Here is a 57,671-nt window from a genome sequence, read left to right on the forward strand (position 1 = left end):
GTTAAAGGAATGAATAAATATAATAATTTTTTGTGGGCAGCAAAAAGCATAAACAGAATTGCCTTAAGAAGATTAAAATTAGATTCTAATAAATTTGATAGTCTATATTTGTTTAATTCATCAGGACTTGAATTAATGGAATATTATGGAGGAAAGAAAAAACTGATTCTTGAGCAATGCATTGCTATACACAAAATTGAGGTTGAACTTCTTGAAATTGAGAGGAAAAACTTTCCTGAATGGGAATATTGGGAAAGTAATTCTCAGGCTATGTTGGAGTTTATTGAAAGGGAAAAAGAAGAATTAGCGCTTGCTGATATTATTATATGTCCTTCAGAGTTCGTTGAAAAATCAGTAATTAGTTTAAATCCAAGTTACAAAAGTAAGACTAGAGTGGTGCCACTGGAGTTGCGTTAAGTTTAAAAAAATGTAGCCCTAAGATATATTTAGGTAATAGACCACTTAAAATTCTTACAGTTGGAGCTGTTGGTTTGAGAAAGGGAAGTCCTTATATTTTGGAAGCTGCTAAACACTTTGTTGGTAAGGTTGAGTTTACTATAGTTGGAGATTATTCTCAATTATCTAAAGATATTGTGTCTGAATTAAAGGCTTATATTAACCTTGTTGGCCATGTTAGTCGAGATAAAGTTTCTGAATTTTATAAATGTGCAGATGTATTTTTACTTCCTTCCATTTGTGAAGGATCGGCAACAGTAACTTATGAAGCTATGCAATATGGTTTACCTTTGATTGTAACTCCAAACACTGGTTCTGGTTAGGGATGATGAAGAGGGAATTATAATTGAAGCTGGTAGTTCTCAATGTGTAATAGATGCAATAAATGTTGTACTAAATTCACCCTATTTGGTTAGTAAGTATTCTTCTAAAGTTATAAATAGAGCGAGCTATGCATCACTAGATTCTTATAGTAAAAGACTTTCAGAGGTATTAAGCGAAGAATAAATAAAGTATGCCTTTGACTCAAGAATTATTTTTGGCCATTGTTTTAAATATCTTAGTTTATCTATTAGGTTTTAAACTGATTAGAAAGGTAGGGGGAGTTAAACTTAACTTGCCTTATACTCTTTCGTTAGTTATGTTTGTTATTTATTTTTTTACCCAATTTCCTCTATTTTACTTTCCAAGGGAGAAGACGATAACGGGAGATGAAGAAAATTATTTTGGAGTTGGAGTAGATATTTCAGACTTCTATGGAATTAGTTTAATTTATTATGGAATAGCTAATTTATTATTTATTTGTGGTTATATTTTATTTAAAGGGAAACAGGGCAAAGAAAAGACAATAAGGTCAATAGAAAAAAATATCTAATAAAGGAATTCTTTTGTCATTTGGTTTATGTACTTTCCTTATTGTAAATTATTTAATTGAAGGATAAACTCCTCGCAAGTTATATTCGGAGATTCCTGAAAATGTTTATATGGAGAAGGAGGCGCTACAAGCTATTTAAGAAATTTTGCGGACCATTATTACGACTAAATATTTGTGTTTTTTATTATAAATTGAAAAATAGATATTTAATCCTGTGGTTTTAATAAGTATTATTTTTTTTTTATTAATGGCTCAGATATAGAATTATTTTAGTAGCATTAGAGATAAAGTTTGTTTCTTATTTATTTATTGCTAGTCAAAGGATTAATACATTAAAGTTAAGCTTAATGGGGAAAACTTTTTTTGCTTATGGATTGTTGTTTGTAACTTATAACAGGCATGTTTTTATTAAAGGTGATTGGGAAAAATTATCAGCAAACCCAATTGAGTTTGATTATTCTACATTTTTTGAACAAACAAGGGGAATGTTGGATGATATTACTATCATAAAATATTATGAAACTAATCCCCTCGGCAAACATACTGGGAATTACATTTATCTTCTATTATTGAGCTATCCCTAGAGCCTTAATAAACGACAAGATGAAGGATAGTTTTTATCCTTTTCCTGCACAATTAATTATTTATGATGCATATGATGTTCAGTGGGCAGGGGATTGTTAATACTGAGAGAAGCACCGATACTTAGCCTATTTTGTAATTGCTGGTGGAATTCCTTTTTTATTTATTGGATCTTTTTTTGTTGGATTTTTTCTAAGTAGATTCAAAAATAGGTTTCCTGTAGAAACTGATCGAAATAGAATTTTACATATTATAGTTGCATGTGCTTTTTTCCAATGGATAACACGTGGATACTTTCCTGGTGTAGTTGATCATTTGGCATTCATGTTGATTGGATACTATATGATTATAGTTATTTCATTAGGTTTACGTTACTATGAAAAGGAGCAATCAATCAAGCTTCTATAAAGTTAAGCTAAGAGATAGGGAAGTTGTGTTGAATATTAGTAAGTGGAGAAACCCTTTTAAGAATATTAATTAAATTTAACTTTGAATTGTATTTGCTCAGTTAAAATATATTTTAAATTAATAATGGATAAGCATATATGAATCATAATATTTTAGTAGAGTATTTCGGATTTCCTGCAACATTGGTACATGGTGATACACTTGTGCCTAGATAGGTGGAATTGGATTAAGAAAAAAATTAAGCCTACAAAAAAATCAATAAAAATACTTGATGTAGGTTGCGGTACAGGAGCCTTCACAATTGGCTTGGCTAAGATGGGATATTATACTTTGGGCTTAAGTTGGGATGAAAGAAATCAGAGAACTGCGAGAGAAAGAGCCAAAATATGCAACGCGAAAAAGGCAATTTTTGAAATTCAGGATGTTAGATTTCTTGATGAAAGAAAGGATCTATTTGGAAAATTTGATATAGTACTATGTACTGAGAACATTGAGCATATCCTTAATGATCAAAAACTTATGACTGATATGGCCGCTTGCTTAAAAACAAATGGACGCCTTTTACTTACTACTCCTAATTTCAATTATATACCAATAACAAAAGAGGATAACGGCCCTTTTGACAACATTGAAACAGGCTGGCATGTAAGAAGAGGATATAAACCTCTAGATTTTGAAAGATTATGTCTTAACTCGGGATTTAAAATAAACAAAATAGACTATTGTAGTGGATTTTTAAGTCAAAAAATTACCTTTTTATGGCGAAATTTTAATAAATTTAATAATATAGTCAGTTTTGGAATTATATTGCCATTGAGAGTTTTGCCACCATTAATCGATAAAACCTTAACTAAAGTTATAAATTATCCTGAATTTTCAATTTGCTTGGATGCAACTAAAATTTAATAGAAAAACAATTATTTTGAAATTAATTTTAATAAATATATTTTTATATGAATAATGTATTTATCAAGCGCGCACAATCTTTTTTAAATAATGCATCAAATATTAATTCTACAGTGGCTTTATTTGAAAAGTTACTATAGATAGGAAGGAAATATTTCTTAATTTTTTTGATCATGTGGAATTTATGTTAGTAGAATATATCAAGAAAGGTTTAATTTGGTAGAATTAATTTATTAAATTTAAAATGTCCAAAAAGGATTAATTTATAACAAGATGAAAAATCAGTTAACTAAAATAGCAAGTTTGGCAAATATAGCTGCCTATAGCCAAGAAAATGCAGCCAATTATATAGATGGAGCGCCGCATATTAAACATAAGTTCTTAAGGGAATTGTATGCTAAAGAATTAATTCAAGTATACAGTAATTCTTTAAAATTCACAAAATTCCCAATAGTGTTAGACATGGGAGCGGGAGAAGGTTCTGTTACCCTTCCGTTTCTAGAGCTTGGAACCCATGTCGTCGCTGTTGATTTATCGGAGTTTCAATTAAAGTCTTTAAGTGAGAAATCTAAACAATATGGTGACAGACTCGAGATTAGATGTCAGGATATTAACCAAACTTTAAATAAAGTAGATGAAAAGTTTGACATTATAGTAGCTAATTCATTCCTTCATCATTTGCCTGATTATATTGAAATATTGAAAAAGGTATCTGAAAAGCTAAATAATGGCGGTCAGTTTTTCTGTTTTCAAGATCCATTACTTTATAAATCTATGTCGCACGTAAATTTGATATTCAGTAATATTTCATATTATTCATGGAGACTGATGAAAGGGGATCTTTATGATGGATTATCGCGATACATCCGAAGAAAGAGAGGCGAATTTAAGGAAGATTCATATCATGACAATGCAGAATATCATGTGGTAAGAGATGGCGTTGACCAAGACTGTATTAAGAAATTCTTCGAAGATAATGGATTTAGGGTTAAAATAATAAAATATTTTAGTACACAAAACACCTTTTTTCAACGATTAGGCACATTATTAAAAATGGAGAATACTTTCTCAATAATTGCTCAAAAAGACAATAATTCTCTATCAAAAAATGCATAATAATTTATTAAATAGCTAATTAAATGAAACGTATTCTAATATTATATTCTGAAGTAATGGGATATACCAAGGCTTGTATAGATCAACTTGCCTCAGATTTTAATGTTGAAATTTTAATGTTTCAACTTGATAAATTAAAGCTGACCCCCTATGAACCGGATTTTAGACAGAAAAATGTAACATTTTATAATAAGTCTAAGTTCTCGTATTACAAAGTGTTTTTTAAGAAGTGTTTGGATTTTAACCCAACTCTTATTTTTGTTTCTGGATGGATGGATGCAGATTATCTCAGAGTGGCGAAACATTATAAACGAATGGGCTGTAGGGTTGTATCATTTGCAGATAATCAATGGAAAAGTACCTTGAGGCAAAATTTTGCTTCAATTTTTGGTCGGAATTACTTGCATAAGTATTTTACGAATCTTTGGGTAAGTGGAATTAGACAATATGAATTTGCTAAACGTATGGGATTTAAAGACAAAAGTATAAAATATGGATTTGTCCCGCAAACTACAACTTATTCAATTCATTTTTCTAAGGAGGAAATTAATGTTGGAGAATAAAATAATGCCTAAAGAAATTATTTTTGTCGGAAGATTGAATCAAGTAAAAGGACTTGATTTATTTTAGAAACTTTTATTGGATTTCATGATTTATGGTTGGAATGGAAATTTAAAATAGTTGGTTCTGGGCCCCAAATAGAGCTAATAAACAAATATGTAAATATCTATCCAAATTTAATTTCTCATATAGAATTTTTGGAACCCAATTTATTACAAGAAGAAATTGTTAATTCGGGTGTTTTTGTACTTCCCAGCTTGAATGAACCATGGGGTGTAGTCATTCATGAATTTGCTATTGCTGGATTTCCTATAATATGCTCTGATGCATGTGGAGCCTCTGATGTATTTGTGAGACATGGTTATAACGGTTACACTTTTCAGAAAAACGACAAAGTAAGTTTAAAAATGGTTTTAAAAAAAGTACTTAATCTTCCTAATGAACAATTATGCTTGATGGCTCAAAGATCCCATGATTTGGGAGGTTATTTGACGCCAGAGATGTGGGCCGCTACGGCATATTCATATTAAAAGAGAATTAGATGAGTCAAAAATTGAATCGCTTTATAAATTCTGTTAAACGTTATAGAGAGCTCTCCTATTGAACGGCATTTGGTTCACATAATTATATAATTATAGACAGGAAGACAATACGTAATTTTATCAAAAAATTATATAGAAATGTTAGATAATATTACCACTAATATTCCAAATAATTATGAACTTAGTAAATTGATTCAGAATAAATTTAATGTGGGAAGTGACTGGAATATTGAGCGCTTCACGAAAATAATTGGTATTGTCTATCCTGAGGTAAAAGGATTATAAATTGTTGACTGTGGGTCGTCATGGGGTATAGGAGTTGTCAGTTAAAAATGAAGGGTTGATGTTAAAAGTTTTGAAGTTTCTCGCCCTAGACCTGATTTTGGTATCATGAAACTTGGATTGGACATTAAAAGTGAAATTGAAGATCTTTTCGAGAGTAATGATATATTCTACATTCTGCGTGTAATTAAACGCATTCCTAATTTATCGCAAATGCTAATTACCGCTGTAAATATTACTAAAATTGGAGGGTTGATCATAAATTTGAGCCTAAATAGCAACAATAACCTTAGACGAGGTATTCCCCAATGATTCCATACCGGGTGGGGTCTGGTTCATCCATATTATTTTACTAAACAATTTTATAAGAACTATTATCAAGACAAACCATATTATATTGGAACTTACTCTTTTAACTATAAAGGCATACGAGAATGGTATGAACTTAAAAACCACTTTATAGATAATTTGACAGGAGGTATGGTAATTTGTATAGTTATTAATTAGAATTTTTATGATGATTTATATATTTCATGCTCTTGACTTCTTTACACTAGTTTTTATGTGAAAATAAAACTAATGAATTTTCGTGTACTATAAGAGATGGCAAAATGCAAATTTTAGAACAAAAAAATGGTTTCATGCTATTTGAAGGAAAAGAAAACTTTGATACTTGGCTTCCAGATAGTATTTATAGTGTCGGTGGTAAATCAAGGCACGGTACCAGCGTAATACCTAAAACTACTATTATTCCGGTAAAGAATGGTTTTGATATTGAAATTAATTTTAAAAATAATGGAATAGATACTTCATCAATTGGGGAATTCTTTATAGGTAATTTTAATTTAGATCAGAAAGTATACTATCGTAATACCAATTATACGTTTTATGAAGATACATTTTTTTCTAAGAATAATATTCAATTTGCATCTCCGGGTAGAGTTTATCCATCTACAACTTGTTATTCTCCTGTAACAGTTCTAAGAGACGATAAATATATAGTAGGAGTTACGCTCACATATCCAATTGAAGAATATAAACATACGGCTAATCACATGTTTTTTGGCAATTTTTTTGATAATGCCAAGATTGGCTGGAATATGATAATCCAAATAAATAAGGGTACAAATGGACAGAATTACTATGAATCTGGTGAGTTAGCACCGGGTCAGCGGCGAGTTTATAGACTTCATATACGTGTAGGAAAAGTACAGAATATTGACGAAGATTGGAAGCAGGTTATTCAGCCATATAGGGAGTATTTTGATTCAAAATATAAACAGATATATAAAAAGGACAACAGAGCAGTGATAGGATATGTAGCAGTGAATGAAAGTAAGTTTTCAAGAGAGAACCCATTCGGATATACGAATCGAGATAATGAAAAGAATATGGTGTCCCACCCCTATAGGCCTGATAATTATGGATTTAAACCATTGTTGATTATGTAAAAAATTATCTGTTCAAAAAGGGTTAAAAGGGTAATGATCTGACACCGTCAGGGCTTTATCAAAAGCACTTTGAAAAGAATTACCCTTATCAGTTTGCATCGCACTTAGTCACTATTGGAAAGTTCAAAAGGACAGCTTTCAAAAAATAGCATTTTGAATGATCCCATTATTAATTTTAAAGCCTTTCAAATCAAGTGGACGAATTGGGGATGTGGTGGGGGCACGCCGGACAAGTTAGTTATTCATGGACGATGGAATAATAAATTCTTTTGATGTTAAAAGCATAGAAAGATTGGAGAGCTGCATTTAGAGAAGTTGACGCAGCTTCAGCGATGGGAGTTAATTGTCTTGGATTAGATTCATTTAACGAGATGCCAGCTTGGGATCAAATTATTTGGTTAAAAGAAATGAACAGAAGGACAAAAGGTAAAATAAAATATATTTCAGAATTATACTCGTTTGACATTGTACATACGTTGGCAGGTTTTATGTATGCTGAATGGAATGGTAAAAGTCAACATAAGTTGGCGGATTATCTGATCCCAGAAAATGAAAAATGGATGTTGATAATTCAGGATCAACAAGGCAAAAATATTAATAAATATATTCAGCAAATTGTCAAGTGGAATTATGTTCCTTGCATATTAGCATATCTAAATGATGATTTAAAAATTTGATAAATTAGTTATGAACGCAGGGTCAGCCTTTAGAAGTAGAATATTAATCAATTGCTCAAATTTAAAAATTGGTGGTGGGATTCAGGTTGCCCATTCATTTATTGATAAACTTTGAGTTTAATGAATATTATTTTATAGTTGTTGTCTCTGATAATTTGAAATTGAATTTGACAATTCGAACCTGCCTAATAATATTAAGTATATAAACTATAATGTTAAGGCATCTATAATAAATGCAATATTTGGCGTTAATTATTTTCTTGACAAAGTCTTAAGAGATGAAAAGATATCTGCAGTCTTTTCAGTCTTTGGGCCAACCTATTGGAGACCAAAAGTATTTCATTTGGCTGGATATGCAATACCTCATTACGTGTATACGGATTCTCCATTTTTCAAAAATATTACAACTTATTTTAAGTATAAGTTGAAAATTATGAAACTATTCCATCTATTTGATTTTAAATATAATAATCCCTCCATTGTAACTGAAAATATAGATGTAAGCAAGAGATTGAAAATCTTAGTTAATAAGGAAATATATACAGTGTCAAATTATTATAATCAAATTTTTGATAATCCTGAGCAGGGATAGGACTATATATGTGCCCTGAGTTTAGGGGATTCACTTTGTTAACTATCTCTCGGCAAAACTATCCACACAAAAATCTTAATTATTAAAAAAGTAGTTCAAATTAAAAAATTGAATACCAGAATTCCAATTTAGATTTATTTTAACAATAAATGAGTCTGAATTTTTAAATGAGTCTGATAAGGACATTAAAGATAATATCTTATGCATTGGTAAGATTGCAATAAATCAGTGTCCTGCTTTGTATGATAAATGCAATGCGGTTTTTCTTCCTACCCTGTTAGAATGTTTTTCTGCTACGTATCCGGAAGCTATGAGAATGAGAAAGCCCTCTTTGACTTCTAATTTAAATTTTGCTTTTGAACTATGTGGAGATGCAGCAATATATTTTAACCCACTTAATGTCGATGAAATAGCACATAAAATATATCAAGTTGCTTATGATAATGACCTAAAAGTTAGGGTAGTGAAAAATGGCATAAAACAGTTAATGATGTTTAATGATTATACTGTAAGAGCTAAGAAATATATTCAAATAGTAACTAATAACATTAATTAATTATTAGGCATGTGCGGAATCGTCGGTATAATAAGTGACAAAGCTTCCAGTCTTATTGAATCATCAGTAAGAATTATTGCTCATCGGGGGCCGGATGACAGTGGAATTTATAGCTTTGAAAATGTCGCATTAGGTCATAGGAGGTTGTCTATTATGGATCTTAGTTCATTAGGTCACCAACCTATGGTGTCCCGAGATGGAAGATACATCATGGTTTATAATGGTGAGATATATAATCATGTCGATCTAAGGAATGAAATCCTTCCTGGTTTTGATTTTGAAAGTACTTCAGATACTGAGACGATATTATATGCTTATATAAAAATTGGCAAAGCACTCTTTCCTAAGCTTAATGGAATTTTTGCACTTGCTATCTTTGATAATCAGACAAAGGAAATTGTATTAGTTAGAGACCAGTTTGGAGTTAAACCCCCGTATTGGTATCAAAAGGATAAGAATCTTTTTTTTGCCTCTGAATTAAAGTCTCTATCGAACTTAGGTATTGATAAAAAACTAGATGTACAAGCACTGAGTCACTATCTTTATTTTTTATATGGCCCGGGTGAGCAGACGCCTTTTTCTTTTGTAAAGAAATTAAAGCCCGGACATATTCTGAGCTTTAAGACTTCAGATTCGGCCGCATATACTTATGAGCAATATTATGATATTACCTTCGATGGAAAGTACACCAATGATTCTGAAGAGGAGATAGCAGAGCAACTTGATGTGCATCTGACCAAGGCCGTTGATAGACAGTTACTGTCTGACGTGCCGGTCGGGTTTTTCCTTTCCGGTGGGTTAGACTCCTCAGCAATGGTGGCTCTGGCAAAAAAACTCCACCCCGATAAAAAACTTAATACCTACACAATAGATACAGGCGGCGGTTTTGACGGTTTCGAAGATGATCTGAAATATGCAAAATTGTCGCCAAACATTCTGAATGTCGAACTGGATATCCTTAAGACAGAGATAGATGTCGTTAAAGATTTTGACAAAATGATCTGGCATCTGGATGAACCACAGGCAGATGCTGCACCTTAAATGTACTTGCCATTTGTGAGCGCGCTAGAGAAAAGGGAGACGTTGTGTTGTTGGGGGGGACGGCAGGCGATGATCTTTTCTCAGGTTATCGAAGGCATCAGGCATTGAATTATGAAGGATTGTTTCGATCAGTTCCGGGTATCGGGTGGAAGATGGCAAATAGTTTGTTAAATGTGTTTCCTGCGCAGAATTCTTTTATTAGAAGGTCTAAAATTAATTGCCGATGCGCATCTAGAAGCTGATGAAAGAATGGCAAAATATTTTGGATGGATAAGTCAGCATGAAATTGTTGAATTATTTAATGATGACTTAAAAGAATCAATTCGCAAAGATGCTCCTCATCAACTACTCATGCGAACACTTCAGGATATTCCACAGGAAAAAAGTGATCTCAATAAGATGTTATACCTGGAGATGAAATACTTCCTTGCAGATCATAATTTGAATTATACCGACAAGATGTCCATGGCGCATGGAGTGGAAGTCAGAGTCCCTTTCCTTGATTTGGATTTGGTTAATTTTTCTACGACGATTCCACCTCAATTCAAAATGAAAGGCAATGAAACAAAATATATCTTGAAGAAGACAATGGAAAAGTATCTTCCGAAAGAAGTAATTTATAGAAAGAAAACTGGATTTGGGGCTCCGGTGAGAAAATGGATCACTAAGGATCTCTCCAAAATGATAGAAGAACGACTTTCTGAAGATAGTCTTGGTCAATGGGGAATCTTTGATTACAAAAAGGTTCACAAATTAATTGAAAAAAATAAAAGTGGTCAAATTGATGCTTCATACACCATATGGGCTCTTTTGGCAATTCAATCTTGGCTTAATCAATTCTGTAAATAATTTTTAATAAAAAGTCTGTATTTTTCTTTATTGTGTAAAAATGACAAAACCAAATAAATATTCCTATGGCTTGCTTTTCGCATTCTTTAATTTATGCATTATTCTTATTTTACTAGCCTTACCGGCGGGAGTAAAGGTAGAAGTCAGAAATGCATTTAAGAAAGTAGATAAAAAATATTTTTGAAGTAGATTTAAAAGAATTCAAAGACGGGGCTTTTAAGTGGTATAGCGAAGATATTAAAGAGCAGTTTGGGCAAAGAACGTATTTCAAAACAAGTGTTTCCGATCTCGTCAAATTGAAAATGGATGATAGTTCATTAGTTCAGAACCTTGTATTGTTATTTTCAAAAAATGGGAGCAATAAGGCTAATGATTGTGGATTGTACAGTAATAATCTAGAGGAAAATATTAAATGGTTAAATACAAATGAGGGACATGGGTGCTGCTCTGACCATGCTCAGGTTTTTATAGCATTGGGAACTCTTGCTGGATTGACAGTTAGAGAAGTTCACAATGATGGTCACACCTTTAATGAATATTGGGATCGTCAGTTTAACAAATGGGTTTGGGTAGATCCACAATTCTGGTTAATGGCTAAAAATAATGAGGACTCATTACTGAGTTTATTTGATATACAGGACTTATTTAGTAAAAATGAATTCCCACATTTTATAGTTTCAAAACAAGGGAAATATATAGATAATTTGTCGATGGATGAAGTCTTTAGATTATATTATACTGCAAAAATTTTAATGTGATTAGGATGACAAGCGGAAATAATATTTTTGTGGTCGATAAATATAATTCATTTCTAAAATTCTTGCCTAAGTCAGTTGTACAGACTATTTTATTAGCATCGGGCATACAACCTGGTATTTTATATTCAGAAAGTAAGCCCATTCTCGAGAATAAGTATGATAGATATATATTCTCTTTTCTAGGATTTGGTCTGCTATTTCTTATTGTCAATATTTTCTTATTGAAAAATACTTTTCAAAAGGAAGATAGATCCCTTTAACTACTTATTCTTATATAAGCAAATGAAACAAATCGTTCAAGATCTCAATTCCGGTCAGACTATACTGAGGTAGTTCCACACCTGAAGTACGTCGTGGCTGTGTGCTCATAAGAACTCACCGTACACTGGTCTCCCTTGGCACTGAACGTATGCTCGTAGAATTCGGTAAGGCAGGTTGGATCAACAAGGCGAGACAGCAGCCTGAAAAAGTATTGCAAGTGATCCAAAAGATCAAAACGGATGGATTAAAACCAACCATGGATGCCGTATTCAGAAAACTTGGAGAGCCACTTCCACTAGGTTATTGCAATGCCGGGGAAGTAATCTCCGTAGGTGCCGGAGTCAACGATATTAAGGTTGGAGATCGCGTTATTTCCAATGGCAATCATGCAGAAGTAGTTTGTGTTCCGAATAATCTAGTGGCAAAAATCCCGGATGGTGTATCTTATGATGAAGCTGCTTTTACAGTGATCGGTGCGATTGGGCTTCAAGGTTTGAGATTGATACAACCCACCTTTGGAGAGACTGTTGTTGTGACCGGATTGGGCCTTATCGGATTGATTGCTGCTCAACTTTTACAGGCGAATGGCTGCAGAGTGATCGGTTTGGACTTCGATGGATCAAAAGTGGAACTGGCAAAAACACTCGGTTTAGAAGCAGTAAAAATTGATCCAAATTCAGATCCTGCGAATATTATACTTTCCATGACCAATAATATTGGTGCCGATGCTGTATTAATCACCGCATCTGCCAAGTCAAACGATGTGATCAGTCAAGCGGCAAAAATGTGTCGTAAAAGAGGGCGTATCGTGTTGGTCGGGGTGATAGGGTTGGATATTCAGCGGGCTGATTTTTATGAAAAAGAATTGACTTTTCAGGTTTCTTGTTCATATGGGCCTGGAAGATACGAGGAGGAATACGAGCAGAAAGGAATGGATTATCCTATTGGTTTTGTAAGGTGGACAGAGCAAAGAAATTTCGAAGCAGTGTTGCAGGCAATCTCTAAAAAATCAGTCAATGTAAATGCCCTGATCACTGAAATAGTTGATCTTGAAAACTATCAGGAAATCTATGGTGACATGGGCAATAGCAAATCTATTGCATCCATCCTAAAATACAATGTTGATGCACCTTTGGGAAGTACAAAAGTCAATGTAGGCGAACAATTGTTCGTAAAGTCTGTAGGGACGTCAGGAATCATTGGAGCGGGAAATTTTGCAGGAGCGATGATCGTTCCATTGTTGAAGGAATTAAATGCCAATATTAAATACATCGCCAGTGCAAAAGGATTATCCGGAACCACACTGGCTAAAAAATATAAAATACCTTTTTCTACCAGCAGATATCAGGATATACTTGAAGATGTTGATGTAGATGCAGTGGTCATCACGACCAGACATGGCGCGCATGCAAGTCAGGTCATAGAATCGTTAAATGCAGGAAAACATGTATTTGTCGAAAAACCTTTGGCATTAACACTTGAGGAAATAGAAACAATTAAATCAGCTGTGGAAAAAAGTGGGAAGATTGTAACTGTTGGATTTAACAGGAGATTTTCACCATTTTCTATAGCTGCAAAAGAACTTCTTCATAATAATACTCCAATCCAGATAATTGCCACAATGAATGCAGGATTTATTCCTGACAATAGTTGGGTGCATGATATGGAATCCGGAGGGGGAAGGATCATCGGTGAGGCTTGTCATTATATCGACCTTATTTCTTTTTTTGCGGGAAGTCAGGTAGAAAAAGTGATCATGAATGCGATGGGTAAAAATACCACATCAAATACTGATAATGCCTCCATTTTATTGAAATATAAAAACGGTTCGTCCGGTGTAATTAATTATTTCTCTAATGGCAGTAAATCATATCCTAAGGAAAAAATAGAGATCTACAGTCAGCAAAAAAATATCCTGATCGACAATTTCAGAAGCGCCGAATTCTTTGGTTACTCAAAAAGTAAAATGAAGAAAACACAAGACAAAGGGCATAAAGAACAATTTACAAAGTGGAATGAATTGTTGAAAAATGGTGGACAATCCCTGATTTCATTTGATGAAATATACAATACTGCGCGCTACGATATTGGCGGTAGAGTCGCTGAAGACGGGGATGTGGATGGAAGTTTAATTGTTAGTTGTTAATTATTAATTGTTATTTACGAAGTATTTAATTAGCAGAAACTCATCCCGCCTGCCAGCACCCCCGCCTTTTAACTCGGGCAAGCCTCTGCAAGCTAGGGTTTATACACATCTTTTTTTTCTTTCAAAGTAAACTTTGGTGACACCCCGACGTAGGTTAACCTACGCCGAACTTTCACGATCATAGTTTTTGCTTTAAATTATTATACTTCATTCGCTATGGAATGCTGAGCGTAAGTTAACCTACGTTCTGGTGTCTGCAAAATTTATTTTGCGTATAATTAACTTAAAATCAAATGATTATTTACATTCTAACATGGGATTTTGCACAAAAATAAATTAACCAATCCTTACTAAACTAATTCTATACTACCATACCCTCCGGTATCTTAAGCTGAAACAAATCAGTTATAGAATTTACTATTTGATTTTGAGGAAAATTGGATGGAAAAGCGCCATTCCGAGTTTTGTTTATGTTGAAGATCAAAAATTAAATTTTGAACCATTTATTCAATTAAATAAAACATGGAAAGGAAATAATACATTTAATTTCCTCTATAAGGAAGTCAAATTTGAATCAGAAATTGATTGGAATTACAGCAAAAATGGCAAGCTGTGGACCTACAACATCAATTACTTTGAGTTTCTGATGCAAGATGGAATCAGTGAGCAAGATGGTAAATTATTAATTGATAATTACATAAATTCCAAGGACAAATTAATTGATGGGCTAGAGTCTTTTCCAACATCGCTCAGACTTATCAACTGGATAAAGTTTTTACTAAAGCATCAAATCAAAGAGGAAAGAATCTATCAATTTATTCATGAGGATGCTTATCGATTGTATCATCATCCGGAATATCATTTGTTAGGAAATCACTTGTTAGAAAACGGGTTTGGACTTTATTTTGCTGCAAATTACCTCAATGATAAAAAACTTTACAATAAGGCAAAATCAATACTTTCTGCAGAATTGAAAGAACAAATTTTAGACGACGGAGCGCACTTTGAACTCAGCACGATGTATCATCAACATATGTTGTTTAGGGTCTTGGACTGTTATCAATTGGCTTCAAAAATGAAATACTTGGTACTGAGCTGAAAGTATTATTTCAGAGAAATGCAGAGGTCATGCTTTCCTGGTTGCGAAACATGACTTTTACCAATGGTGAAACTCCATTATTGAACGATAGCGCTAAAAGTATTGCTCCGGATAGTAAACAACTGTTTGATTATGCTAAATATTTGAATATTAATTATGAATTAATTCCACTGAAGGATTCAGGTTACAGAAGATACAATTTCGGAAAATTGGAATGTATTGTTGACGTTGGAAACATTGGCCCTGATTACATTCCGGGACATGCACATGCCGATACTTTTAATTTTGTTTTGAATTATGACAATAAACCTATTTTGGTAGATACCGGAACATCTACTTATGAAATAGGAGACAAAAGGCAGATCGAAAGGTCGACCACAAGTCATAATGCTGTAGTTTTGAATAACCAAAATTCTTCTGAAGTTTGAGCTGGATTCAGAGTGGGGCGAAGGGCTAAAAGCAAATTGCATGCAGATGAGAGTGCAATATTGTCGGCATCTCATGACGGATATAAAAACATTGGTTTAACGCATATTAGACAATTTGAGGTATTTGAAAACTCCTTTGCAATTGAGGATAAATTACAGGGAAATTTGAATAATATAACTTCATCAAAAGCATATTTTCATTTCCATCCTAATTGCAATCTCAATATTTCAGCTACTTCGATTACTATTTCTGAAAAAATTAAATTGGAATTTGAAGGAATAGTAAACCTATCAGTGGAGGATTATAATTTTACAGAATATTGGAGTCAACACATCGTTGCCAAAGTATTAATACTGGATTTTGACAAACAATTAAAAACAATTATTTCAGAAATTTAGGTGCAGGAAAGACCAATTAAAATACTATTTCTTTCGGATAATTATCCGCCTGAAGTCAATGCGCCTGCATCGCGGACTTATGAACATATCCAACAGTGGGTGAGGAATGGCGCAGATGTTACAATAATTACCTGTGCGCCTAATTTTCCTCAAGGAAAAGTTTTCGAAGGCTATAAGAATAAATTATTCAGCAAAACTCTGCAAGATGGTGTTACAGTCATTAGAGTCTGGAGTTATATCACTGCCAACGAGGGTTTTGTTAAGAGAATTTTGGATTATGTAAGTTACAGTTTGACATCTTTTTTCGTCGGCTTATTTCAGGGATGCGATATAATTGTGGCCACATCACCACAATTTTTTACCGCAGTGAGTGGCTGCTTGCTTGCCATATTTAAAAGAAAGCCCTGGATCATGGAGGTAAGAGATCTCTGGCCGGAATCCATTAAGGCAGTGAGTGCCATGAAGTCTGATAGCAAGGTTTTTGTATTTCTGGAATGGATAGAAAGGTGGTTGTACAAAAGAGCCGCAAGTATAGTGGTCGTAACGGATACCTTCAAGGAGAAACTGTTGGAGTGGGGAGTTAATGCTGACAAAATACACATTGTAAAAAATGGTGTAATGCTCGATAAGTTCGAATATTTACCGAAAAATTCTGATTTAGTTAAACAATTAAATCTTGAAAATAAATTTGTGATCGGTTACATCGGAACACATGGGATGGCACACAAATTGGATTTTATTATTGAAACTGCAGCCAAAATAATGGATGAAAGGATTCATTTTTTATTCATAGGAAATGGAGCAGAAAAAGAGAAAATCAAATTGTTGGCAAAAAATTTAAATGTAAAAAATTGCACTTTTTTAGATTCAGTTAGCAAAGATTTGATCAATGAATACATTAGTATTACGGATGTTTCACTGGTGCCGTTGAAAAAATCTGATACATTTAAGACCGTCATTCCTTCAAAGATATTTGAAAACGCAGCAATGCAAAAACCTATTTTACTTGGAGTAGAAGGGGAAGCCAAAGGAATAATTGAAAGGTATAAAGCAGGAATTTGTTTTGAACCAGAGAATGAAACCGATTTAATTGCTTCAATAGAAAAATTGATGACAGATGTAGAATTTTACAACGAATTAAAAAAGGGTTGCACTAAATTGGCAAATGATTTTGACAGAAAAAAATTGGCCGACAGCATGTTGGAAGTCATTAAATCAACCTTTAACAACGCCACTAAACAGATTGAGAATTAGTTTTATCATTTTGATTTATTACCACAAATAATTCTTTTAATTCTTGGCAAACAACAAACCCCAACCTCCAAACCCCAAACCTTTTATTGGATTAATCAAAGTGAGTTCTTTTAGTTAACTCAGCATAAATAAAACATGATCATTGATATAATAGCTGGTGCCAGACCTAACTTCATGAAAATTGCACCTATAATAGAAGCAATTGAAACGGCAAAGTCCAATGGTGAAAATATAAATTATAGGTTGGTTCACACAGGTCAGCACTACGACAATAAGATGAGCGGTGATTTTTTTACACAACTTGGAATTCCTGAACCACACTTGAATCTGGGTGCCGGCGGTGGCAGTCAGGCAGAGCAAACTGCGGCTATTATGATCGGCTATGAAAAGGCGATTTTTGATCAACGACCGGACCTAGTGTTAGTAGTTGGAGATGTAACTTCGACAATGGCTTGTTCGGTGACTGCAAAAAAGATGAACAATATCACTGTGGCACATGTCGAAGGAGGTATTCGTTCGGGAGACCTTACTATGCCGGAGGAGATCAACAGATTGGTGACGGACGCAATTTCAGATCTATTTTTTACAACTTCAGAATCGGCAAATCAAAATTTAAAAAAGGAAGGAGTATCTGATGAGAAAATTCATTTTGTCGGAAATACCATGATAGATACTCTGTTAAAACAGATGCCGTATTTCAGAAAACCTGACTACTTTGATAAATTGGATCTAAAAATAGGTGAATATATTGTGATGACTCTGCATCGTCCTGCAAATGTGGATGTCGGTGACCAATTAAATAAATTAATACATAAAATTGTTGAATATTCAAATGGAATACCGTTAATATTTCCGGTACATCCCAGGACAGCTTCCATGATTGAAAAGACAGGGATTGCTTATTCTAATTTGCACATGGTTGAGCCAATGGGTTATTTGGAATTCAATTATTTAGTTAAGAATTCAAAAGCTGTCATTACGGATAGTGGCGGCATTACAGAAGAAACTACCGTGATGGGCATACCATGCATGACCTTGAGGGATAATACCGAACGTCCTGAGACAATTACTATGGGCACGAATGAATTATTGGGTACCAATCCTAATGCCATTCCGCCTGCGATGGACAAACTATTTGCAGGAGAATGGAAAAAAGGATCAATTCCTGAGATGTGGGATGGGAAAACGGCGGGGAGGATTGTGGAGGTTTTATTGACGTGGGGCGGTGAATAGTTGGCAGCATATTATGACTCTATATAGTGCACCAGTTGCCAGTTAATAGTGCACCAGTTCGCGAAGATGAAACTGTCCTGTGTAACTGGCTAAAGAGGTTATGAATACGATCATATTACAAACTTCAAACCCCAAGCATCAAACCCCAAACTTTCAAACACCCCTTGTTCTGTTACAAGAATTCGCCAAAACACCCCTTGTTTTGTTACAAAATGTAAAATAAAGTATGCATAATCGGAAATAATCCGTTTATTGCATCTTAAAATAACATTCAACATGCTCAAAGGTGTTTTTCCTCATGAAGTATTGAAGATTCAGTTTAATGATTATTCAAGGCCTAACGATAAGATCTCGTATGAGGTATCGAAAGGATTATTGATTAAATTGAGGAAAGGATGGTATACAAAGAAGGAGAGTGTAGAGCAAGAATTGTATCTTAAATTTAATGCTGCCAATCTAATCTATGGCCCTTCCTATATTTCATTATTTTCTGCTTTGGAATACTGGCAACTAATTCCGGAAATAGTTCGAATCACAGAGTCTGCTACACTGAAACGAAAGCTTACAATTAAGACACCTATTGGCATTTTTAATTATAGAAATGTAACGACAAATGTCTTTTCAATAGGTTTAAAGCCAGTCAGAATTGGTGATTTATCTTTTCTGATAGCTAATCCATCTAAGGCGTTATGTGATATAATATGGACTACTTCTAATATTCAAATTCGATCTTTAAAGGAAGCAAAAAGCTTTTTAATTGATGATTTACGTATTGAAAGGGAGGAATTCTATCGTTTCGATTTAGAAACTCTGAACGAGTGTCTTAAACGCGGAAAGAAAAAAGAATCTTTGAGACAAATAATAAAATTTATCGAAGGTGTTGAATGAATGGTTGACCCAGTATGAATTTAACTCTGCAAGGGATGAAATGAATGCCAGAAGAGAAATTTTCCAGGAAATAACCCTGGCAGGACTATCTCGAGGAAAGTTTTTTGAAAAAGCAAGCTTTTATGGTGGAACAGCTTTGCGGATATTTTACGGACTGGATCGCTTTTCAGAAGACTTGGATTTTACACTCAATAGTATCGATGCCAACTTCACATTAGAAAATTACATTCCTTTTATAAATGAAGAGTTTCAATTGCTAGATTTGAAAGTGGAATTGGATTACTATTCTAAAAAGTCAGATGGACAAATAGAATCTGCTTTTTTAAAATCGGATACTATCTTAGCAAATCTTTCCATTGTAAATAGAACAGGATTACTAAAGGCGCTGAAAATTAAAATCGAAGTCGATACAATTCCCCCTTTGAAATTTGAGACAGAATCTAAATTGCTTTTTAGACCTTATTCATTTTATATAAATGTACTGAAAAAGGAATTTTTGTTTGCAGGTAAACTACATGCCTTACTTTTTAGAAATTGGAAATCGAGAGTTAAAGGTCGCGATTGGTACGATTTTGAATGGTATATGAGAAATCAGATTCCTGTCAGCATTTCTCATTTTTACGAAAGAGCATTTCAAAATGGAAATATTGATGAAATACAATTAACACCTGAGCTTGTAAAGGAAATGATTGTTAAGAAAATTGACGCAGTTAATTTAGATGATGCCAAATCCGATATTGAAAGGTTTATCTCATCTCCCGACAGTCTTAAAATCTGGTCAAAGCAATACTTCAAAGACCTGGTTTCCCATTTAAAATTCACTCAATGAAGATTGAAATAATTGCCGGCTCACGGCCAAACTACAAATAATCATATCAGATATATGTCTAAAACAGCCCTCATCACAGGAATTACCGGTCAGGACGGAGCTTATCTTGCTGAATTATTACTCGCTAAAGGGTATATCGTCCATGGCATCAAGCGAAGATCATCGCTCATCAATACCGACAGGATAGATCATCTATATCAGGATCCGCATGAGAAAAATGTCAAACTAACCTTGCATTATGGTGACCTGACAGATTCAAGTAATCTGACGCGCATCATTCAGGAAACTCAACCGGATGAAATATATAATCTTGCGGCCATGAGTCACGTACATGTGAGTTTCGAGATGCCGGAATATACTGCCAATGCAGATGGAATAGGGACTCTTAGGATATTGGAAGCTGTTCGTTTGCTTGGTCTGACGAAAAAAACAAAGATCTATCAGGCTTCGACTTCGGAATTGTATGGTCTGGTGCAGGCAGTTCCACAAAGTGAGACAACGCCATTTTATCCTCGTTCACCGTATGCAGTTGCAAAATTGTATGCTTACTGGATCACAGTTAATTATCGCGAAGCATACGGCATGTTTGCAACAAATGGTATCCTGTTCAATCATGAATCTCCTTTGCGTGGAGAAACATTTGTTACCAGAAAGATCACCCGTGCGGTGGCAAAGATCGCCCTCGGCATGCAAGATAAATTATATCTAGGCAACCTGGATGCGCAACGTGACTGGGGACATGCCAAAGATTACGTGGAGGCAATGTATCTGATTCTGCAACAAGAAAAACCCGAAGACTTCGTGATTGCAACAGGAGTAACGACCCGAGTGCGCGAATTTGTTCGCAAATCATTCGCTGAAGTGGGAGTTTCAGTAGAGTTTAAAGGTGCTGATGAAAATGAAGTCGGATATGTCACTGGTTGTTCGAATCCTGAGTATCAATTACCTATTGGAAAAGAAGTGGTCGCAGTAGATGCAAGATATTATCGTCCTACGGAAGTCGATCTATTGATCGGTGATCCTACAAAAGCGATGAGCCATTTAGGTTGGACTCGAAGTATGATCTGGACATGTTGATAAATGAAATGGTAGCAGCTGATGTGGAATTGTTCAAGAAAGAGAAGTTGCTTGGGGAGAATGGATTTGAGGTGGTGAGGCAGGTGGAGTAAGGTCGCTGCGCTTTGGTCTTTGGGTCGCTGCGCTTTGGTCTTTGGCTTGGCAGGGTAAATACCTTATTTTTGTTTTTTAGAGAAAGTTTTGGATTATGAGAAATTTTAGAAACCTAGAAGTTTGGAAGGAGGCAATAGATTTAGCTTCATTAGTGTATACTTTAACAAAGAAATTTCCAAAACAGGAACAGTATGGATTGGTTTCGCAGATTAATAGATGCTCTGTTTCTATACCTTCTAATATTGCCGAAGGATGCAGTAGGTCTTCCGAAAAAGAATATTCAAGATTTCTTGAAATTGCCATTGGTTCATCATTTGAAATGGAGACACAATTGGAAATTTCAAAAAACCTGAACTATTTGGATTCAGAAACATTTAAATCACTCGTCGAAAGATTAAATGTTTTGCAAAGAAGAATAAATGCTTTAAGGACCAGTATTAAATAGGTCGCTGCGCTTTGAAAAGGTCGCTTCGCTTTAGGCTTTTGGTCGCTTCGCTTTGAAAAGGTCGCTGCGCTTTAGGCTTTGGGTCGCTGCGCTTTGGTCTTTAGTAAAACCTAACTTTTTCCACAACAAGCCAAAGACTAAAGTCTAAAGACCAAAGACTGAAATCAAAGACTGAAACTAAAGACTACTGAATATTATATATAATCGAAAACTATTATTTTTTCCACAACAAGCCAAAGACTAAAGTCTAAAGACCAAAGACCAACATGATAAAAACCTCCAAAATATACATCGCAGGCCACACCGGAATGGTAGGTTCAGCGATCAGAAGAAAACTTGAAAGTACAGGATTTACGAATGTAATCGGAAGCTCAAGTAAAGATCTTGATCTTAGAGATCAGACTGCTGTAAATGCATTTTTCGAAAGGGAAAAACCGGAATTTGTATTTCTTGCTGCAGCAAAAGTGGGTGGAATAGTTGCTAATAATACCTATCGGGCAGACTTCCTTTATGACAATCTCATGATGGAAGCCAATGTCATACATGCTGCTTACAAAAATGATGTCCGCAAATTATTATTTCTGGGTTCGTCATGTATTTATCCGAAACTGGCGCCACAACCGCTAAAAGAGGAATACCTATTGACGGGCTTCTGGAAGAAACAAATGAGCCATACGCTATTGCTAAGATAGCAGGGATAAAACTTTGTGAAGCTTACAGGGATCAATACGGATGTAATTTCATCTCTGCCATGCCAACCAATCTATACGGTCCGAATGATAATTATAATCTTCAGAATAGCCATGTGATACCTGCGTTGATCAGAAAGATAATAGATGCAAAAGAAAATAATCATCCGACAGTGGAGATCTGGGGCACCGGCGCACCACTAAGAGAATTCCTGCACGTGGATGATTTGGCAGATGCCTGCTTTTTTCTGATGCACAACTATGAGGAAAAACCTTTTGTGAACATAGGTGTAGGACATGATCTAAGCATCACACAACTCGCCGAAGTGATCGCTGACATCATCGGATATGAAGGCAGCTTTGTATACAATACTGAGAAACCCGATGGTACTCCGAGAAAGCTCATGGATGTGAGTTATATGAAGTCACTCGGATGGGAAGCAGGTATTGATCTGAAGACAGGTTTGGGTCAGGTGATAGAGACGATCAAGGGGAAGGATATCGGGAGTGAGCCGACACCGGAGGAGTGGGGGCCGCCATGGGGGGGGGCGGGGGGGGGGCGGGGGAGGCGGAGCCTCCCGATGGGATGCCCACCATGCGCTGGCGCATGACCACCTTTGGTCACAGAAGTTTTACCTTGCTGAACTCGATGTTTGGACACTCCACACATTATCAAATATTCCCGGTTATCTTTATAAAACAACACACCTCGAAAATGCATTACATTATATATTGTACAACAGAGAGAAACATCAATTGCCATATTCTGAAAAATTAAATGTTATAATCGATAATTTCAGAATGAGACAGGAGGATGCATTTCGTGCAAAGTGTTAATTTTAGGTGTTGAAAATTTGTTGTTAGAATTGGAATGGAATATAATAAAGTAGATACGGAAAAATATAAATTGACAGATTTGTCTCCTCAGCTCTTTTGGGATACGAGGGTAGAGGATGTGGATTGGGATGATCATTCAGCATTTATTGTGGAAAGAGTGCTGGAGTATGGGATGATGAAGGACTGGAAGATGATCAGGGAGGTGTATGGCCTGGAAAGAATAATTTCAATTTCAATGAAGTTAAGGTATTTGAGCCCTAAATCACTTTCATTCATGTCCGCAATATCCGGTAAAAACCAAAATGAATTCAGATGTTACGTACAGAGACAATTGAACCAGGGACACTGGATATACTGATCAAGTGCATGAAGTTACCATCCCTAGCTCCTTTTATATTGGTAGGAGGAACTGCACTTTCCTTGCAATATGGCCATAGAATGTCGATAGATCTCGATTTTTTTGGAACAGTCGATCAACTTGATTCAGAAGCAATAAAAACTGAATTAGACTCTATTGGCAACACAATTTTTTCTTCAGAATCTAGTGTAATGTTGGGATTTTATGTGAATGAAGTCAAGGTAGATATTGTAAAATATAAATATAAACTTATAGAATCACCTATAGTTATTGATACAATAAGGATGGCTCATACTAAGGATATTGGAGCAATGAAGCTTGCTGCAGTATGTGGCAGGGGGAAGAAAAAAGACTACTATGATTTATTCTTTTTATTACAAAAATATTCTTTGAAGCAATTGTTGGAATTTAATAAACTTAAATTTCCTGATACAAATGAAATGATTATTCTGAAAAGTATTGGATATTTTGAAGATGCAGATAATGATGCCGATGCAATTCTATTTGAAAAAATTAGTTGGAATGAAGTTAAGCGATCTATTACTCAACATTTAAGAAATTATTTGAATTAAATGAAACAAAATAACTACATAGCCATCATGGCAGGGGGCGTGGGCAGCAGGTTCTGGCCGGCCAGCAGAGAAGCGCAACCAAAGCAGTTTATCGATATGCTTGGTATGGGACGTTCGCTATTACAGATGACTTACGATCGCTTTTTTACCACTTGTGGACAATAAAAATATCTTTTGTGTTACTAATGAGGCATATTTGGAATTGGTTGGGAAACATCTACCCCAATTACCATCGTACAACGTCATAGGAGAACCTTCCAGGAATAATACTGCACCGAGCGTTTTATTGACTGCAATATTAATAGCAAAAAATGATCCTAAGGCTGTGATCGGTTTCGTGCCTTCTGACCACCTGATCTTAAAGGATGATTATTACAGAAACCTTTGTGACGAAGCATTTAATTATGCTCGGGACAACGAAGCTATAGTTACACTTGGCATCCAACCTACGCGCCCTGATACCGGTTTTGGATATATAAATTACAATAAATCTCCACTTCAGAATAATATCCATAAAGTAATAGCCTTCAGAGAGAAGCCCGAACTTGAAAAAGCAATTTCATTTATCGAATCCGGAGATTATCTTTGGAATGCAGGTATGTTTTTTATGAGCGTAAAAACGCTTTTCAAGGCGTATAAAGAATTGGCTCCGGAATTATACAATATGTTGGAACCTCTCATGAAAGCACAAACTCAACCTGAAATAGAAAAATTAATTACAAAATTGTACCCACAAACACCCAACCTTTCCATTGATTACGCTATCATTGAGAAATCTAAAGAAGTATATACAATTCCCTCAGACATTGGCTGGTCAGATCTTGGTACTTGGGCGTCCCTGTTTCAAGAAGTGGACAAGGACGAAAATGGTAATGCAATCATGTCTAAACATGTAATTCTTGAAAACGTTAGTAACACATTGGTGAAAAATAGTACAGATAAATTGATAATTTTAAGGGACGTTGAGAACCTCATCATTGTAGAGGAAGAGGATGTGTTGATGATCTATCCAATGAGTAAGGAGCAAGAGATCAAGCAACTAGGAGTAAAGGTGAAAGATAAATTTGGCAGATATTTATAAGATTAGAAATTAGAAATTAGAAATTAGAAATATTTTATCTTAAGCATCTAAATATTTAATTAATTTTTTTGGTAAATGAAACAAAAATTTAAATTGTATTACAAAAATTTAATTCTGTAGTAGGTGACAAAAGGAAAAAATACTACAATAGCGTTGGTCGCCAATTCCACCTGGAATTTTTTTAATTTCAGAATGAATATCGTCAAAGCGATAATTGACCGAGGTTATGACGTGGTGCTCATTTCTCCGAAGGATGAATATCTCGAACCTCTTTTGGAAAAATTTGATGTTCAACATATTTCTCTGGTTAATTTGAGGCGCAAAGGAACAAATCCGGTAAGAGAATTTCTTTTAATAGATGAATTTAAAAAAATCTACAAAAAAGTCAACCCCGATCTCGTTATTCACTTTACAATTAAGCCAAATATTTATGGAAATTATGTAGCTAAAAAATTAGGAATTAAATCTATATGTGTTGTGACAGGGTTGGGCTATGTATTTCTTCATGAGACTTTATACAATTCTTTAGCGAAGCGAATGTATCAATTTTCCTTCAAAAAGTCAGATTTGATCATTTTTGAAAATGAAGATGATCGTAATTTATTTATTGAAATGAATATTTGCACTGATCAAAAGTCAATTTCGGTTAAAGGTTGTGGTGTCAATTTAGATTACTACAAACCATTACCTAATTTAAAGAATAAAGACGAGAAAATTATATTCTCCTTCATAGCACGGCTAATGTATGATAAAGGAATTGTTGAATTTATTGAAGCTGCGAAAAAGGTTAGGGAACGAAATAAAAATGTGGAATTTTGGGTTGCAGGGGAAATAGATACCGGTAATCCCTCCTCAATAAAAATTGAAACTTTGCATGAATGGATTGAGGATGGTACCATAAAATATTTTGGTCATGTCAAAGACGTGAGACCTATAATAGCTAAATCAGATTGTATAGTGCTTCCGTCCTATAGAGAGGCAATGGCCAGGACCCTAACAGAGGCTCTTGCCATGGAAAAACCAATTATATCTTGCGACACATCAGGATGCAGAGCTATAGTAGATGATGGTATTAATGGTTATTTAGTACCTGTTAAAAATGTAGAGGCATTAGCAGATGCCATGGAGAAATTTCAATTGCTACCTGAAGATCAGAAGCAGGAAATGGGTCAAAATGGCCGTCAAAAAGCGAAGGATGAGTTTGATGATTATATTGTTACCTCACAATACCTGAGAATATTAAATCAATTAAATTTTAATGTTTAATAGGAAAGTATTATTCCTCCTTTATAATTACCCCCCAGAATTAGGTACAGCTCCGAAGAGAAATTTTCAATTATCTGAAAGTTTAGGTGAGGCTTTTGATCAAAAATTTATAATTACCTGCTACAAATCTAATAGGAAGCAGACTAGTTATTTAAAAGAAATAAAACCTTTTGATTACCGTTCGATAGTACGGAAATACTCAAATTCGGGGTATTTGTCAGAAAGGTTAAAAAAAAATGTGCTTAGTCGTGTATTAATTAAATTAATTAATACCTTCCCTATTAATTTGATTTTTGGAGAAGGCGGTGGTATCTACCTCATTGAAAGTTTTTACTTTGCCAGTAAATTTGTTAAACAACACAAAATTACACATGTATATTCTTCTTATCGACCAGTATCTGATCATTTTGTAGCATATATGCTTAAACGGCGTTTTCCTCATTTGTGTTGGATAGCGGATTTTCGTGATTTGCCAGTAGAGCCTCACTACCAGCAGCAGTATTTACCCAATTTACATAAAAATATCTATAGTTATTTTTTTAAAAAGGCGAAAGTTGCGTTAACTGTTTCGAGCGGACTAGCGAATGAATTGAATTTATATAATGATAATATAGAGGTAGTTATGAATGGCATTGAAGATGAATATTTATTTCCAAAATCGGTTAAAGTATCTTCTTTTAATATAGTATATACAGGATCATTATTTCTAGAAGAACGAAATCCTAATCCTCTTTTTATAGCTTTGAATAATTTGATAAAAAAGGGCTTAGTAGATTCTAATTTAATTAAAATTGTATACGCTGGTAAAGATGGGCAAAGTTGGAATCAATTAACTTCTCAATGGCAGTTAAATGAAATAACAATAAATAAAGATTTAATAAGTTCAGAAGAATCAAGAATATTGCAGCAGGAAGCTTGTATTAATTTGTTACTTACAATGGCTTCAGAAAAGTTACAAGGTGTTTTGACAGGAAAGTATATTGAATACTTAAAGGCCGGAAGTCCTATTTTAGCGATAGTCAAAAATCAGAATGATAAATTTTTGGAAAATGAATTACAAGAATTAAAGGCCGGAATTAGTGTTTCAGATCAAGATGAGAGTCTTTTTAATATTGAAAATTTCATTTTAGAAAAATTTCAAAATTGGACTTCTAGTAATAAAAACGAAAAGTCAAGTTTACAAAACGTTATAAAAATTAAATACCCCGCTGATCAAATACTTAAGTCTTTAAATCATTATTTGTAAGGATGAAATCAGTTTATTTTGTTGTTGGTGCCAGACCTCAGTTTATCAAAGCTGCTCCAGTTCTGGAAGCGATGAAGGCATTTGTCAATATCACAGTAAAATTAATTCATACAGGTCAACATTACGATTTTAACCTTTCTGAATTGTTTTTCCAGGAGTTAAATATTCCTACACCTGATTATCAATTGAATTGCGGATCGGGGACATCAGTCGAACAATACGTTTCAATCCTACAAAAATTAAGCGAAATATTACAAAAAGATAAGCCTGATATGCTTGTCGTTTTTGGTGATACTAATTCTACAGGTGCAGCATCCCTTTGTGCTAACCTGATGAGAATTAAACTGGCGCATGTAGAATCTGGTTTGAGAGAATTTGACAAAAATATTCCTGAGGAAATAAATAAAATAGTCACCGATGCACTGAGTGATCTCTACTTTTGTCCAACACAAACTGCGGTTGATTTTTTAAATAAATCAAATATTTCCGGTAAAATAATATTGAGTGGTGATCCGGTATTGGACTTACTTTTTGCTAATAAAAGCAAGTTTGAAGATATTAAAATACTCGAAAAATTTAATCTGGAAAAAGGTAAATATATCTTCGCCACCTGTCATCGACAGAACAATACCAACAATAGAAGTGCACTTGAATCTATTCTTAGAATATTTGCAGCTGCGCCCTTACCTGTATTGTTTCCATTGCATCCGCGAACAAAAAAGGCAATTGTTGAATTTGATTTAAGTAACTATTTAGAACATACAAATATTCATATAATTGAACCAATTGGATTTTGGGAAACGCAGTCTTTAATTGCAAACTGTGATAAGGTTTTAACAGATTCAGGAGGTGTGATAAAGGAGGCATACTTTCATGGTAAATATGTAATAGTACTGGATAAGCAAACAGAATGGGTGGAGGTGATCAATGAAGAAAGGGGTTTTGTTTGTGGTCCTGATTTCGATTTAGCATCTAAATATTTGAAACATCAGATTACTAATGAACCTTTGAAACATACACTTGGTAAAGGAGATGCTTCAAAAATAATATCGAAAGGAATTTCAGATTATTTATTGGGTATTTAAAAATTAGTGAAATAATAAGAATAAAAAATCCCTGGTTGAAAATTTCAGCCGGGGATTTTTATTTTATGAACAAAGCTTATTGCTATCGACGATCATCAAGCAGTGCAATTAATATAAAATATTTCATAATCTACTGCTTCTCCGTCAAAAACCTCCAATATCTTTTAGGCACATGCCTGATATGTAATTTCATATTTTTTCGTGCCACGATATTTGTGCTTTTAAAATAATCTTTCCATAATGTTTGATACTTAACTTCATTGGGATCATGGAATGCTTGCGAAGGGAGGTTTGTGTTTTTACTAATTTCTTCTTTAGATAAAATTACCTCATCTACTTTTTTAAGATCATACAACACTCCGTAATTCCTGTGAGAGTCATATATCAACCATTCCTGATCGGCAAATCTATTTTTAAAAAACTTTATAATCAACGGTATTACATTAAAATCAGGTTCAATCGTACAAAAAAATAAACCATCCTGGCTTTTTTCAAACCTTATAAAAGCTTCCATTCGATGCTTTTCCCGCTCCACACTTTTCCAATACTGCGAGACAGTGATGATATCCGCATCGCCGTAATTGCTGATATAATTTCCACCTCTTGAAAATACTTTAATTAAGGTATTAAATATTGCCTGATGTGCATCTACATCCTCTGAAAGCCATGCGCAATATATCTTTCTGCGCCAGGACTTTGGAATAATTTCTTCTATTTTTTTCCATACACGCTGAGATTTTTCAGTTTCAGTAATGATGTCGATAACTTCCTCAAATAAATTAACTTCGAATAATTTCTTTGGAATTAATTTTACCTCTTTGTCTTTTCTTTCGAAGACTTTGAAAACTGCTGTGAGTAGTCCGTCAAGTGTGTTATCGAATGTGTAGATCAAAATGATAAAGTTAGAAATTAGAAATTAGAAATTAGAAAAAGACGTTACTTGAAATATCATGGCTTGGGTTCCAAAATCTTAATTTAATATAAGATTGTGGAGCTGGATTCTAGCTTCTAGTCTCTATAGTCTAGTTTCTAGAATCTAGTCTCTAGCATCTATTCAAAACAACGACAATTGCTCCCCTCCCATATTCCCTAATTTTGCAGTTTTGCTTTTTGAATTACACAACACTAAAGATTTTATTTGATGGCCTTGTAGCGACCCCAGCGAGAATTCACTATCAAGGCAAGTCATAAAATGTTTAGCCCGGTTGTAAGCTATTCCGAATTTTTTTAATTGATCTGTTCTGAGTTTACCGAATTTTCTGGCCTGAAGGATTTTTAACGCAGAAGTATTGCCTATTCCCGGTATGCGGAGGATCTGCTCTTTAGTTGCAGTGTTGATATCCACAGGGAAATAATGCAAATTGCGCAGCGCCCAGCTAAATTTCGGATCGATATCAATATCCAAATGGGGATTGTCTTTATTTAAAAGTTCGCCTACTTGAAATCCATAAAAACGCATTAGCCAGTCAGTCTGATACAATCTATTTTCACGGATAAGTGGCGGTTGAGAACCAATTTGAGGCATTCCCGGGTCATTGCTAATGGGGATATACCCTGAATAGTAAACACGTTTGAGATTATAATCTTTGTAGTATTGATCTGCAGCATACATGATCTCCATATCATTTTCAGGAGTGGCGCCGATGACCATCTGCGTACTTTGCCCTGCTTGAACAAATGAAGGTACTTTTTTAATAAGTTTTCTTTCATCCTTGAATGCAACGATCTGGTTCTGAATGAATGCCAGTGGTTTTTTTACTTCTTCATGGCTTTTATCAGGAGCGACAAGTTTGAGACCTTCCTCAGTAGGCATTTCCAGATTAATGCTCATTCGATCGGCATAAAGACCGGCTTCTTTCAAAAGTTCTTCACTGGCTCCAGGAATAGATTTGAGATGGATGTACCCATTAAAGCGATGCTCGGTCCGTAGTTTTTTCACGATACGGACCAATCTTTCCATGGTATAATCAGCATCTTTGAAGATGCCCGAACTCAAAAACAATCCTTCTATGTAATTACGTCTGTAAAAATTCATGGTGAGTTCCACCACTTCATCGACTGTAAAGGCTGCCCTCTTGACATCATTGCTCTTCCTTGAAACACAAAAGGCACAATCAAAAATGCAATGATTGGTCAGTAAAATCTTCAGTAATGAAACGCATCGTCCATCTTCAGTGTAAGTATGACATATGCCGGAATTGGATGCATCACCCAAGACCTTTGCCTGTATTTTTTCTTTTACTGCCACTTGAACTGCAACTCACATCATACTTGGCGGCATCCGCCAGGATATTGAGTTTCTCTCTTATTCTATCAAACATTTAAAAATCTCCTGCCTCTCGGCTTTTTAGAATATATTATAAATCAAATATATAACCATATTGTTTACATTTTATAATAATATCATCAAAATAATTACAATTTAAACAATTTTGATTATGTATAATATTAGTAAGTAATATTTTATACATCTAAAAGGCTGTTTAATATTTACATTGACTATTTGTAAATTTGTCAATTATAAAATTGAATGTTCAAAGGCAAAAAAATATTTATTCTCGCTCCTCATACAGACGATGGAGAATTGGGTTGTGGTGGAGCAATAGCCAGAATGATAGAAGATGGAGCTATTGTTTATTATATTGCTTTTTCAATCAGGAGATTCTCGAATCTTTAATTTTGTTAAGAAAAGAAATTGATCCTGATATCATTTTTATTCCGAGTCCGCGTGATATTCATCAGGATCATAGTACTGTAGCTAATGAGGCTATAAGGGCATTCAAGACAAAGACAATTTATGGATATGAATTAATATGGAATAATATTGATTTTAAAACCAATGCCTTTATCGTTCTGCAGGAACGTCATGTGGCAAAAAAGATAGAAGCACTAAATGCTTACCAAACTCAGGCCGGCAAGGACTATTTAAACCCGGATTTCATCAGGTCATTGGCAGTAGTGCGCGGAACACAGATCGGTAAACCATTTGCAGAAGCATTTGAACTCATTCGCACCATTATAGAATGATTAGGCGAACTATATATATTATTTATTATTTTAATTTGTTTGTATCTTTTGCTTGATTTAAGTTTTCAGATATTATATTTGCATTTTCCTTTAAGTATTTACTCTTAAAAATTAATCATATGCACTTATTCAAAATGATCCTTTTCACCTTATTTGTTAGCAGCACATTATATGCACAAAAACCTTCCAACTTTGAAGGTAATTATCTGGATGCAATGGAAAAGGCGAAACAAAGTAAAAAAATCTGCGCAGTAGTCTTCTCTGAGGATAATAATAGGGCATCGGCATATACAAATACAATATGTTTTGAAGATGTAAATGTTAAGAAACAAATCAATCAAAACTACGTAGGTGTTGCATCCAATGCAAAAGACTTTGATGGAAAAATCCTTATGAAGAGGTGGCAGTTAAACAAAGTACCAGCTGTCGCACTTGTTGGAAATGATGGCAAACTAATTGCATCGGTCAATCATGGACTTTCAAAAGCTAAGATGGCTGAATTTCTTCAATTCTACAGCCTCCCTGGCAATGCGGGAAAATCAGTAGACCAGTCTGATCCTCAATTCGAAATCGAAGTCCGGGAATGGCAGGGTTATAAAGGAATCGTAGAGGAAGATCCTATAATAGTACAAAAAGATGAAATAGAAGAATCTGCAGATGCGACCAATGTGGTAACAACAGCACCAGTTAAACCAGCGGTAAAACCAACAGTTGTTAAAGAAGAGACAAAAATAGTGCAAACACAAACTACCACCAAGTCTTCAATTGAGCCAGAAACAAAGAAAACAATTGTTGCCGAGAAAGAAGAAGTGGTTGCAACAAGAACTGTGAAAACTGAAGAAGTAGCCAATGCAAAGTGGTTGGTCCAAGCAGGTGTATTCGGCGCAGAAGCGAGTGCTAAAGCACTAGTGGGAAAGATAAATAGTAATGGAGGAAAGGGCAGTATAGAGAAAATAGATCAAGGAGATAAAATCATTTACAAGGTAATCGCCGGGAAATTTGTCTCAGAAACTGAAGCACGTGATCTAATAGCCAGACTTTCAGGTGCAGGAATTCAGTCCTTTATCAAAGTAATCAATTAATGTCGGAACAGCTCTGTATTACTAATATCGGGCATCTTTGGGGTACTTATGATATATCCCCAATAAATGCTTTAAGAGGGCGTGATTTAGGTAAACTACCTTCAATATCAAATGCATTTTTAATAAGCCGTGATGGGAAGATCGCCTCCTTTGGTCAAATGGAGGACCTTCATCCTGATCATCATATGCCTGTCATAGATGCACGTGGAGGTCATGTTTTTCCTGCTTGGTGTGACTCTCATACACATCTGGTGCATGCAACAAGTAGAGAGAAAGAATTCGAAATGCGTCTCCATGGAAGTACTTATGAAGAAATCGCTGCAGCTGGTGGAGGTATTTTAAATTCTGCTAATGTCCTGAGGAATATGGACGAGTCTGAACTCTATGATGTCAGTTACCAGCGTTTTCAGCAAGTTCAAAAAATGGGCACCGGTGCCATTGAAATAAAAAGTGGTTATGGACTTGACTTTGATAGCGAAGTAAAAATGCTCCATGTCATCCGCAGATTGAAAGAATTAGATGAAATACCTGTGAAGGCAACTTTTCTTGGAGCACATGCCTTTCCTGCAGAATATAGAAACGATCATGAAGGATACATAGATCTAATCATCAATCAAATGTTGCCTTACATCGCAGGAGAAGGTCTGGCTGAATATGTAGATGCATTTTGTGATAAGGGATTTTTTACACCAGAACAAACTGCAAGGGTGATGGAAGCAGGGGCAAGATACGGCTTGAAGCCAAAGATCCACGCCAATGAACTTGCCGTTTCAGGTGGGGTGCAGGTAGGAGTAGCTCATCACGCTATAAGCGTCGATCATCTTGAAGAAATGGATGAGGCATCAATTTCTGTTTTGGCCAATTCTGAAACAATTGGAACCATGCTTCCAGGGTGTGCTTTCTTTCTTGGCATACCTTTTCCACAAGCTAGAAATATGATCAATGCAAATGCAAAACTGGCTTTGGCATCTGATTTTAATCCGGGGACGGCACCTTCCGGCAATATGAACATGGTCGTTTCGCTGGCATGTATTAAAATGAAGATGACCCCTGAAGAAGCCATAAATGCCGCTACGATCAACGGTGCAGCGGCTATGGAACTTACTTCTGAAGTTGGGAGCATTACTCCCGGCAAACTCGCTAATTTAATTATAACAGAACCAATGCCTTCTCTGGCATACTTTCCATATGCTTATGGGCATCCTCCTATTTCGAAGGTGATACTGAAGGGAAAGGTGGTTTAAAAAAAATTAGAAATTAGAAGTCAGAAGTCAGAAGTCAGAAGTCAGAAATCAGAAATATGAGATTAGTAATATAATTCTGAGGGTCATGTCAGATAAATGAAGCGGTTTTGATAAAATGAATAGGGTAGAATTTTATTTGATTTAGCTTCGTATCTCTATTTTTACAATTTCAATATTTTCATCAAATAAAATTTTATTATTTACATGGACTCAGAACTTGACAGTCAAATATTACTCAACACCGCACAACAATTTGGTACACCATTATACATCTATAATGCAGACAGCATCACTGAACAGTATAAGAAACTGACGAATGCATTCAAGGGTGGCAACACTACTTTTTTCTATGCCTGTAAAGCATTGACCAATATTAATGTATTGAAACATGTCAAACAACTAGGGGCAAATATAGACTGCAGTTCAATCAATGAGATCCACCTCGCCATCATGTCAGGGTTTGTTCCTGATCAGATCATTTTTACCAGTAATGGAGTACTTTTTGAGGAATTGGCAGAAGCAGTCAGCATAGGTGTTCATGTCAATATTGATAACCTTTCCACTTTAAAGAAATTTGGAAAAAAGTATGGAAATACATATCCTGCAAGTGTAAGATTAAGGCCTAACATCATGGCAGGAGGCAATATAAATATAGCTACAGGCCATGAAAATAGCAAGTTTGGAATTCCGATAGAGCAGATTGATGACATCATCGTCCTCATGAACGAGTTTAATATTAATATCAATGGATTGCATATTCATTCTGGCAGTGATATTAATGATTTGGGTGTTTATATCCGTGAAGTAGAGGTGATGATGGACTTCATAGCAAAGTTTCCAAATATTGAATTCATAGATCTAGGTGGCGGATTAAAAGTGCCATACGACTTGCACGATCAAGAGACGGATATCAATCAACTATCTTTAAGGTTGACAGCTTTGTTTTCAAAATACAAAAGAAAAAATGGTGAGTCATATCAGATATGGTTTGAACCGGGAAAATTTCTTGTGAGTAAATGCGGTTATTTAATAGCCAGAGTCAACGTCATCCATGATACTGCCGCTACTACTTTTGTTTGTTTAGATACCGGATTCAATCATCTTATTCGACCCATGCTCTATGGGGCATATCATCGTATCGGCAATTTGAGCAATGAAAATGATGATAAACTTCCTTACCACATAGTCGGCAATCTTTGCGAGACAGATACTTTTGCCGAAAATCGCATGCTGCCAAAGATCTCTGAAGGAGATTATCTAGTTTTCTATAATGCAGGAGCTTATGGCTTTGAGATGTCGATGAATTATAATGCAAGATTTAAACCTGCTGAAGTAATGACAGAAGGCGGCAAGGCAAGGTTGATCAGAAGAAGGGATGTGCTGGAAGATCTCTTAAAGAATCAGGTGACGATATAGAACCTTATATTACCTAAATTATTGAAATAGTTAAAGCAGTTAGGTCGAACACCTTAGCAAGCGACTAAAGTGGGAAGTGGGGAATTGTGAGGCCCGTCTGTTAAAACCGTCGGTAAAATATTAGATTGATTAAATTTTTATCAATTGCATTAAGATTTAGATATTTAGTCGATCTTTATTTAAGCTAAATTCATTTTCTGAGAATTGGGAAAGATAAAATTGAAAATTATTTCAGAATTTAGCGTATTCCTCCCTTTCCTTTGGCTATGCAAGCTGTATAAGATTTGTGTAGGCTGTAAATTTTATTCTTGTCTCCTCTTTGCTGGTTTAATACTTTCTTGAACATTTCCAAATCCTCTCGTTGGGTTCCTAATGCCTCACTTAATCCACGTTCTAATTCCATGATTAGTCTGCCAGCTATTCTTTTTAATTTCAATATTGCTTTATTTTTTTTTACCGCCTTGGATGATTTCCATTGAAACTCGCTCACACCAATTCTTTACGCTTGCGCGTATATCGCTGCATTTGCTTTACTGATTTTTTTCTGCGATTTTATTACACTTGTATATTATTTTCTTCGCAAGTTTTGCATCAGTCGGGAAGGTTATATTGTTTTGTTGAACCGCAGTGTCAGACATAACAATTTTGCTTTTTGTATCTTTTCTATGCAACTATACTGTCATCGTAAGGATGTCATGCATTCCTTGTTCACCTATGCGCGTTCTGAAATGAACAAAGTCACTCTGATTACATGGGAAGACATGCTGAAAATTAGCATATCCACAAAAATACTGCATGTATGGATCGCGCACCCAGGCAAGTGCCAGTGTCTCATCTCCCAAATTATGTAGATGTTTTAACAACATACAACAAACTATTAACCTAATGGGCATGGACGGCTGGCCGATATGAGAATAGTGTACACTGAGTTTTTCTTCGATTTTATTCCAAGGAAATGAATTACCCAATTTTACCGGTTAGTGTTCCAAGTTGATAAAATCTGGAAGCTGTGGTTGAAATAAATCTCTTTGGTCTAGGTTGGCAATTTTCCCACCGTAATTGCAAGTTTTTACCTTCAAGTTAAGGATTTTCTTGCATATTTTGTGCACCTTTTTATGGCTTTATTTAATGTATTTTGCTGATATCCTGTTAATTATGCGATTAATACGGATCGACTAATTAGTTTGGATTTCATGAATTAAATGCTTAAACGCCTAACAAAATATATATTAACGCTGCGGACAAACTTAGAGAAACCACAAAGAAGTAATCTCCCACTAGAATTTTAAAATTTTCGAAAAAAATATAAGAAAAAATTTGCGAAACTGTTCAGTTGCACATATATTTGCAACCAGAAGGTTTCACATATAAAATTATAGACAAATGAGACGAGACATTTTTCAAGCAATTGCGGACCCGACAAGACGGGCTATAATAGCCTTAATAGCATTGCAGGCAATGACACCAAATGCAATTGCCGAAAACTTCAATATGACACGACAAGCCGTGTCCAAACATTTACGCATTTTGACAGAATGTGAACTTGTAAAGCAAGATCAACAAGGAAGAGAGATTCATTATAGTCTTGAAATCAACAAAATGAAAGAGATAGACAACTGGCTGGAACAATACAGAACAATTTGGGAAGACCGATTTAATCAATTAGACAATTTATTAGCAACAATTAAAAAAAATTAAAGATGAGCAGCAATTTATTATTCAACTTCACTGTTGACAAATCAACAAATACAGTCTTAATAAGCAAAGAATTTTCAGCGGAACTTTCACTTGTTTGGGACGCATTCACTCGACAAGAAATTCTTGATCAATGGTGGGCTCCTAAACCATTCGAATCAAAAACGAAAGTAATGGAATTCAAGGTTGGTGGACGTAGATTTTATGCAATGGTTAGTCCTGAAGGACAAGAGATGTGGCAACTTCAACAGTACACTGCCATCACTCCAAAAACCAATTTCAAATTTTTAAGTGTTTTTGCAGATAAAGATGAAAATCCTCATTTGCCAGGTTCTGATTGGGATTTAAATTTTAATGAAGTAAATGGAATAACGAAAGTTAGTATTTCTATTTACAATGAATCTCTCGAGAGAATGGAAAAAATGATAGAAATGGGCTTCAAAGAAGGTTTCACTATGACATTAAATGAATTGACAGATGTATTAATATCTTATCAAAATAAAAAATGATGAGGGCTGAAATGTAAGGCATTAAATATTTGTTCGTTTACTGTACTTTCGCTCAGGCTGACAATTCATTGAATGTCCATTCATCATGGATGCATAATTTTTAATTGTCATTGCAATTTAACCCCAATTAAACTAAAACAATCTTAAGGTTAAATTATGAACAACTTTAGAAAAACGATCACATTTCAAGAAACAGGAGAATGTATTTATGAAGCATTGACAAGCTCTATACCAAAATGGTGGACAGAAATGTTTTAAGGAATATGAAATGATGAAGGGCCAAGTTTCTTCACTGATAGTTTGACATCCTTTATAGAAGCAGGTATTGGCAAGCCATTTAAAATATAACCTCCAAAAAAATTGAGAGAAAATGAAGCATAAATTAGACGCAAATAAGGAAGAAAAAGAAATGAATGCAAATGCAACTCCATTTGTTCAAACCTATTTTCATGGAACTAAGGCAGATTTGAGACTTGGCGAATTTATTGTTCCAGGTTACAACTCAAACTTCGGACAAAGAAAAAATTCAAAGTATATATTTCTGGCAGCAACATTAGATCCTGCTATTTGGGGGGCTGAACTTGCGGTTGGGGAAGGGAGAGAAAGAATTTATTTAGTTGAACCAACAGGATTAATTGAAAACGACCCGGACTTGACAGATAAAAAATTTCCCGGAAATCCAACAATGTCATATCGTTCAACAGAACCATTTAGAGTCGTAGGAGAAGTAACAGTGTGGCAAGGACATACGGTTGAGCAAGTCCAGGGGATGAAAGACGCCTTGAAAAAGCTGAAAGAACAAGGAATTAACTCGTTAAATGACGAATAATAGGCAAGTAATTTTATTATGGAAAAGAGACCTAAAATAATAATAGTACAAACAACGTCTGACAAAATATTTGAGATCGTTGGGTGGTTCTTGCTTTTTTCAATTTGGTTTTTAACCGTTATAAACTATTCAAACTTACCAGAAACTATCCCGATTCATTATAATGGACAAGGAAAAGTCGACAGATTCGGGGGTAGAGCAACTATTTTCAGTTTGCCAATAATAGCAACAATTTTGTTTATTGGAATGACCATATTAAATAAGTTTCCTCAAGTATTTAATTATCCAACCAAAATAACTGAAGACAACGCATTTAATCAATATACTAATGCGACTCGACTAATTAGATATTTAAAGCTTATAGTAGTTTTGGTGTTAGGACTTATTACATTTAGGACAATACAAAACGCAAACGGAGATTCAGAAGGGCTTGGTATATGGTTTTTACCGCTAATAATAGGATTGATTTTCATTCCTTTGACTTACTTTATATTTAAATCACTAAAGGTAAAAGATTCATTAAATGAATAAGGATTTTTGACAAATGAATCAACAATAAAATTCAAAACTTCCTCTATTAAGAAATGTTTGATGCTTCAATAAAATTTAGTAATTTTATTGAAGTATTGAATTAAGAGTCTCCCACTTTTGATGGCAGCGAAACGTTAGATAAAATTTGAAACTTTAACAAATCAAAACAGCACATTTATGACACATATTAATACTGGAATAAATCAACCGGGTATCGTAGAACTTCTATTCTATAAAAATAGCACAGGTAATGCTTTGGCAAATCTGGCGCACGCACTATTGGTAGATAAGTCGCCTCTTACTTCAGGCGAAAGAGAATTGATAGGTGCTTATGTTTCTTATTTGAATGAATGTGAGTTTTGTCATTTGTCTCATTCTGCAGCTGCAAATGCACATTTGGGGGACGATGGAAAAACTATTAGCTGCATAATAGAGAACATTGACACCAGTGATGTTTCGGACAAAATGAAGCAGCTATTGAAAATTGCAGGTAAGGTTCAAAAAAGTGGAAAACTTGTAACCAAAGAAGATATTGACGTAGCAAAATTTAATGGGGCCTCAGATGAAGAAATTCATGATGCAGTTTTGATTGCTGCTGCATTTTGCATGTTTAACAGGTATGTTGATGGACTTGGAACTACTCCGGCATCAAAAGATGAATACGCTGATATGGGCCGAAGGATGTCAAAAGGTTACAAAATGCCACCTAATTTTTTAAAGAAATTTATATTGAAATTGATGAATAAAAAATCAACTTCCGGAGCAATCGAACATATGAAAAAAGGTTCATAAAATTGATATTATCTCTAAATATAGCTGTGCTAAAAGTTAAATGTTGGAGAAAATTAAATTAGTAATTTGAAAATGAAACGAGGGACATTTATATTATCTGCGCTTGCTCTTTTTCCATTGAGTATTTTTACCAAGCTCAAAAATCGCCTTTCAATAAGGACCAAAAAGGGATTTAAAGTAGATGCAGGTGAAGCAAGATTTGGAGAACACTACACAATGAAGGGTGTGACCCTAAATAACCTGGACATAAAGATTTCAGGTCTTGATACTGAAAATGATTTAGCAGTATTTGAACAAACAGGACTCACCCCCTTTGGAGGACCTCCTATGCATATTCACCCATTCCAGGATGAGTGGTTTTATATAATTGATGGAGACTATTTATTTCAGGTAGGTAAGGAAAGGTTTCAAATGAAATCGGGAGATACTATTTTTTTGCCTAGAAATGTACCGCACGCATTCTTGCAATTGACTGAAAGAGGCAAGATGATAGTTTCTTATCTTCCGGCCGGAAAAATGGAAGCTTTTTTTAAAGTCACCGACAAATGGACTGCTCCCCCAACGAAAGAAGAAATTGCAAAAGTTTTTGCTGACCATGATATGCAAGTTGTCGGACCACCACTAAAGATTGAGTAAGTAAAGTAAGTTGTTGTTTGTATAATAAATTAATTCATTAAAATAAATAAACTTACTCAAGTTTCGGTAGTCAAATTTTCTTTTTTGAAAGACAAATTTAAATTTAAATAAAATGTTAGATGTTAGAAGCTTGTCCGCCGAACAAGGAGGGGTAGATTTTAGATGGCTTTCCATCAATCACATGGATATTTTTTCTACTAAACTTATTAAAGAAAAAATATGAATCAATTGACTAAGCTCCCCGCCGTCACTTTGGCTACTCGGGCAAGCATCTAACATCTAACATCAGCCATCTACCTTTGTTTCTTAACTGCCGAAACTTGAGTAAACTTATTTGAGGTATTTTGCTAGATTCTTATTCTATACTTGTCAAATAGGATGAAATACAGCTATTGTTTAAAATTATTAGAATCATATTTTTTGTCATTGCGGGAAAGATTAGAAGCTCACACAGTATCAATTAAATAATATCGTCAGTCCCTACCTTAAAATTTCTTGTAAAGCAACCAAAGGAGTTTTGTACTTTTAACTTTAAAACGCAAAAGCTCATGCATATGAGACTGTGTGTTTAAAATTATTAAGCCTTTATAGAAATATTTAAACGATAAATATGAACATATTAAAATTATTGAGCTTTTTTATCATAATTTTTTGTGCCGACATGAGTATTTTTGCACAATCGGATAGCCTTGTATTAAAGGATTTGGTTTGGGACAATGATTATCCTGCAGGTACATCGGAATTATTCATCCCTTCAGCTAGTGTGCTATTGGCAGGTATGATTTATAAGCCTAACGGAAATGAAAAACACCCTACCTTAATTTTGTTGCATGGCTTTCCGGGGAATGAGAAAAATCTTGATCTTGCCCAAGTCGTTAGAGCACACGGATGGAATGTTATATATTTTAATTATCGAGGTGCATGGGGTAGCCAAGGGAAATTTAGTTTCAAAAATTGTGTTGAAGATGCAGTTAATGTAGTTACTTATTGCAATAAATATCAGGATTCTTTAAAAATCGACACTTCCAATATTGTTTTGTTTGGGCATAGCATGGGCGGATGGGTTTGCCTTAAATCTTTGGAACAATTACCTCAAATAAAAAAAGGTTTTGCATTGTCAACTTGGAATATATATGGAGATTTAAAAACCATTCCTGATGAAAAAAAATTAATAGAAGCAGCTAATAATCCAGATATTTTTTCAAATTATTTTGTTCTTAACTCGAACAATTTGGAAATATTCCTTCCTGCATTTATAGAACTTTCATATTACAAATTGGCAACTGATGCAAAGTCGTTAAGCAAAAAAGAAATAATCATGTTAGACGAACATACAGGAAATATTGAAGTCGCCGATTCATTTAAAGAAATGCATCTTCCATATTTTGACTATCAAATTTGGAAAACTGACCACGGGTTTACAAACAAGAGAGTTTCATTGATGAATAAACTTATTTCCTTTCTTGACCAATAAAACATTTTCCTTTATTCTAAATTGATTATAATTAAAGGAATAATTTTATATTATAAAAAATGCAAGATTTATCACATCCTTTGAATCAAATTCAATATGTCACAAACTTTAGCGATCTAGTATCTACATCATTTCATGGAGATATTAATGCCATTTGTTGGACTCGCAATCTTGTAGGTGATTTTGCTGAGATCATAGAAAAGGTTGAATTAAATGAAAATATTGCCGAACTGGCGGAAGAAGAACTTCGTGATCTTCATTTGAGTGAACATGGGCAACTTGCACGCGATATTTTATTAAACGATTTAAAATTATTAAAAGCTCATGGTGCCGCACCAATACTTAATCTCATCAGATGTTATGATAGGGATGATGCCAACCCAATTTTTCCGACTGATGTCTATTCTTTTCATGTAGATCGCTCTCCTGTGCCATCCGACACTTTTTTATGCACGTACTACGGTGAAGCGAGTGAAATAGTGCCAAATTCACAAGCCATCCAAAAAATACTTGTTCCGGAGATTCGTGATGAATTAAAAAAATTATATCATGATGCAGCAGAAGGTTTTGAGTCATTTTTAATTGATCACTTTTTTGATCTACATTATCAGATTAAGCCAGATGCACATCCTATCAATTTAGGTCTCGGCCATTTATGGAGATTGGCGGTTGATCACCCCGAAAGTCAAGTTCCTCCATGTCTTCACCGTGCACCAAAGGAAAAGGCTGGTGAAACACGTTTGTTGCTGATCTGTTGATTTCAATCAACTCAAGTACCCTTTAGTTAACTTTTTTATATCTATTTAAACCAAACAATTTGCCTTTAATAGAATGGTAACTATATACATGTATTATCCGTTACCTTTAAGTTTAGCGTAAAAGTATTAATGAAAAATCATGGAACAACATTTTAAAGATATTAGGGAAAATCAAAAAGCTTCCTGGAATAAATTTTCTCCAGGATGGAAAAAGTGGGATTTGGAGCTCCACGATCACATGAAACCAGCTGCTGACGGAATTGTTAATTTATTAAAACCTGCTGGTTCACAGCTTATTTTAGATATCGCAGCCGGAACTGGCGAACTTGGTTTTAGTATTGCTTCTATGCTTATAGAAGGGAAAGTAATAATTACTGACCTTTCAGATGAGATGCTCAATATTGCCAGAGAAAATGCTATAAGAAAAGAAATAAGTAATGTTGAATTTCGGGCATGTGATGTCTGCGAACTTCCTTTTGCTAATGACACTTTTGATGCAATTAGCTGTAGGATGGGATTTATGTTCTTTCCCGACATGCTATTAGCTGCTAAAGAAATACTTCGCGTATTAAAACCAGGAGGAAAATTTGCGACCACAGTTTGGAGTTCAGCCGAGAAGAATTTCTGGGCTACTGCCATTAGCGAAACAATTAGTAAGCATATGCAATTATCCGCTCCAGCTCCTGAATCTCCGGGAATATTTCGTTGTAGCAAAAGTGGTTTAATGACAAGTATATTTGCTCAGACAGGTTTTAAAAATATTATTGAAAACGAAATAACATGTCAATTAAAATGCGGAACGGCCGAAATATATTGGGAAATGATGAATGAAATAGCAGCTCCTATCGTTGCAGCCCTCAGCAAAGCTGATAATGCGATGAAAGAAAGAATCAAAAAAGATGTTTACAAAACGATAAATGAAAAATATCCGGATGGGAATGTGATATTGGATGGCAGTGCGCTACTAATTTATGGCGAAAAATAATTTATAATCAGTTTGCACAGTTAAAAGGTCCTAAGCCTAATCACAGGTTTATTTAATATTGTTTTTTTTAACTAGTAACTTAATATTATACGAAACGCAAATATAAATAAGACCAAAAGTTTGCCGTATAATACCGAATAGATGAATATAAGTAATTTTAACTTTTAGCTGTTATTGAAATTAAATAGTGATGTATAAATTATTAATTTTTATTGCTTTTATTATACAATCCCATTCAACATATTGCCAAGATATAGTTGAATTCGGCAATAACAAAAGTCTGGGTAAATATTACAATGTTAGGGGTGTAAATTTCTATACCGAACAATATGGAAGCGGTAAACCATTATTGTTGATTCATGGTAATGGTGGAAGTATCAATTCTATGGCAGGTATTATCCCCTATTTTTCACAACAGTATAAAGTGATTGCAGTAGATAGTCGGGCTCAAGGTAAAACGACTGACATTTCAGATTCTTTAAGTTTTGAAATGATGGCTGACGATGAGGCGGCATTACTGGACCAGATGCACATAGATTCTGCTTATGTAATTGGATGGAGTGATGGCGGAATAATTGCTTTGTTGCTTGCGATGAGACATCCTTCGAAAGTTATAAAGTTTGCTTCGACAGGAGCAAATATTTGGCCAGATTCTACTGCAATTCTACCTTCACTTTGGAAAGAGGAAAAAAAGTATTATGATGACAACCAATCAAAAATATGGACGACTGCAAAAGAAAAAAATGATTGGAAATTATTTATGTTGGACTGGGATCAACCCAATGTTCTTTTATCTGCCTTACACAATATTTATTGCCCTTCACTGATTATTAGCGGAGATCATGATCTTATAAATCTCGAACATACGATTAAAATATATCAAAATATCATCAATGCTTATTTATGGATATTGCCTAATTCAGGACATGGCACGCTCATAGAGCATAGGGATGAATTTTGTAGAAAGGTGAATGAGTTCTTTCTAAAACCTTTCAATAGATATTAAAAGCTCAAGTTTCGGCAGTTAAGAAACAAAGGTAGATGGCTGATGTTAGATGGAGCTTAGTCAATTGATTCATATTTTTTCTTTAATAAGTTTAGTAGAAAAAATATCCATGTGATTGATGGATCCCGCAGTTGCGGGACTAAAATCTACCCCGCCTTCGCTATAGCTTTGTCGGACAAGCTTCTAACATCTAACATTTTATTTAAATTTAAATTTGTCTTTCAAAAAAGAAAATTTGACTAACGAAACTTGAGTTAATAGTTATTACCTTTCTTGATTCAGAATGTCTATCACCCTATTTAAAATTATTTTTACCATAGGGGAACATAATTGGTCATTATAGCATTGTATATGTTAGTGAATGTTCACTAACTTTATAAAATTATTGAAATGAATGGTAAAAATAACATCGCAATTGGCTTTCTGACAATGGGCTTCTTTATGGCTTACGGCTTTTTACTAATTTACTTAAGGGATTTTGCGCCAGGCAAGGAAGAATGGATAAATTCATATTCTATAGGCAAGCATTTTGAGACACGGCTAGCACACGTGCATGGAAATTTATTTGCTTTTCTTAATATTCTAATAGGTTATCTACTTATACATTTCAGAGACAAACTCGACCATGTAAAAGCAATTTCCTGGTCAGCGCTTACCGGACTTCTTATGCCAATAGGTATTTTGACAGAAGTGTATTTCGGTTTGCCTCCTGCTTTGGTTTTAATTGGAGCAATATCAATGACGGTTTCCGTGGTATGGTTGGGATTTGCTTTTTTCAGAATTAAATCTTTAAATTAATATTTTATATACATGAGCACAGAAATTTCTATAAGACAACTCGAGATTATTGAAGCAGCAGGTAAAATACTTACCACATCAGGTGTAGGAGGTTTAACAACTAAAAATCTGGCTAAGGAGATGCAATTTTCAGAAAGTGCTCTTTATAGGCATTATCCCAATAAGGAAGAAATAGTTATTTCCATGCTGGAATATCTAGCTACAAATATGGATGAGCGCTTTTCAAAGGGTTTATCCATTATTCAGACGCCAGAAGAAAAATTTGTTTCACTGTTTCGAAATCAGTTTTCATTTTTTAAAAAGAATCCTCACTTTGTAGTTGCAGCATTTTCTGATGGATTGATGGAAGAAAGCCAACGGATCAATGATACAATATTGAAAATAATGGGTACAAAGATTAAATATTTAAGCCCTATTATTCTGGATGGACAGAAAATGAATGTATTTACAAAATCAATCCTTCCAGATGAAATAGTTCATATCGTGATAGGGGCTTTCCGACTTCAAATGTACAAATGGAGAATTGCTAATTTTCAATTTGATATAATTAAAGCCGGAGAAAAAATGATTCAATCTATTTTAACACTCATAAAATCTAATAAATTTGAATAAGAAATATTTAGTAGGTATTTTACTTTTAATTACATTAACAAGCTTTAATACCTTTGGACAATCAGCACCAATTAAAATTGCGTTAGAGCCACTTACTATTTCAGGATTAAATGGACTTCAATCCTTTGCGGTTGGGCAGCACAGTGGTCGTTGGCTTATCATCGGAGGAAGATTGGATGGGCTTCACCAAAGACAACCTTTTGCTGCTTTTGGCGCGGATGGAATTAATGATCAACTAATAGTAATAGACCCTGTTACCCAACAAAAATGGGTGGCACCTCTTTCTTCATTGCCAACTTCAATCCAAGAACAATTAAGTTCTACTAATATGGAGTTTCATCAAGAAGGAGATTTTCTATACTGCCTAGGAGGATATGGGTATAGCCCAACAAAGGGAGATCATACTACATACAGCAATTTAACAGCAATAAAGGTTTCGGCTGTAATCGATGCCATTATTAGTAATAATAGTTTTTTGCCTTATTTTAGACAAATTACTGATACAAAGTTTCAAGTAACAGGCGGTCGATTAAAGAAAATAAATAGTGAATATTATTTGATGGGCGGGCAAAAATTTATCGGCCGTTACAACCCAATGGGGCCAAATCATGGTCCGGGATTTGTGCAGGAATATACTAATTCTATTAGAAAATTTTCTATTCTCGATAATGGTTCATCAATTACTATAAAGCATATAACATCATATGCAGATAGTATAAATCTTCATAGAAGAGATTATAATGCAGAACCGCAAATTTTGCCTAATGGTGAGGAAGGTATAACTATGTTTTCAGGCGTTTTTCAACCAATAGTTGACCTGCCTTATTTAAATTCTGTGACGATAGATAGCCAAGGTTACACAATAGATAATAGTTTTCAACAATATTACAACCATTATCACTGTGCTGTTTTGCCTATGTACTCTGCTTCAAATAATGAAATGCACAATATTTTTTTTGGAGGAATTGCTCAATATTATGATGATTTAGGAGTATTAGTTCAAGACAATAATGTACCTTTTGTAAAAACCATTGCGAGAGTCACCAGAGATGCAAGTGGGACATTAGCCGAATATAAATTGCCGGTTGAAATGCCTATTTTATTAGGTGCTGGTGCTGAATTTATTTTGAATAGAAATATTCCACATTACGACAATGAAGTTTTAAAGTTGGATGATATTGCTACTGATAGCACCTTGGTAGGATATATCTATGGTGGAATAAGCAGTACAGAAAGAAATATCTTTTTCTCCAACACTGGTACACAAACTATTGCAAATAGTCAAATTTTCAAGGTCTATGTAATTAAAAATAGGACAACTGATATAGATAAACTCAATGAGCAAAGTATTGGAGCTTTACATATGCAGGTATTCCCAAATCCTAATGATGGAAATTTTACTATAAATTTTCACCTAAGTAAAATGTCTGAAATAAAAATCATTATTCAAGATGTCAAAGGGAAGTTTATTGAGAATGCCACTATAAAAAATTTAAAATTAGGTAAAAATACCTATTCAAAAAAATTGGAAGGATTGGTTAATGGTGGTGTTTATTTTGTCACCCTAAATACTGGTACTGAAAAAGTGACCCAAAAAATAATAGTAGAAAATTAAAGAGATGAAAAGATACATTCCTTTCATATTAGCAATTATTCTGGCAGCATTTGGCTTGCTTACATTGTTTCTAAGTACCTCCGTGATATTTGATCTATTTGAAATAAGAGCCAAAGAAGGTAATTATGTTTTATTTGTGGTCTGGTCAAATTTCATCAGCAGTATTATCTACATTTTTGCTGCATATGGCTTTATTAAAAGGCAGAAATGGACTCCAGCTATATTAAGTGTTTCAATAATTATTCTAATAGTAGCATTTATCGGTTTATTAATTCACATATACTTAGGTGGTATTTATGAAACTAGAACTATCGGTGCAATGATCTTCAGAATAATTGTAACACTAATATTTACAATTCTTGCATATCTAACAATTAAAAAAGAAAAATAATGAACATAAGGACAATTTTCCTGATACCAATCAGCCTAATTATTTTCGGTTGCAGCAATGTCGCTAATGAGCATTCGACAAATGAATCACAAATTATTGTTACTGCAGAGCACCATCATAATGAAGAATCAATTGGGCTAAATAATGGTAACAAGTGGAAAGTAGATACGAATATGATGACACATATTCGAAACATGGAAATGGATATCAATACTCTTGAAGTAAAAAACACTAAGGAGTATGCTGAACTTGCCATAAAATTTGAGCACAATATTGAATTACTTACATCAAACTGCACCATGGAGGGTCAGGCACACGATGAATTGCACAAGTGGTTGTTGCCATATATAGATTTATCAAGTGAGTTTTCTGAATGTAAAACATTAGATAAATATGCTGAAATATTTCAAAAAATAAAATCTTCTTTTATAACATTTAATACTTATTTTGAATGAATAGAATATTGATAATTTCGATTTTAGTAATAGGGGGAATTATAGCCTTGGATAGTTGCACAGAAAATAAGGTCGGATCGACACAATCGAAAATTGATGCCTTCAAGGTTGAAGAGACTGCAACATCAAGTGGTGAAAACTACAAAGAAGTTGGTAAACAGCTAGCCATACAAACTAAATCATCACTGGCTAACTATTTAATTTCTTCCATTAGTGAAAAAGGTTCAGAAGGAGCGGTTGAATTCTGCAACATAAAAGCTATCCCAATTACCGATAGCATGTCAGTTGTACTGGGAGCTAAAATAAAAAGAGTTAGTGATCTGCCAAGAAACCCTGCAAACAAAGCAAATGAAGCAGAATTGGCCTACATCAAGAAATGGAAAGAATCAAACGGAAGCGGCGAACAAAAGCAACCGATTGTCTCAGAGATTAATGGAAAGATGGTAGGATATTATCCGATTGTTACTAACCAAATGTGTTTGCAATGTCATGGTAAAGCCTACAAAGATATAAATGATGCGACCCTAAACAAAATCAATAAATTATATCCAAATGATCAAGCCACTGGATATTTGGAAAACGAACTGCGAGGAATTTTCGTAGTTGAAATGAATAAAAATTAAGATATGAAATATTACAATTCAAAAATAGTTGCAGGAACTACAATAGTTGCTTTACGAACAAAGGTGGAAGAAGAATTGAAGAAACAAGGGTTCGGAGTTCTTACTGAAATTGATTTACAAGCAATCATGAAGAAGAAACTGGATAAAGAGTATTTACCTCATATTATCCTGGGAGCTTGTAATCCTGAATATGCAGACAAAGTGTTAAGTATTGAACCTACTATTAGCACGATGCTGCCTTGCAATGTAACCTTACGCGAATTATCAAATGGTGATATAGAGATCGCAATGATTGCTCCATCAGTGGCAATGGGTGCAGTTGGAAATGCAGCTCTGGAAACAGCAGCGAATGAAGTACAAGAAAAACTAATAACTGTTCTTAACAATATTTAAAGCAATTATAAAATAATAATAATGAACATAAAACAATTACACACAGAGGACAAACCTGTTTCAGCAATTACGATCTTTAAAAGTGATATGGGACAGGCAGCATCAATGCGGATTCTCAGAGGAGAGCTGTTGCAAGAGCATGTCTCCAAAATTCCTGCACTTTTAGTATGTATTGAAGGAGAAGCGGTCTTTGAAAACGAGACAGGTTTAAAAGAAACATTGAAGTCAGGTGATTATGTAAATATAGAGCCAATGGTAAAACATTGGGTGAAAGGAATCAAAGAAAGTCAACTATTACTTATTAAATAACTTTCAAAACATAAGAGATAACATTATGAAATGCCGATTCAACAGATCACTCGACATTCACCTGTCTCATTGAATTGTAATTAATAAATTAAACACAAATTAAAAATCAAATTATTATGAAAAAAATAAAACATTTTAACCAACTGCTTTTATTAGTGGGGATGCTATCTACTTTTGTTTTAGGGTGTAACAAAACTGATGATCCGGTAGACGATGTTCAAGGTGCTGGTACAATGAAAGATATCGATGGGAATACTTACAAAACCGTTAAAATTGGTTCTCAGGTTTGGATGGCAGAAAACCTAAAAACTACCAAATACAATAATGGTGATGAAATAATAAAAGTTACTAGTGATGAATGGGGTTGTAATAACGAAAGCTTACAAGGAGCTTATTGCAATTATGACGATCTTGAGAGCTACGTAGCCGCCTACGGGCGACTTTATAACTGGTATGCGGTAAACACCGGAATTCTCGCCCCTGAGGGCTGGCACGTTCCTACAGAAGATGATTGGGAACAATTATCTGACTATTTAGGTGGTGAAAGTGTTGCAGGAGGAAAGTTAAAAGAGAGCGGAATTAAACATTGGTCAAGCCCTAACTCCGGTGCTACAAATGAAACAGGCTTTACAGCGCTTCCAGGTGGAGGACGCAATTATTGTTATGGTTTTGCCGATGTCGTTGGAATATACGGCCATTGGTGGAGTTCTACAGAGAGAGATGAGTCTGATGCTTTTGGTTCTGCATATGGCCGCAGTCTTAGGTATGAGAGTAGCAGCCTGGAAAGACATTACACTAAAGGAGGGAGCGATTACTACTTCAAAGGGCACTGGTTTTCTGTTCGTTTAATTAAGGATTGATTTGGCTCATTTGATTTTTTGAGGATGGCTTAAAATCTAAGTTCATAATATATTAAAATAGTATTGTTTTTTGGGTAGATTTGTTTAGGTTTTATCTAAATATATCTACCCAATAGAACATTACTCAAGTTTCCGCAGTTAAGAAACAAAGGTAGATTGCTGATGTTATACGAATTGGAATTATATAATTGGTCTTGTTTATATTTGCTTTTCGTATTAGATGTTAGATGCTTGCCCGACTAGCCAAAGTGACGGCGGGGAGGTTAGTCAATTGATCCATATTTTTTCTTTAAAAGGTTTAATAGAAAAAATATCCATGTGATTGATGGATCCTGCACGTGAGTGACTAAAATCTACCCCGCCTTCGCTATAGCTTTGTCGGACAAGCTTCTAATACCTAACATTTTATTAAAATTTAAAAAAATCTTCAAAAAGAAAAATTTTACTACCGAAACTTAAGTACCATTATAATAATTGTTCATATCAATTGACTCTTCATGTAACCGACATTAATGGGAAGATAAATTTTTCAATTTATTGATTGTGGCATTAACTATTATAATTATATGACGGAAAATAACTTAAAATTTAATAAGGTTGCAGAAATTACACTGCTTTTTTGGCTTATGAAAATTGTCGCCACAACCCTTGGTGAAACTTTAGGGGACTATTTGTCAATGACATTAAACCTTGGTTATCTGACTGGAATTATAATTACCTTGATTTTCTTTTTAATAGTACTTTTTATTCAACTTAAAGTAAAAAAATATATACCCGTATTCTTTTGGGCAGTCATCATTGCAACCACTACTCTTGGCACAGAAATATCTGATTTCATGGATAGAAGCTTGCATTTGGGTTATACTATGGGAAGTTTGGTTTTATTATCAGGCTTGGTTTTGACATTGTTTCTTTGGTACAAAAAATTCCAATCGTTGAGCGTCTACCCGATTACCGATATGAACAAAGAAATTTACTATTGGATTGCAATACTATTTTCAAATAGCTTGGGCACAGCATTTGGAGATTATTTGAGTGATGTAATCGGATTAACTTATTTAAATGGAGCTTTAATCACAGCTGGAATTATCTTAATAGTTATACTATTGCACTATCTGACAAAAATAAATCAGATATTTCTCTTTTGGGTTGCATTTGTCTTTACGAGACCTTTTGGAGCAACATTTGGAGATTTTCTAACTAAACCAATAGCGAAAGGTGGTTTAGATTTAGGAACTTTGAATGCTTCGGTAATTTCGATATCATTAATGATTCTGCTAATATTATTTTCCCATAAAACTTTGAAAAACGCGACCTAAGTAACTCAAATGAGGACATACAATAATTTTTGACTCAGAAAATAACTTATGGGTGGAAGAAATAAAATGAAAAAAATTTATTCGGATAAAACAATTGCCCTATTATTCTTGATATTGACAAGTATTTTTTTGTCGGTATTTATGATAAATCAAACCTTCTTTGATTGGGTTTTCGATAGACATCATAATCAATGGAGCTGGTATATTAGACCAATCTTTTTAATCCCGTTTTGTTTTTTTGCCTACAAAAGGAATTGGACAGGAATTTCAATAACCATTTTTTGCCTTTTTACTAGTATGTTTTGGTTTAGCAGACCAGAGGTTGTAAGTGAAAATGTTAAGACTTTCCTTCAATTTGAAAAAGACTGGCTTTATGGCTACTGGGATTATAAAAAAATATTGTTGATTCTTACTGTCCCTCTTTCATTCTTTGGATTAGGACTTGCCTTTTGGAAAAGAAGTTTGGCAGCGGGGCTCGGGGTTGTCACTTTGATGGCGACTGGCAAAATAGTTTGGAGCTTACAAAATGCTGGTGAATCTGGGAAGTCGATCATCGTTCCTGCTATTGTTGGGTTAATAATTTGTAGTGGATTAATTTTTATTGGATTTAAGATGGCTGAAAGAAAGAATGAGAAATACTAGGGTTGCTTACGTTATTCGTAACAAAAATAAATGATTTTGTTACTTTTGGAATAAATTGTAAATTATACCAAATGTATCGATCAATGATAAATATTAACCATCACTTTAAAATCAATCTTTATAACCTTAAATCTTTTTTATTTATTTGCTTTATCTCTTTCAGCATTTATGGAGAAGCGCAGGTAAACTGGACGAATGATGGAGACTCTTATTTTAAGTTGGAAAAAAATCAATTACTTACTTATACACTGCCCGATAAAGTAGTAAAAACGGTTATTTCTAAAGAGCAGCTAACTCCAATTGGAAAATCAAAACCATTAGAAGTTGCACATTTTTCATTTTCATTAGACCAACAAAAGGTGCTTTTGTTTACCAATACTAAAAGAGTATGGAGATTAAATACAAAAGGAGATTATTGGGTTTTTAATTTTAAGACGAATAGTTTAACGCAACTTGGAAAAGGGTTGCCTCCTTCTTCTCTGATGTTTGCAAAATTTTCTCCTGATGGGAATACTTTAGCCTATGTTTCTGATAACAATTTATACAGTGAAGATTATGAAAGTGGCAAAATTCAACCCTTAACTTCCAACGGAACGGTTGCCATAATAAACGGAACTTTTGACTGGGCCTACGAGGAAGAATTTGCTTGCAGAGATGGTTTTCGCTGGAGTCCCGATAGTAAATCTATTGCTTATTGGCAGATCGATGCAAGTGCTATCAAGAAGTTTTATATGATTAACAATACAGATTCAATTTATTCACAATTGGTCCCATTGGAATATCCTAAAGTTGGCGAAACACCTTCAGCTTGCAAAGTAGGTGTAGTAGATATATCGGATATTAAAACTACTTGGATGAATATTCCCGGAGATGCTTCACAGCATTATCTAGTAAGAATGGAATTTATTCCCGGCACTAATAATTTATTAATTCAACAATTAAACAGGAAGCAAAATAATAGCAAATTATTTCTTGTAAATGCTATAAATGGAAGTGCAAAAGTGATTCAAGAGGAATCGGATGAGGCATGGGTTGATTTATTTCAAACAGGCAATCCTTATAAAATTGATTACACCAATAATTTTAATTTTATGAATGAATCTAAGTGTATTCTTTGGGCATCAGAGAAAGACGGTTGGAGACACTTATACCAAGTTTCTTTAGAAGGTAAGCCGGAAGTGCTTATTACAAAAGGTGACTACGATGTTATCGATTTAAAATACATCAATCAGAAGGAAGGGTATGTTTATTATCTAGCTTCACCAGCTAATGCTACTCAAAAATATTTATATAGAACTAAATTAAACGGAAAAGGAAAGAGTGAATTATTGAGTCCGGAAAGCCTAATGGGAAGCCACGATTATTCATTTTCTTCGAACGGCACTTATGCCGAACATACATTTTCAAATTATTTTACGCCGTCAACTAAAGAGTTTATTACAGTTGCCAACCAAAAATCTTTAACTGAAGGTGAAAGCATCGTTAATAACTTAAAAAACCTAGAGAAAAAGTCAAATACAGAATTTTTCACCATAACAACTACTGACAATATACAAATGGACGGATGGATGGTAAAACCTTCAAATTTTGATCCAAAGAAGAAATATCCTGTGGTATTTTATGTATATTCTGAACCGGCAGGTACTACGGTAACAGACACTTATGGGGCGGATCAAAATGGTTTGTATATGGGTGACATGGCTGAAGATGGATACATATACATTTCTTTAGATAACCGAGGTACACCTGCTCCAAAAGGTCGTGAATGGAGAAAGTCTATATATAGAAAAATTGGCGTTATTAATATTAACGATCAAGCTATGGCAGCAAAAGAAATTTTGAAATGGGATTTTATAGATCCTGAAAGAGTGGCTGTATGGGGATGGAGTGGAGGAGGTTCTGCTACATTAAACTTGATGTTTCAACATCCGGAAATTTATAAAACAGGAATTGCAATTGCGGCTGTTGCAAATCAATTGACTTATGATAATATATACCAGGAGCGTTATATGGGTCTGCCACAGGAAAATAAAGAAGATTTTATCGCTGGTTCCCCTATTACTTATGCAAAGAATTTAACAGGTAATTTATTGTACATTCACGGTACCGGAGATGATAATGTCCATTATCAAAACGCTGATATGTTATTAAATGAGTTGATTAAATACAATAAACAATTTCAATTTATGCCTTATCCAAATAGATCTCACGGAATCTATGAAGGTGCTGGCACTAGTTTGCATCTGGCAACATTATATACAAATTATTTAAAGATGCATTGTCCTCCGGGAGGAAGGTAGTATGTAAGAGTGGACTTGGAAAATTAGTTATTGAATAGAAGGACTTTAGCTGCGCTCTATTCCTTAACTGTTTGTATTCTCTATTTCAATTATTCTTATTTGAAATTAATTTTGTTAATCATTTATAAAACAAACAATAATCTGAAATTGAAATGAGAAAAATAATTGCAGGAATCAATATGACAATTGATGGTTTTTGTGATCATACAGGGATGTTACCTGATGCAGAAATACACGAACACTTCGCTGATATGTTAAGAAACGCAGACATAATTCTTTATGGCAGAATAACCTATCAACTCATGGAATATTGGCGAGATTTAGTACAAAATCCATCTGGCGAAAAATCAATGGACGACTTTGCAGTTGCAATGGATAACATACCAAAAATTGTTTTTTCAAATACTTTGAATAAATTAGATTGGCACAGCGCAGATTTGACAAATAAAACCATTGAGCATCTAGTTTCTGAGCTCAAGTCACAATCTGGAAAAGACATTTTAGTTGGCAGCCGAAGTTTAATTATTCAATTAATCAAATTAAATTTAATTGATGAATTGCAACTTTGTGTACATCCTGTAATAGCTGGAGGCGGGTTGCCATTGTTTGAGAATTTAAATGATCGGTCTACTTTTAAACTTCTTGGAACAAAAACATTTAGTAGTGGTGCCGTAAATCTATGCTATGAACCAAAAAATAATAGCTAACTTATAAAAAGTATTACCTTCATTGTTTATGAAAGTAGAAGAACAAATTCAAGAATATATTGACCTCCAAACTGAGCAGAAGCGCATTGGGATTCAAATGCTGCACTCTTACATCCAGCAAATATTACCAAGTTGCAAATTATGGTTTCTGGACGGCAAAAACAATGAAAATAAAATTGTTTCTAATCCTAATATCGGATATGGTTCTTATAATATTAAATATGCTGATGGCAAAACCAAAGAATTTTATCAAATTGGTATCAGCGCAAACACGACTGGAATTTCTGTTTATATCCTTGGCATTAATGATAAGAAATACTTAGTCAATACTTATGCAGAGAAAATTGGCAAGGCTAGTGTGAGCAGTTATTGCATTAAGTTCAAAAGCCTAAAAGATATAGATGTTAATTTGCTCCAGGAGGCGATTAGATTCGGGCTTGAGAATAAACATACAGAACCCGATTGACATGGGAAGATGCGGTGCAATATATTAGTTAAGTTCTATTAACTCTGTTTTTTTTAAAAAATAAGTTAGATACATGAAAATATATTCTCTTTTATGCGGACTTTTCTTTGCCCTTGATTATCACCATCAAAATGCAACCAATACCCTGAAGAAAACTGTATAATTCGGAATTGAAATTCGTAATAATCCATCTTGAAGTTTCTGTTTGGCTAATTGACTTTCATACCTAATACCATTTTCTAAATGTTGCGCTATTCAAGTTCAAAAAATAAATAACGGCAAGGTATAGTAAGGTTCTCCTTTTTAAGGCAAAATATTGGTAATTTAAATAATTCAGTTTCGCATTAGAAGGTCTAATAATTCAGTTTAATGCCCGTTAACTCATTAGAAGCTACCGTATCCTTATTATTTTTACTAAAAAATCTATAATAATATACCTTTGCATTCTTAATTGAATAACGCCACTTAACAATGTCTAATAAATAAAATAAACCAATAAAATGCTTACAAAGATTAATATTAAATTATTTTTACTATCAGTAATTAGCTTTTGCTTTTTAAATATGACTTTATCACAGACAAATAAATCTGTTACTGATTTTTTGGGTGTACCTGGCCCCTTATTGTTTAACACCAAATCATATATTTTAAATTGGAGTGCTCACCCCAATGCGAATTATTATAAACAGGAATATCTTGTAAAATCAGATCGTACTGACAAGTATAACACTATGCTTTTATTAGATGTGATCACCGGAAAGCAAGACTTGAAGGATATTGTAAATAACAAGATTGCTGAAATAAAAAAGATGAAAGAAACCAATCCTATAATAAATTATGAAATTATCCATAATCCCAAAACTGATGAGTATATACTTGATTTCTTATTAACGGCAAATGCAGCAGATGGCAGTATTAGTATTCTTGAAAGAAATGTATACAGGTACAAGTCTTTTATAGATAAGGCGGGAAATAAATCAGCAATGCTCTTTGGAGTCAGCGTCAGGGCATATGGTGCTTCCGCTGCAAATCAATTTCTTATTTCTCTTAAAAGTAATAGAAAAGACCTAATAAATAAAGTGTCGCAATATAAGATACCAAGTATAAAAATTACCAAGTAGAAAGGGAGTTATGTTTATGCGTTAGATTTTCATTAATATATAAAGGCATGTCAAATTAATTCTCCAAACTAAGTGTTAGTCAATTGGACAAAATCTCAAAAGCGAGCAAACTTTATTATGAACTTTACAAAGATAAATA

At 34.3% G+C, this 57,671-nt stretch carries 61 protein-coding genes and 6 pseudogenes (1 of these 67 running past the window's edge); 63 read left to right on the forward strand and 4 right to left on the reverse strand.

Features of this window, described 5'->3' with window-relative positions; all coding sequences use genetic code 11:
• From IPI15_RS14490 to wecB (IPI15_RS14650), 33 genes and pseudogenes are all read left to right on the forward strand, one after another.
• Positions 1–417, forward strand: a pseudogene (locus IPI15_RS14490) (hypothetical protein); the annotation flags it as partial.
• A 50-nt stretch (positions 418–467) separates the two neighbouring features.
• A complete protein-coding gene (locus tag IPI15_RS14495) occupies positions 468–779 on the forward strand; it encodes a glycosyltransferase family 4 protein (RefSeq protein ID WP_287421282.1) in 312 nt (103 codons plus the stop codon).
• A gap of 197 nt (positions 780–976) precedes the next feature.
• Positions 977–1,330, forward strand: coding sequence for a hypothetical protein (locus tag IPI15_RS14500; protein WP_287420913.1), 354 nt, complete (start codon positions 977–979; stop codon positions 1,328–1,330).
• A gap of 347 nt (positions 1,331–1,677) precedes the next feature.
• Positions 1,678–1,914 carry a hypothetical protein gene (locus tag IPI15_RS14505; RefSeq protein WP_287420914.1) on the forward strand — a complete coding sequence of 79 codons (237 nt, stop codon included), beginning with the start codon at positions 1,678–1,680 and terminating at the stop codon, positions 1,912–1,914.
• A 595-nt stretch (positions 1,915–2,509) separates the two neighbouring features.
• Complete coding sequence (locus IPI15_RS14510; RefSeq protein ID WP_287420915.1) at positions 2,510–3,226, forward strand: class I SAM-dependent methyltransferase; 717 nt, start codon at positions 2,510–2,512, stop codon at positions 3,224–3,226.
• Between the two features lie 273 nt (positions 3,227–3,499).
• Positions 3,500–4,342 (forward strand): class I SAM-dependent methyltransferase, encoded by an 843-nt coding sequence (locus IPI15_RS14515; RefSeq protein ID WP_287420917.1) that lies wholly within the window; start codon positions 3,500–3,502, stop codon positions 4,340–4,342.
• A 23-nt stretch (positions 4,343–4,365) separates the two neighbouring features.
• Complete coding sequence (locus IPI15_RS14520) at positions 4,366–4,905, forward strand: hypothetical protein (protein ID WP_287420919.1); 540 nt, start codon at positions 4,366–4,368, stop codon at positions 4,903–4,905.
• Between the two features lie 96 nt (positions 4,906–5,001).
• Positions 5,002–5,433, forward strand: a complete 432-nt coding sequence (locus tag IPI15_RS14525) for a glycosyltransferase (RefSeq protein ID WP_287420921.1) — start codon at positions 5,002–5,004, stop codon at positions 5,431–5,433.
• Between the two features lie 150 nt (positions 5,434–5,583).
• Complete coding sequence (locus IPI15_RS14530) at positions 5,584–5,730, forward strand: hypothetical protein (RefSeq protein WP_287420923.1); 147 nt, start codon at positions 5,584–5,586, stop codon at positions 5,728–5,730.
• A 608-nt stretch (positions 5,731–6,338) separates the two neighbouring features.
• Entirely contained in the window at positions 6,339–7,178 is an 840-nt protein-coding gene (locus IPI15_RS14535; RefSeq protein WP_287420925.1) for a hypothetical protein, read from the forward strand.
• A 407-nt stretch (positions 7,179–7,585) separates the two neighbouring features.
• The gene (locus IPI15_RS14540; protein WP_287420927.1) at positions 7,586–7,855 is read left to right on the forward strand and encodes a hypothetical protein; all 270 of its coding nucleotides are present in this window, start codon (positions 7,586–7,588) and stop codon (positions 7,853–7,855) included.
• Between the two features lie 737 nt (positions 7,856–8,592).
• Positions 8,593–9,003 (forward strand): glycosyltransferase, encoded by a 411-nt coding sequence (locus IPI15_RS14545; RefSeq protein WP_287421284.1) that lies wholly within the window; start codon positions 8,593–8,595, stop codon positions 9,001–9,003.
• A gap of 9 nt (positions 9,004–9,012) precedes the next feature.
• Complete coding sequence (gene asnB / locus IPI15_RS14550) at positions 9,013–10,044, forward strand: asparagine synthase (glutamine-hydrolyzing) (RefSeq protein ID WP_287420928.1); 1,032 nt, start codon at positions 9,013–9,015, stop codon at positions 10,042–10,044.
• A gap of 44 nt (positions 10,045–10,088) precedes the next feature.
• Positions 10,089–10,286 (forward strand): hypothetical protein, encoded by a 198-nt coding sequence (locus IPI15_RS19905; protein WP_353845312.1) that lies wholly within the window; start codon positions 10,089–10,091, stop codon positions 10,284–10,286.
• Complete coding sequence (locus tag IPI15_RS14555; protein WP_287420930.1) at positions 10,216–10,893, forward strand: asparagine synthase-related protein; 678 nt, start codon at positions 10,216–10,218, stop codon at positions 10,891–10,893. The genes IPI15_RS19905 and IPI15_RS14555 overlap by 71 nt, the downstream gene beginning before the upstream one ends.
• 302 nt (positions 10,894–11,195) lie before the next feature.
• Positions 11,196–11,651 carry a transglutaminase-like domain-containing protein gene (locus IPI15_RS14560; protein WP_287420931.1) on the forward strand — a complete coding sequence of 152 codons (456 nt, stop codon included), beginning with the start codon at positions 11,196–11,198 and terminating at the stop codon, positions 11,649–11,651.
• A gap of 409 nt (positions 11,652–12,060) precedes the next feature.
• The gene (locus tag IPI15_RS14565) at positions 12,061–14,058 is read left to right on the forward strand and encodes a bi-domain-containing oxidoreductase (RefSeq protein ID WP_287420932.1); all 1,998 of its coding nucleotides are present in this window, start codon (positions 12,061–12,063) and stop codon (positions 14,056–14,058) included.
• Between the two features lie 427 nt (positions 14,059–14,485).
• Positions 14,486–15,157: a heparinase II/III family protein gene (locus tag IPI15_RS14570; protein WP_287420934.1), complete on the forward strand. Its 672-nt coding sequence runs from the start codon at positions 14,486–14,488 to the stop codon at positions 15,155–15,157.
• 50 nt (positions 15,158–15,207) lie between these two features.
• A pseudogene (locus tag IPI15_RS14575) lies at positions 15,208–15,984 on the forward strand (heparinase II/III family protein).
• Complete coding sequence (locus IPI15_RS14580; protein WP_287420936.1) at positions 15,985–17,238, forward strand: glycosyltransferase family 4 protein; 1,254 nt, start codon at positions 15,985–15,987, stop codon at positions 17,236–17,238.
• A 135-nt stretch (positions 17,239–17,373) separates the two neighbouring features.
• Positions 17,374–18,471 carry a non-hydrolyzing UDP-N-acetylglucosamine 2-epimerase gene (gene wecB / locus IPI15_RS14585; protein WP_287420938.1) on the forward strand — a complete coding sequence of 366 codons (1,098 nt, stop codon included), beginning with the start codon at positions 17,374–17,376 and terminating at the stop codon, positions 18,469–18,471.
• A 276-nt stretch (positions 18,472–18,747) separates the two neighbouring features.
• The gene (locus IPI15_RS14590; protein WP_287405277.1) at positions 18,748–19,359 is read left to right on the forward strand and encodes a type IV toxin-antitoxin system AbiEi family antitoxin domain-containing protein; all 612 of its coding nucleotides are present in this window, start codon (positions 18,748–18,750) and stop codon (positions 19,357–19,359) included.
• Positions 19,349–20,188, forward strand: coding sequence for a nucleotidyl transferase AbiEii/AbiGii toxin family protein (locus IPI15_RS14595; RefSeq protein WP_287420940.1), 840 nt, complete (start codon positions 19,349–19,351; stop codon positions 20,186–20,188). The genes IPI15_RS14590 and IPI15_RS14595 overlap by 11 nt, the downstream gene beginning before the upstream one ends.
• Before the next feature lie 54 nt (positions 20,189–20,242).
• Positions 20,243–21,357 (forward strand): annotated as a pseudogene (gmd, locus tag IPI15_RS14600) (GDP-mannose 4,6-dehydratase).
• Between the two features lie 95 nt (positions 21,358–21,452).
• Positions 21,453–21,803, forward strand: a complete 351-nt coding sequence (locus IPI15_RS14605) for a four helix bundle protein (protein WP_287405280.1) — start codon at positions 21,453–21,455, stop codon at positions 21,801–21,803.
• Positions 21,804–22,069: 266 nt separating this feature from the next.
• Positions 22,070–22,959 (forward strand): annotated as a pseudogene (locus IPI15_RS19910) (GDP-L-fucose synthase family protein); the annotation flags it as partial.
• Positions 22,960–23,363: 404 nt separating this feature from the next.
• A complete protein-coding gene (locus IPI15_RS14620) occupies positions 23,364–23,687 on the forward strand; it encodes a DUF6922 domain-containing protein (protein ID WP_287405283.1) in 324 nt (107 codons plus the stop codon).
• A complete protein-coding gene (locus IPI15_RS14625; RefSeq protein ID WP_287405284.1) occupies positions 23,642–24,259 on the forward strand; it encodes a nucleotidyl transferase AbiEii/AbiGii toxin family protein in 618 nt (205 codons plus the stop codon). Before IPI15_RS14620 ends, IPI15_RS14625 begins: the two co-directional genes overlap by 46 nt.
• Positions 24,260–24,424 carry a sugar phosphate nucleotidyltransferase gene (locus IPI15_RS14630; protein WP_287420946.1) on the forward strand — a complete coding sequence of 55 codons (165 nt, stop codon included), beginning with the start codon at positions 24,260–24,262 and terminating at the stop codon, positions 24,422–24,424. It abuts the gene before it with no gap.
• A complete protein-coding gene (locus tag IPI15_RS14635) occupies positions 24,414–25,340 on the forward strand; it encodes a mannose-1-phosphate guanylyltransferase (RefSeq protein ID WP_287420948.1) in 927 nt (308 codons plus the stop codon). The genes IPI15_RS14630 and IPI15_RS14635 overlap by 11 nt, the downstream gene beginning before the upstream one ends.
• A 123-nt stretch (positions 25,341–25,463) precedes the next feature.
• A complete protein-coding gene (locus IPI15_RS14640; RefSeq protein ID WP_287405286.1) occupies positions 25,464–26,606 on the forward strand; it encodes a glycosyltransferase family 4 protein in 1,143 nt (380 codons plus the stop codon).
• A complete protein-coding gene (locus tag IPI15_RS14645; RefSeq protein ID WP_287420951.1) occupies positions 26,599–27,852 on the forward strand; it encodes a glycosyltransferase family protein in 1,254 nt (417 codons plus the stop codon). Before IPI15_RS14640 ends, IPI15_RS14645 begins: the two co-directional genes overlap by 8 nt.
• Before the next feature lie 2 nt (positions 27,853–27,854).
• A complete protein-coding gene (gene wecB, locus IPI15_RS14650; protein WP_287420952.1) occupies positions 27,855–28,937 on the forward strand; it encodes a non-hydrolyzing UDP-N-acetylglucosamine 2-epimerase in 1,083 nt (360 codons plus the stop codon).
• A gap of 130 nt (positions 28,938–29,067) precedes the next feature.
• On the opposite strand, the gene IPI15_RS14655 is transcribed toward wecB (IPI15_RS14650), so the two are convergent.
• Complete coding sequence (locus IPI15_RS14655; RefSeq protein ID WP_287420954.1) at positions 29,068–29,829, reverse strand: TIGR03915 family putative DNA repair protein; 762 nt, start codon at positions 29,827–29,829, stop codon at positions 29,068–29,070.
• A 162-nt stretch (positions 29,830–29,991) separates the two neighbouring features.
• Positions 29,992–31,258, reverse strand: a pseudogene (locus tag IPI15_RS14660) (putative DNA modification/repair radical SAM protein).
• A 209-nt stretch (positions 31,259–31,467) separates the two neighbouring features.
• On the opposite strand from IPI15_RS14660, the pseudogene IPI15_RS14670 reads away from it, so the two are divergent.
• The 4 genes and pseudogenes from IPI15_RS14670 to lysA all read left to right on the forward strand — a co-directional run bounded on the left by IPI15_RS14670 (position 31,468) and on the right by lysA (position 35,706).
• Positions 31,468–31,964: pseudogene (locus IPI15_RS14670) on the forward strand (PIG-L deacetylase family protein).
• 119 nt (positions 31,965–32,083) lie between these two features.
• Positions 32,084–33,046, forward strand: coding sequence for an SPOR domain-containing protein (locus IPI15_RS14675; RefSeq protein WP_287405293.1), 963 nt, complete (start codon positions 32,084–32,086; stop codon positions 33,044–33,046).
• Positions 33,046–34,290: an imidazolonepropionase gene (gene hutI / locus IPI15_RS14680; RefSeq protein ID WP_287420962.1), complete on the forward strand. Its 1,245-nt coding sequence runs from the start codon at positions 33,046–33,048 to the stop codon at positions 34,288–34,290. The genes IPI15_RS14675 and hutI overlap by 1 nt, the downstream gene beginning before the upstream one ends.
• Positions 34,291–34,494: 204 nt before the next feature.
• Positions 34,495–35,706, forward strand: a complete 1,212-nt coding sequence (gene lysA, locus IPI15_RS14685) for a diaminopimelate decarboxylase (protein ID WP_287405295.1) — start codon at positions 34,495–34,497, stop codon at positions 35,704–35,706.
• A 238-nt stretch (positions 35,707–35,944) separates the two neighbouring features.
• Here the strand turns inward: lysA and IPI15_RS14690 are convergent, their stop codons facing one another.
• Both IPI15_RS14690 and IPI15_RS14695 read right to left on the reverse strand, forming a co-directional pair.
• Positions 35,945–36,142 (reverse strand): hypothetical protein, encoded by a 198-nt coding sequence (locus IPI15_RS14690; protein WP_287405296.1) that lies wholly within the window; start codon positions 36,140–36,142, stop codon positions 35,945–35,947.
• 235 nt (positions 36,143–36,377) lie between these two features.
• Positions 36,378–36,674: a transposase gene (locus tag IPI15_RS14695; RefSeq protein WP_502711653.1), complete on the reverse strand. Its 297-nt coding sequence runs from the start codon at positions 36,672–36,674 to the stop codon at positions 36,378–36,380.
• A 415-nt stretch (positions 36,675–37,089) separates the two neighbouring features.
• On the opposite strand from IPI15_RS14695, the gene IPI15_RS14700 reads away from it, so the two are divergent.
• The 26 genes from IPI15_RS14700 to IPI15_RS14825 all read left to right on the forward strand — a co-directional run.
• Positions 37,090–37,404 carry an ArsR/SmtB family transcription factor gene (locus tag IPI15_RS14700; protein ID WP_287405297.1) on the forward strand — a complete coding sequence of 105 codons (315 nt, stop codon included), beginning with the start codon at positions 37,090–37,092 and terminating at the stop codon, positions 37,402–37,404.
• 2 nt (positions 37,405–37,406) lie between these two features.
• On the forward strand, positions 37,407–37,910 hold the full coding sequence (locus tag IPI15_RS14705; protein WP_287405298.1) for an SRPBCC family protein: 504 nt from the start codon (positions 37,407–37,409) through the stop codon (positions 37,908–37,910).
• A gap of 409 nt (positions 37,911–38,319) precedes the next feature.
• Positions 38,320–38,739, forward strand: coding sequence for an NAD(+)--rifampin ADP-ribosyltransferase (gene arr, locus IPI15_RS14710; protein ID WP_287421286.1), 420 nt, complete (start codon positions 38,320–38,322; stop codon positions 38,737–38,739).
• Positions 38,740–38,757: 18 nt separating this feature from the next.
• Positions 38,758–39,270: a DUF1648 domain-containing protein gene (locus tag IPI15_RS14715; protein ID WP_287405299.1), complete on the forward strand. Its 513-nt coding sequence runs from the start codon at positions 38,758–38,760 to the stop codon at positions 39,268–39,270.
• Positions 39,271–39,447: 177 nt separating this feature from the next.
• Positions 39,448–40,062, forward strand: a complete 615-nt coding sequence (locus IPI15_RS14720) for a carboxymuconolactone decarboxylase family protein (protein ID WP_287405300.1) — start codon at positions 39,448–39,450, stop codon at positions 40,060–40,062.
• A gap of 72 nt (positions 40,063–40,134) precedes the next feature.
• Positions 40,135–40,698, forward strand: a complete 564-nt coding sequence (locus IPI15_RS14725) for a cupin domain-containing protein (protein ID WP_287405301.1) — start codon at positions 40,135–40,137, stop codon at positions 40,696–40,698.
• Positions 40,699–41,308: 610 nt separating this feature from the next.
• A complete protein-coding gene (locus IPI15_RS14730; protein ID WP_287405302.1) occupies positions 41,309–42,172 on the forward strand; it encodes an alpha/beta hydrolase family protein in 864 nt (287 codons plus the stop codon).
• Positions 42,173–42,231: 59 nt separating this feature from the next.
• Positions 42,232–42,930, forward strand: coding sequence for a DUF1826 domain-containing protein (locus IPI15_RS14735; RefSeq protein WP_287420964.1), 699 nt, complete (start codon positions 42,232–42,234; stop codon positions 42,928–42,930).
• A 139-nt stretch (positions 42,931–43,069) separates the two neighbouring features.
• The gene (locus tag IPI15_RS14740; protein WP_287420966.1) at positions 43,070–43,915 is read left to right on the forward strand and encodes a class I SAM-dependent methyltransferase; all 846 of its coding nucleotides are present in this window, start codon (positions 43,070–43,072) and stop codon (positions 43,913–43,915) included.
• A 190-nt stretch (positions 43,916–44,105) separates the two neighbouring features.
• A complete protein-coding gene (locus tag IPI15_RS14745) occupies positions 44,106–44,921 on the forward strand; it encodes an alpha/beta fold hydrolase (protein WP_287420968.1) in 816 nt (271 codons plus the stop codon).
• Between the two features lie 390 nt (positions 44,922–45,311).
• A complete protein-coding gene (locus IPI15_RS14750; protein WP_287420970.1) occupies positions 45,312–45,719 on the forward strand; it encodes a hypothetical protein in 408 nt (135 codons plus the stop codon).
• 12 nt (positions 45,720–45,731) lie between these two features.
• Positions 45,732–46,331: a TetR/AcrR family transcriptional regulator gene (locus IPI15_RS14755; RefSeq protein ID WP_287420971.1), complete on the forward strand. Its 600-nt coding sequence runs from the start codon at positions 45,732–45,734 to the stop codon at positions 46,329–46,331.
• Complete coding sequence (locus IPI15_RS14760) at positions 46,324–47,946, forward strand: T9SS type A sorting domain-containing protein (protein ID WP_287420972.1); 1,623 nt, start codon at positions 46,324–46,326, stop codon at positions 47,944–47,946. The genes IPI15_RS14755 and IPI15_RS14760 overlap by 8 nt, the downstream gene beginning before the upstream one ends.
• A 4-nt stretch (positions 47,947–47,950) precedes the next feature.
• Positions 47,951–48,337, forward strand: a complete 387-nt coding sequence (locus IPI15_RS14765) for a hypothetical protein (RefSeq protein ID WP_287420974.1) — start codon at positions 47,951–47,953, stop codon at positions 48,335–48,337.
• Positions 48,337–48,792: a hypothetical protein gene (locus IPI15_RS14770; protein ID WP_287405310.1), complete on the forward strand. Its 456-nt coding sequence runs from the start codon at positions 48,337–48,339 to the stop codon at positions 48,790–48,792. Before IPI15_RS14765 ends, IPI15_RS14770 begins: the two co-directional genes overlap by 1 nt.
• A complete protein-coding gene (locus IPI15_RS14775; protein WP_287405311.1) occupies positions 48,789–49,415 on the forward strand; it encodes a Tll0287-like domain-containing protein in 627 nt (208 codons plus the stop codon). The genes IPI15_RS14770 and IPI15_RS14775 overlap by 4 nt, the downstream gene beginning before the upstream one ends.
• Before the next feature lie 3 nt (positions 49,416–49,418).
• A complete protein-coding gene (locus IPI15_RS14780; protein WP_287405312.1) occupies positions 49,419–49,808 on the forward strand; it encodes a DUF302 domain-containing protein in 390 nt (129 codons plus the stop codon).
• A gap of 21 nt (positions 49,809–49,829) precedes the next feature.
• The gene (locus tag IPI15_RS14785) at positions 49,830–50,117 is read left to right on the forward strand and encodes a cupin domain-containing protein (protein WP_287405313.1); all 288 of its coding nucleotides are present in this window, start codon (positions 49,830–49,832) and stop codon (positions 50,115–50,117) included.
• A 161-nt stretch (positions 50,118–50,278) separates the two neighbouring features.
• Positions 50,279–50,977, forward strand: coding sequence for a fibrobacter succinogenes major paralogous domain-containing protein (locus IPI15_RS14790; protein WP_287405314.1), 699 nt, complete (start codon positions 50,279–50,281; stop codon positions 50,975–50,977).
• A 566-nt stretch (positions 50,978–51,543) separates the two neighbouring features.
• Positions 51,544–52,296, forward strand: a complete 753-nt coding sequence (locus tag IPI15_RS14795) for a COG4705 family protein (RefSeq protein WP_287405315.1) — start codon at positions 51,544–51,546, stop codon at positions 52,294–52,296.
• A 297-nt stretch (positions 52,297–52,593) separates the two neighbouring features.
• Positions 52,594–52,938 carry a hypothetical protein gene (locus tag IPI15_RS14800; protein ID WP_287420976.1) on the forward strand — a complete coding sequence of 115 codons (345 nt, stop codon included), beginning with the start codon at positions 52,594–52,596 and terminating at the stop codon, positions 52,936–52,938.
• An 83-nt stretch (positions 52,939–53,021) separates the two neighbouring features.
• Positions 53,022–55,238, forward strand: a complete 2,217-nt coding sequence (locus IPI15_RS14805) for a S9 family peptidase (RefSeq protein ID WP_287420977.1) — start codon at positions 53,022–53,024, stop codon at positions 55,236–55,238.
• 152 nt (positions 55,239–55,390) lie between these two features.
• Entirely contained in the window at positions 55,391–55,945 is a 555-nt protein-coding gene (locus IPI15_RS14810) for a dihydrofolate reductase family protein (protein WP_287405318.1), read from the forward strand.
• A gap of 28 nt (positions 55,946–55,973) precedes the next feature.
• The gene (locus tag IPI15_RS14815; protein ID WP_287405319.1) at positions 55,974–56,411 is read left to right on the forward strand and encodes a DUF1801 domain-containing protein; all 438 of its coding nucleotides are present in this window, start codon (positions 55,974–55,976) and stop codon (positions 56,409–56,411) included.
• Between the two features lie 563 nt (positions 56,412–56,974).
• Entirely contained in the window at positions 56,975–57,532 is a 558-nt protein-coding gene (locus tag IPI15_RS14820) for an HI_0983 family protein (protein ID WP_287420979.1), read from the forward strand.
• Between the two features lie 117 nt (positions 57,533–57,649).
• Positions 57,650–57,671, forward strand: partial view of a hypothetical protein gene (locus tag IPI15_RS14825; protein ID WP_287405321.1) — the 5' portion only. Its footprint extends 638 nt past the window's final position; the window shows 22 of its 660 coding nt (coding positions 1–22); it begins with the start codon at positions 57,650–57,652; its stop codon lies beyond the right edge, outside the window.

The organism is Candidatus Brachybacter algidus (genome assembly GCF_016707225.1).
Taxonomy (GTDB): Bacteria; Bacteroidota; Bacteroidia; order Chitinophagales; family Saprospiraceae; genus Parvibacillus; species Parvibacillus algidus.

Excerpts from the sequence above, each read along its gene's own strand:
- IPI15_RS14625 (WP_287405284.1), top strand. The coding sequence starts at position 23,642 with ATGTTACGTACAGAGACAATTGAACCAGGGACACTGGATATACTGATC.
- IPI15_RS14750 (WP_287420970.1), top strand. The coding sequence starts at position 45,312 with ATGAATGGTAAAAATAACATCGCAATTGGCTTTCTGACAATGGGCTTC.
- IPI15_RS14820 (WP_287420979.1), top strand. The coding sequence starts at position 56,975 with ATGACTTTATCACAGACAAATAAATCTGTTACTGATTTTTTGGGTGTA.
- wecB (WP_287420938.1), top strand. The coding sequence starts at position 17,374 with ATGATCATTGATATAATAGCTGGTGCCAGACCTAACTTCATGAAAATT.
- IPI15_RS14720 (WP_287405300.1), top strand. The coding sequence starts at position 39,448 with ATGACACATATTAATACTGGAATAAATCAACCGGGTATCGTAGAACTT.
- IPI15_RS14765 (WP_287420974.1), top strand. The coding sequence starts at position 47,951 with ATGAAAAGATACATTCCTTTCATATTAGCAATTATTCTGGCAGCATTT.
- IPI15_RS14745 (WP_287420968.1), top strand. The coding sequence starts at position 44,106 with ATGTATAAATTATTAATTTTTATTGCTTTTATTATACAATCCCATTCA.
- IPI15_RS14535 (WP_287420925.1), top strand. The coding sequence starts at position 6,339 with ATGCAAATTTTAGAACAAAAAAATGGTTTCATGCTATTTGAAGGAAAA.
- IPI15_RS14775 (WP_287405311.1), top strand. The coding sequence starts at position 48,789 with ATGAATAGAATATTGATAATTTCGATTTTAGTAATAGGGGGAATTATA.
- IPI15_RS14705 (WP_287405298.1), top strand. The coding sequence starts at position 37,407 with ATGAGCAGCAATTTATTATTCAACTTCACTGTTGACAAATCAACAAAT.
- IPI15_RS14700 (WP_287405297.1), top strand. The coding sequence starts at position 37,090 with ATGAGACGAGACATTTTTCAAGCAATTGCGGACCCGACAAGACGGGCT.
- IPI15_RS14505 (WP_287420914.1), top strand. The coding sequence starts at position 1,678 with ATGGGGAAAACTTTTTTTGCTTATGGATTGTTGTTTGTAACTTATAAC.
- IPI15_RS14810 (WP_287405318.1), top strand. The coding sequence starts at position 55,391 with ATGAGAAAAATAATTGCAGGAATCAATATGACAATTGATGGTTTTTGT.
- IPI15_RS14805 (WP_287420977.1), top strand. The coding sequence starts at position 53,022 with ATGATAAATATTAACCATCACTTTAAAATCAATCTTTATAACCTTAAA.
- IPI15_RS14800 (WP_287420976.1), top strand. The coding sequence starts at position 52,594 with ATGTTTTGGTTTAGCAGACCAGAGGTTGTAAGTGAAAATGTTAAGACT.
- lysA (WP_287405295.1), top strand. The coding sequence starts at position 34,495 with ATGGACTCAGAACTTGACAGTCAAATATTACTCAACACCGCACAACAA.
- IPI15_RS14780 (WP_287405312.1), top strand. The coding sequence starts at position 49,419 with ATGAAATATTACAATTCAAAAATAGTTGCAGGAACTACAATAGTTGCT.
- IPI15_RS14730 (WP_287405302.1), top strand. The coding sequence starts at position 41,309 with ATGAACATATTAAAATTATTGAGCTTTTTTATCATAATTTTTTGTGCC.
- asnB (WP_287420928.1), top strand. The coding sequence starts at position 9,013 with ATGTGCGGAATCGTCGGTATAATAAGTGACAAAGCTTCCAGTCTTATT.
- IPI15_RS14675 (WP_287405293.1), top strand. The coding sequence starts at position 32,084 with ATGCACTTATTCAAAATGATCCTTTTCACCTTATTTGTTAGCAGCACA.
- IPI15_RS14740 (WP_287420966.1), top strand. The coding sequence starts at position 43,070 with ATGGAACAACATTTTAAAGATATTAGGGAAAATCAAAAAGCTTCCTGG.
- IPI15_RS14815 (WP_287405319.1), top strand. The coding sequence starts at position 55,974 with ATGAAAGTAGAAGAACAAATTCAAGAATATATTGACCTCCAAACTGAG.
- IPI15_RS14725 (WP_287405301.1), top strand. The coding sequence starts at position 40,135 with ATGAAACGAGGGACATTTATATTATCTGCGCTTGCTCTTTTTCCATTG.
- arr (WP_287421286.1), top strand. The coding sequence starts at position 38,320 with ATGAATGCAAATGCAACTCCATTTGTTCAAACCTATTTTCATGGAACT.
- wecB (WP_287420952.1), top strand. The coding sequence starts at position 27,855 with ATGAAATCAGTTTATTTTGTTGTTGGTGCCAGACCTCAGTTTATCAAA.
- IPI15_RS14645 (WP_287420951.1), top strand. The coding sequence starts at position 26,599 with ATGTTTAATAGGAAAGTATTATTCCTCCTTTATAATTACCCCCCAGAA.
- IPI15_RS14785 (WP_287405313.1), top strand. The coding sequence starts at position 49,830 with ATGAACATAAAACAATTACACACAGAGGACAAACCTGTTTCAGCAATT.
- IPI15_RS14560 (WP_287420931.1), top strand. The coding sequence starts at position 11,196 with ATGGATGATAGTTCATTAGTTCAGAACCTTGTATTGTTATTTTCAAAA.
- IPI15_RS14520 (WP_287420919.1), top strand. The coding sequence starts at position 4,366 with ATGAAACGTATTCTAATATTATATTCTGAAGTAATGGGATATACCAAG.
- IPI15_RS14735 (WP_287420964.1), top strand. The coding sequence starts at position 42,232 with ATGCAAGATTTATCACATCCTTTGAATCAAATTCAATATGTCACAAAC.
- IPI15_RS14530 (WP_287420923.1), top strand. The coding sequence starts at position 5,584 with ATGTTAGATAATATTACCACTAATATTCCAAATAATTATGAACTTAGT.
- IPI15_RS14590 (WP_287405277.1), top strand. The coding sequence starts at position 18,748 with ATGCTCAAAGGTGTTTTTCCTCATGAAGTATTGAAGATTCAGTTTAAT.
- IPI15_RS14515 (WP_287420917.1), top strand. The coding sequence starts at position 3,500 with ATGAAAAATCAGTTAACTAAAATAGCAAGTTTGGCAAATATAGCTGCC.
- IPI15_RS14770 (WP_287405310.1), top strand. The coding sequence starts at position 48,337 with ATGAACATAAGGACAATTTTCCTGATACCAATCAGCCTAATTATTTTC.
- IPI15_RS14630 (WP_287420946.1), top strand. The coding sequence starts at position 24,260 with ATGAAACAAAATAACTACATAGCCATCATGGCAGGGGGCGTGGGCAGC.
- IPI15_RS14795 (WP_287405315.1), top strand. The coding sequence starts at position 51,544 with ATGACGGAAAATAACTTAAAATTTAATAAGGTTGCAGAAATTACACTG.
- IPI15_RS14555 (WP_287420930.1), top strand. The coding sequence starts at position 10,216 with ATGTGTTTCCTGCGCAGAATTCTTTTATTAGAAGGTCTAAAATTAATT.
- IPI15_RS14715 (WP_287405299.1), top strand. The coding sequence starts at position 38,758 with ATGGAAAAGAGACCTAAAATAATAATAGTACAAACAACGTCTGACAAA.
- IPI15_RS14605 (WP_287405280.1), top strand. The coding sequence starts at position 21,453 with ATGAGAAATTTTAGAAACCTAGAAGTTTGGAAGGAGGCAATAGATTTA.
- IPI15_RS14790 (WP_287405314.1), top strand. The coding sequence starts at position 50,279 with ATGCTATCTACTTTTGTTTTAGGGTGTAACAAAACTGATGATCCGGTA.
- IPI15_RS14755 (WP_287420971.1), top strand. The coding sequence starts at position 45,732 with ATGAGCACAGAAATTTCTATAAGACAACTCGAGATTATTGAAGCAGCA.
- IPI15_RS14510 (WP_287420915.1), top strand. The coding sequence starts at position 2,510 with ATGGTGATACACTTGTGCCTAGATAGGTGGAATTGGATTAAGAAAAAA.
- hutI (WP_287420962.1), top strand. The coding sequence starts at position 33,046 with ATGTCGGAACAGCTCTGTATTACTAATATCGGGCATCTTTGGGGTACT.
- IPI15_RS14540 (WP_287420927.1), top strand. The coding sequence starts at position 7,586 with ATGAACAGAAGGACAAAAGGTAAAATAAAATATATTTCAGAATTATAC.
- IPI15_RS14620 (WP_287405283.1), top strand. The coding sequence starts at position 23,364 with ATGGAATATAATAAAGTAGATACGGAAAAATATAAATTGACAGATTTG.
- IPI15_RS14565 (WP_287420932.1), top strand. The coding sequence starts at position 12,061 with ATGCTCGTAGAATTCGGTAAGGCAGGTTGGATCAACAAGGCGAGACAG.